Source organism: Halorussus salinus (genome assembly GCF_004765815.2).
GTDB lineage: Archaea > Halobacteriota > Halobacteria > Halobacteriales > Haladaptataceae > Halorussus > Halorussus salinus.
Genome location: NZ_ML974128.1, coordinates 107,256 through 162,024, shown reverse-complemented (window position 1 = coordinate 162,024; position 54,769 = coordinate 107,256). Strand labels below are relative to the sequence as shown.

59 protein-coding genes (2 of these 59 only partly in view) are annotated in these 54,769 nt (G+C 65.9%); 22 read left to right on the top strand and 37 right to left on the bottom strand.

What is annotated here, in order from left to right:
- Together EPL00_RS08865 and EPL00_RS08860 are read right to left on the bottom strand one after the other, a co-directional pair.
- Window positions 1-1,465, bottom strand: partial view of an ABC1 kinase family protein gene (locus tag EPL00_RS08865; RefSeq protein WP_135853046.1) — the 5' portion only. The gene continues 209 nt to the left of window position 1, outside the view; 1,465 of the gene's 1,674 nt are visible here — the first part of the coding sequence; it begins with the start codon at window positions 1,463-1,465; its stop codon lies off the left edge, out of view.
- Window positions 1,466-1,474: 9 nt separating this feature from the next.
- Window positions 1,475-1,831, bottom strand: a complete 357-nt coding sequence (locus EPL00_RS08860) for an Hsp20/alpha crystallin family protein (protein ID WP_135853047.1) — start codon at window positions 1,829-1,831, stop codon at window positions 1,475-1,477.
- 95 nt (window positions 1,832-1,926) lie between these two features.
- On the opposite strand from EPL00_RS08860, the gene EPL00_RS08855 reads away from it, so the two are divergent.
- Together EPL00_RS08855 and EPL00_RS08850 are read left to right on the top strand one after the other, a co-directional pair.
- Window positions 1,927-3,258: a molybdopterin molybdotransferase MoeA gene (locus tag EPL00_RS08855; RefSeq protein WP_135853048.1), complete on the top strand. Its 1,332-nt coding sequence runs from the start codon at window positions 1,927-1,929 to the stop codon at window positions 3,256-3,258.
- 556 nt (window positions 3,259-3,814) lie between these two features.
- Window positions 3,815-5,764, top strand: coding sequence for a molybdopterin biosynthesis protein (locus EPL00_RS08850; protein ID WP_135853049.1), 1,950 nt, complete (start codon window positions 3,815-3,817; stop codon window positions 5,762-5,764).
- A gap of 21 nt (window positions 5,765-5,785) precedes the next feature.
- Here EPL00_RS08850 and EPL00_RS08845 read toward each other — a convergent pair whose 3' ends face one another.
- From EPL00_RS08845 to EPL00_RS08805, 9 genes are all read right to left on the bottom strand, one after another.
- Window positions 5,786-7,390 carry a TrkH family potassium uptake protein gene (locus EPL00_RS08845; protein ID WP_135853243.1) on the bottom strand — a complete coding sequence of 535 codons (1,605 nt, stop codon included), beginning with the start codon at window positions 7,388-7,390 and terminating at the stop codon, window positions 5,786-5,788.
- A 79-nt stretch (window positions 7,391-7,469) separates the two neighbouring features.
- On the bottom strand, window positions 7,470-8,165 hold the full coding sequence (locus EPL00_RS08840; protein WP_135853050.1) for a potassium channel family protein: 696 nt from the start codon (window positions 8,163-8,165) through the stop codon (window positions 7,470-7,472).
- Window positions 8,166-8,318: 153 nt separating this feature from the next.
- Complete coding sequence (locus tag EPL00_RS08835; protein WP_135853051.1) at window positions 8,319-9,050, bottom strand: HAD family hydrolase; 732 nt, start codon at window positions 9,048-9,050, stop codon at window positions 8,319-8,321.
- Between the two features lie 174 nt (window positions 9,051-9,224).
- Entirely contained in the window at window positions 9,225-9,599 is a 375-nt protein-coding gene (lwrS, locus tag EPL00_RS08830; protein ID WP_135853052.1) for an LWR-salt protein, read from the bottom strand.
- Window positions 9,600-9,601: 2 nt separating this feature from the next.
- Complete coding sequence (locus EPL00_RS08825) at window positions 9,602-9,877, bottom strand: 4a-hydroxytetrahydrobiopterin dehydratase (RefSeq protein ID WP_135853053.1); 276 nt, start codon at window positions 9,875-9,877, stop codon at window positions 9,602-9,604.
- Window positions 9,878-9,995: 118 nt separating this feature from the next.
- Window positions 9,996-11,111 (bottom strand): outer membrane protein assembly factor BamB family protein, encoded by a 1,116-nt coding sequence (locus tag EPL00_RS08820; RefSeq protein WP_135853054.1) that lies wholly within the window; start codon window positions 11,109-11,111, stop codon window positions 9,996-9,998.
- 171 nt (window positions 11,112-11,282) lie between these two features.
- Window positions 11,283-12,686 (bottom strand): glutamyl-tRNA reductase, encoded by a 1,404-nt coding sequence (gene hemA / locus EPL00_RS08815; RefSeq protein WP_202932582.1) that lies wholly within the window; start codon window positions 12,684-12,686, stop codon window positions 11,283-11,285.
- A 244-nt stretch (window positions 12,687-12,930) separates the two neighbouring features.
- Window positions 12,931-13,332, bottom strand: coding sequence for a DUF5778 family protein (locus tag EPL00_RS08810; RefSeq protein ID WP_135853056.1), 402 nt, complete (start codon window positions 13,330-13,332; stop codon window positions 12,931-12,933).
- Between the two features lie 105 nt (window positions 13,333-13,437).
- Window positions 13,438-13,632: a cold-shock protein gene (locus EPL00_RS08805; RefSeq protein ID WP_135824102.1), complete on the bottom strand. Its 195-nt coding sequence runs from the start codon at window positions 13,630-13,632 to the stop codon at window positions 13,438-13,440.
- A gap of 143 nt (window positions 13,633-13,775) precedes the next feature.
- Between EPL00_RS08805 and uppS the strand changes: the two genes are divergently transcribed.
- The gene (gene uppS, locus EPL00_RS08800) at window positions 13,776-14,711 is read left to right on the top strand and encodes a polyprenyl diphosphate synthase (protein ID WP_135853057.1); all 936 of its coding nucleotides are present in this window, start codon (window positions 13,776-13,778) and stop codon (window positions 14,709-14,711) included.
- Between the two features lies 1 nt (window position 14,712).
- Here uppS and EPL00_RS08795 read toward each other — a convergent pair whose 3' ends face one another.
- Window positions 14,713-15,321, bottom strand: a complete 609-nt coding sequence (locus EPL00_RS08795; protein ID WP_135853058.1) for an undecaprenyl diphosphate synthase family protein — start codon at window positions 15,319-15,321, stop codon at window positions 14,713-14,715.
- Window positions 15,322-15,867: 546 nt separating this feature from the next.
- Between EPL00_RS08795 and EPL00_RS08790 the strand changes: the two genes are divergently transcribed.
- Together EPL00_RS08790 and EPL00_RS08785 are read left to right on the top strand one after the other, a co-directional pair.
- Window positions 15,868-17,181 carry a DUF92 domain-containing protein gene (locus EPL00_RS08790; RefSeq protein WP_135853059.1) on the top strand — a complete coding sequence of 438 codons (1,314 nt, stop codon included), beginning with the start codon at window positions 15,868-15,870 and terminating at the stop codon, window positions 17,179-17,181.
- Entirely contained in the window at window positions 17,178-17,600 is a 423-nt protein-coding gene (locus EPL00_RS08785) for a GNAT family N-acetyltransferase (RefSeq protein WP_135853060.1), read from the top strand. Before EPL00_RS08790 ends, EPL00_RS08785 begins: the two co-directional genes overlap by 4 nt.
- An 84-nt stretch (window positions 17,601-17,684) precedes the next feature.
- Here the strand turns inward: EPL00_RS08785 and dnaG are convergent, their stop codons facing one another.
- A complete protein-coding gene (dnaG, locus tag EPL00_RS08780) occupies window positions 17,685-19,208 on the bottom strand; it encodes a DNA primase DnaG (protein WP_135853061.1) in 1,524 nt (507 codons plus the stop codon).
- A 208-nt stretch (window positions 19,209-19,416) separates the two neighbouring features.
- Here dnaG and EPL00_RS08775 point away from each other — a divergent pair, with 208 nt between their 5' ends.
- Entirely contained in the window at window positions 19,417-20,835 is a 1,419-nt protein-coding gene (locus EPL00_RS08775) for a glycosyltransferase family protein (protein WP_135853062.1), read from the top strand.
- Window positions 20,836-20,931: 96 nt separating this feature from the next.
- A complete protein-coding gene (locus EPL00_RS08770) occupies window positions 20,932-21,288 on the top strand; it encodes a hypothetical protein (protein WP_135853063.1) in 357 nt (118 codons plus the stop codon).
- A 7-nt stretch (window positions 21,289-21,295) separates the two neighbouring features.
- Here EPL00_RS08770 and EPL00_RS08765 read toward each other — a convergent pair whose 3' ends face one another.
- Window positions 21,296-22,021, bottom strand: a complete 726-nt coding sequence (locus EPL00_RS08765) for a sugar phosphate isomerase/epimerase family protein (protein ID WP_135853064.1) — start codon at window positions 22,019-22,021, stop codon at window positions 21,296-21,298.
- Window positions 22,022-22,279: 258 nt separating this feature from the next.
- On the opposite strand from EPL00_RS08765, the gene EPL00_RS08760 reads away from it, so the two are divergent.
- Both EPL00_RS08760 and EPL00_RS08755 read left to right on the top strand, forming a co-directional pair.
- Complete coding sequence (locus EPL00_RS08760; protein WP_135853065.1) at window positions 22,280-23,233, top strand: D-2-hydroxyacid dehydrogenase; 954 nt, start codon at window positions 22,280-22,282, stop codon at window positions 23,231-23,233.
- Between the two features lie 68 nt (window positions 23,234-23,301).
- Window positions 23,302-24,735, top strand: coding sequence for a glycosyltransferase family 1 protein (locus EPL00_RS08755; RefSeq protein ID WP_135853066.1), 1,434 nt, complete (start codon window positions 23,302-23,304; stop codon window positions 24,733-24,735).
- Between the two features lie 36 nt (window positions 24,736-24,771).
- Here EPL00_RS08755 and EPL00_RS08750 read toward each other — a convergent pair whose 3' ends face one another.
- Together EPL00_RS08750 and EPL00_RS08745 are read right to left on the bottom strand one after the other, a co-directional pair.
- Window positions 24,772-26,106, bottom strand: coding sequence for an AI-2E family transporter (locus EPL00_RS08750; protein WP_135853067.1), 1,335 nt, complete (start codon window positions 26,104-26,106; stop codon window positions 24,772-24,774).
- Window positions 26,107-26,172: 66 nt separating this feature from the next.
- Window positions 26,173-27,606: an MFS transporter gene (locus EPL00_RS08745; protein ID WP_135853068.1), complete on the bottom strand. Its 1,434-nt coding sequence runs from the start codon at window positions 27,604-27,606 to the stop codon at window positions 26,173-26,175.
- Window positions 27,607-27,812: 206 nt separating this feature from the next.
- Between EPL00_RS08745 and EPL00_RS08740 the strand changes: the two genes are divergently transcribed.
- Complete coding sequence (locus tag EPL00_RS08740; protein ID WP_135853069.1) at window positions 27,813-28,187, top strand: 30S ribosomal protein S8e; 375 nt, start codon at window positions 27,813-27,815, stop codon at window positions 28,185-28,187.
- Window positions 28,188-28,208: 21 nt separating this feature from the next.
- Here the strand turns inward: EPL00_RS08740 and EPL00_RS08735 are convergent, their stop codons facing one another.
- Together EPL00_RS08735 and radB are read right to left on the bottom strand one after the other, a co-directional pair.
- Entirely contained in the window at window positions 28,209-28,811 is a 603-nt protein-coding gene (locus EPL00_RS08735) for a hypothetical protein (protein ID WP_135853070.1), read from the bottom strand.
- Between the two features lie 202 nt (window positions 28,812-29,013).
- Complete coding sequence (gene radB, locus EPL00_RS08730; protein WP_135853071.1) at window positions 29,014-29,733, bottom strand: DNA repair and recombination protein RadB; 720 nt, start codon at window positions 29,731-29,733, stop codon at window positions 29,014-29,016.
- 297 nt (window positions 29,734-30,030) lie between these two features.
- Here radB and EPL00_RS08725 point away from each other — a divergent pair, with 297 nt between their 5' ends.
- The 3 genes from EPL00_RS08725 to EPL00_RS08715 all read left to right on the top strand — a co-directional run bounded on the left by EPL00_RS08725 (window position 30,031) and on the right by EPL00_RS08715 (window position 31,587).
- Window positions 30,031-30,408, top strand: coding sequence for a hypothetical protein (locus EPL00_RS08725; protein WP_135853072.1), 378 nt, complete (start codon window positions 30,031-30,033; stop codon window positions 30,406-30,408).
- A gap of 159 nt (window positions 30,409-30,567) precedes the next feature.
- Window positions 30,568-30,714 carry a hypothetical protein gene (locus tag EPL00_RS08720; RefSeq protein ID WP_162224185.1) on the top strand — a complete coding sequence of 49 codons (147 nt, stop codon included), beginning with the start codon at window positions 30,568-30,570 and terminating at the stop codon, window positions 30,712-30,714.
- 99 nt (window positions 30,715-30,813) lie between these two features.
- Window positions 30,814-31,587 carry a hypothetical protein gene (locus tag EPL00_RS08715; RefSeq protein ID WP_135853073.1) on the top strand — a complete coding sequence of 258 codons (774 nt, stop codon included), beginning with the start codon at window positions 30,814-30,816 and terminating at the stop codon, window positions 31,585-31,587.
- Between the two features lie 72 nt (window positions 31,588-31,659).
- Here EPL00_RS08715 and larC read toward each other — a convergent pair whose 3' ends face one another.
- Together larC and EPL00_RS08705 are read right to left on the bottom strand one after the other, a co-directional pair.
- A complete protein-coding gene (gene larC, locus EPL00_RS08710) occupies window positions 31,660-33,069 on the bottom strand; it encodes a nickel pincer cofactor biosynthesis protein LarC (protein ID WP_135853074.1) in 1,410 nt (469 codons plus the stop codon).
- Between the two features lie 61 nt (window positions 33,070-33,130).
- On the bottom strand, window positions 33,131-34,084 hold the full coding sequence (locus EPL00_RS08705) for a DUF7827 domain-containing protein (RefSeq protein ID WP_135853075.1): 954 nt from the start codon (window positions 34,082-34,084) through the stop codon (window positions 33,131-33,133).
- Between the two features lie 328 nt (window positions 34,085-34,412).
- On the opposite strand from EPL00_RS08705, the gene EPL00_RS08700 reads away from it, so the two are divergent.
- The gene (locus tag EPL00_RS08700) at window positions 34,413-36,638 is read left to right on the top strand and encodes a CDC48 family AAA ATPase (protein WP_135853076.1); all 2,226 of its coding nucleotides are present in this window, start codon (window positions 34,413-34,415) and stop codon (window positions 36,636-36,638) included.
- Between the two features lie 81 nt (window positions 36,639-36,719).
- Here EPL00_RS08700 and EPL00_RS08695 read toward each other — a convergent pair whose 3' ends face one another.
- Window positions 36,720-36,929, bottom strand: a complete 210-nt coding sequence (locus EPL00_RS08695) for a hypothetical protein (RefSeq protein ID WP_135853077.1) — start codon at window positions 36,927-36,929, stop codon at window positions 36,720-36,722.
- 83 nt (window positions 36,930-37,012) lie between these two features.
- Here EPL00_RS08695 and EPL00_RS08690 point away from each other — a divergent pair, with 83 nt between their 5' ends.
- Window positions 37,013-37,843: a DUF4097 family beta strand repeat-containing protein gene (locus tag EPL00_RS08690; RefSeq protein WP_135853078.1), complete on the top strand. Its 831-nt coding sequence runs from the start codon at window positions 37,013-37,015 to the stop codon at window positions 37,841-37,843.
- A gap of 83 nt (window positions 37,844-37,926) precedes the next feature.
- On the opposite strand, the gene EPL00_RS08685 is transcribed toward EPL00_RS08690, so the two are convergent.
- Window positions 37,927-38,616 (bottom strand): sensor domain-containing protein, encoded by a 690-nt coding sequence (locus tag EPL00_RS08685; protein WP_135853079.1) that lies wholly within the window; start codon window positions 38,614-38,616, stop codon window positions 37,927-37,929.
- A gap of 171 nt (window positions 38,617-38,787) precedes the next feature.
- Between EPL00_RS08685 and EPL00_RS08680 the strand changes: the two genes are divergently transcribed.
- Window positions 38,788-39,579: a hypothetical protein gene (locus EPL00_RS08680; RefSeq protein WP_238398160.1), complete on the top strand. Its 792-nt coding sequence runs from the start codon at window positions 38,788-38,790 to the stop codon at window positions 39,577-39,579.
- Here the strand turns inward: EPL00_RS08680 and EPL00_RS08675 are convergent.
- Genes EPL00_RS08675 through EPL00_RS08665 form a run of 3 tightly spaced genes read right to left on the bottom strand, consistent with a single transcriptional unit; the run spans window position 39,576 to window position 40,571 of the window.
- Window positions 39,576-39,848: a DUF7521 family protein gene (locus EPL00_RS08675; protein WP_135853080.1), complete on the bottom strand. Its 273-nt coding sequence runs from the start codon at window positions 39,846-39,848 to the stop codon at window positions 39,576-39,578. The genes EPL00_RS08680 and EPL00_RS08675 overlap by 4 nt on opposite strands.
- Complete coding sequence (locus EPL00_RS08670) at window positions 39,838-40,233, bottom strand: hypothetical protein (RefSeq protein ID WP_238398159.1); 396 nt, start codon at window positions 40,231-40,233, stop codon at window positions 39,838-39,840. Before EPL00_RS08670 ends, EPL00_RS08675 begins: the two co-directional genes overlap by 11 nt.
- Window positions 40,230-40,571: an ArsR/SmtB family transcription factor gene (locus tag EPL00_RS08665; protein WP_368407941.1), complete on the bottom strand. Its 342-nt coding sequence runs from the start codon at window positions 40,569-40,571 to the stop codon at window positions 40,230-40,232. The genes EPL00_RS08670 and EPL00_RS08665 overlap by 4 nt, the downstream gene beginning before the upstream one ends.
- Before the next feature lie 252 nt (window positions 40,572-40,823).
- Here EPL00_RS08665 and EPL00_RS08660 point away from each other — a divergent pair, with 252 nt between their 5' ends.
- Complete coding sequence (locus EPL00_RS08660) at window positions 40,824-41,576, top strand: sensor domain-containing protein (protein ID WP_135853081.1); 753 nt, start codon at window positions 40,824-40,826, stop codon at window positions 41,574-41,576.
- 230 nt (window positions 41,577-41,806) lie between these two features.
- On the opposite strand, the gene phoU (EPL00_RS08655) is transcribed toward EPL00_RS08660, so the two are convergent.
- From phoU (EPL00_RS08655) to EPL00_RS08630, 6 genes are all read right to left on the bottom strand, one after another.
- The gene (gene phoU, locus EPL00_RS08655) at window positions 41,807-42,484 is read right to left on the bottom strand and encodes a phosphate signaling complex protein PhoU (protein ID WP_135853082.1); all 678 of its coding nucleotides are present in this window, start codon (window positions 42,482-42,484) and stop codon (window positions 41,807-41,809) included.
- A gap of 84 nt (window positions 42,485-42,568) precedes the next feature.
- Window positions 42,569-43,249 carry a phosphate signaling complex protein PhoU gene (phoU, locus tag EPL00_RS08650; RefSeq protein ID WP_135853083.1) on the bottom strand — a complete coding sequence of 227 codons (681 nt, stop codon included), beginning with the start codon at window positions 43,247-43,249 and terminating at the stop codon, window positions 42,569-42,571.
- Between the two features lie 124 nt (window positions 43,250-43,373).
- A complete protein-coding gene (gene pstB / locus EPL00_RS08645; RefSeq protein WP_394352078.1) occupies window positions 43,374-44,231 on the bottom strand; it encodes a phosphate ABC transporter ATP-binding protein PstB in 858 nt (285 codons plus the stop codon).
- A 56-nt stretch (window positions 44,232-44,287) separates the two neighbouring features.
- On the bottom strand, window positions 44,288-45,910 hold the full coding sequence (pstA, locus tag EPL00_RS08640; protein WP_135853085.1) for a phosphate ABC transporter permease PstA: 1,623 nt from the start codon (window positions 45,908-45,910) through the stop codon (window positions 44,288-44,290).
- Window positions 45,907-46,980: a phosphate ABC transporter permease subunit PstC gene (gene pstC / locus EPL00_RS08635; protein WP_135853086.1), complete on the bottom strand. Its 1,074-nt coding sequence runs from the start codon at window positions 46,978-46,980 to the stop codon at window positions 45,907-45,909. Before pstC ends, pstA begins: the two co-directional genes overlap by 4 nt.
- A complete protein-coding gene (locus tag EPL00_RS08630; RefSeq protein WP_135853087.1) occupies window positions 46,977-48,065 on the bottom strand; it encodes a PstS family phosphate ABC transporter substrate-binding protein in 1,089 nt (362 codons plus the stop codon). Before EPL00_RS08630 ends, pstC begins: the two co-directional genes overlap by 4 nt.
- 271 nt (window positions 48,066-48,336) lie before the next feature.
- Between EPL00_RS08630 and EPL00_RS08625 the strand changes: the two genes are divergently transcribed.
- On the top strand, window positions 48,337-49,338 hold the full coding sequence (locus tag EPL00_RS08625) for a phosphate signaling complex PhoU family protein (RefSeq protein WP_135853088.1): 1,002 nt from the start codon (window positions 48,337-48,339) through the stop codon (window positions 49,336-49,338).
- Here the strand turns inward: EPL00_RS08625 and EPL00_RS08620 are convergent.
- The 3 genes from EPL00_RS08620 to EPL00_RS08615 form a co-directional block, all read right to left on the bottom strand.
- A complete protein-coding gene (locus EPL00_RS08620) occupies window positions 49,335-49,547 on the bottom strand; it encodes a hypothetical protein (protein WP_135853089.1) in 213 nt (70 codons plus the stop codon). The genes EPL00_RS08625 and EPL00_RS08620 overlap by 4 nt on opposite strands.
- 5 nt (window positions 49,548-49,552) lie before the next feature.
- Window positions 49,553-49,708, bottom strand: a complete 156-nt coding sequence (locus tag EPL00_RS23495) for a hypothetical protein (RefSeq protein ID WP_202932581.1) — start codon at window positions 49,706-49,708, stop codon at window positions 49,553-49,555.
- Between the two features lie 107 nt (window positions 49,709-49,815).
- Window positions 49,816-50,958 (bottom strand): CBS domain-containing protein, encoded by a 1,143-nt coding sequence (locus EPL00_RS08615; RefSeq protein ID WP_135853247.1) that lies wholly within the window; start codon window positions 50,956-50,958, stop codon window positions 49,816-49,818.
- 181 nt (window positions 50,959-51,139) lie between these two features.
- On the opposite strand from EPL00_RS08615, the gene EPL00_RS08610 reads away from it, so the two are divergent.
- From EPL00_RS08610 to EPL00_RS08595, 4 genes are all read left to right on the top strand, one after another.
- Complete coding sequence (locus EPL00_RS08610; RefSeq protein ID WP_135853090.1) at window positions 51,140-51,481, top strand: lycopene cyclase domain-containing protein; 342 nt, start codon at window positions 51,140-51,142, stop codon at window positions 51,479-51,481.
- 150 nt (window positions 51,482-51,631) lie between these two features.
- Entirely contained in the window at window positions 51,632-52,306 is a 675-nt protein-coding gene (locus EPL00_RS08605; protein ID WP_135853091.1) for a DUF7344 domain-containing protein, read from the top strand.
- 2 nt (window positions 52,307-52,308) lie between these two features.
- Window positions 52,309-52,872 carry a DUF7504 family protein gene (locus EPL00_RS08600; RefSeq protein WP_135853092.1) on the top strand — a complete coding sequence of 188 codons (564 nt, stop codon included), beginning with the start codon at window positions 52,309-52,311 and terminating at the stop codon, window positions 52,870-52,872.
- 227 nt (window positions 52,873-53,099) lie between these two features.
- On the top strand, window positions 53,100-53,390 hold the full coding sequence (locus EPL00_RS08595; RefSeq protein ID WP_135853093.1) for a hypothetical protein: 291 nt from the start codon (window positions 53,100-53,102) through the stop codon (window positions 53,388-53,390).
- An 83-nt stretch (window positions 53,391-53,473) separates the two neighbouring features.
- Here EPL00_RS08595 and EPL00_RS08590 read toward each other — a convergent pair whose 3' ends face one another.
- The 3 genes from EPL00_RS08590 to EPL00_RS08580 all read right to left on the bottom strand — a co-directional run.
- The gene (locus tag EPL00_RS08590) at window positions 53,474-53,818 is read right to left on the bottom strand and encodes a hypothetical protein (RefSeq protein WP_135853094.1); all 345 of its coding nucleotides are present in this window, start codon (window positions 53,816-53,818) and stop codon (window positions 53,474-53,476) included.
- 84 nt (window positions 53,819-53,902) lie between these two features.
- Complete coding sequence (locus tag EPL00_RS08585; protein WP_135853095.1) at window positions 53,903-54,595, bottom strand: hypothetical protein; 693 nt, start codon at window positions 54,593-54,595, stop codon at window positions 53,903-53,905.
- 111 nt (window positions 54,596-54,706) lie between these two features.
- Window positions 54,707-54,769, bottom strand: partial view of a hypothetical protein gene (locus EPL00_RS08580; RefSeq protein WP_162224184.1) — the 3' portion only. 81 nt of this gene lie beyond the right edge of the window; the window shows 63 of its 144 coding nt (coding positions 82-144); the start codon falls outside the window, past its right edge; its stop codon occupies window positions 54,707-54,709.

Sequence of the window (54,769 nt, the reverse complement as noted above, 5' to 3'; positions counted from 1 at the left end):
GCTTGGCCAGCTTCTCGAACACGTCGTTGCCGTCCTCCACGTCGGCCCGGACGTAGAAGTCCTCGCGCTCGATGCGATCCAGCGTGTTCTCCAGCTTGGGCGGAACCCGGACCGACGACTGGATGGAGCGTTGAATCTGGTCGCCGGTCTCGCTGGCGAACTGCTTTATCGACTCCTCGCGGTAGCCCTGCTCGGTCAGGTAGTCGGTCGCCACCGAGATGAAGTCGAAGTCGGGGTCGAGCGTCACACAGACCCCTTCGACGACGGTGGCGACGCGCAGGACCAGCGCGAGATTCGAGGGCAGTCGCAGGGGGAACTCGTAGATGGTGTCCTCGACCTGCTCGACTATCTGTTGGACGCGGTAGGTCTCGATGTCCTCGCCGCGGGCGTCCTCGATGGCCAGTTCCATCACGTTCCCCATCGTCGCGCGGTCGGCCTCCGGGCTGAGGGTGCCCATCTCCACGAGCGCGTCCAAGATGCCGTCGATGTCTTGGTTCGCCACCGCGATGTAGAAGTCGATTATCTTGTTCTGGATGAACTCGTCCACCCGGCCCGACATCCCGAAGTCGTAGAAGACGATGGTGCCGTCGGATTGGACGGCGAGGTTGCCGGGATGCGGGTCGGCGTGGAACACGCCGTCCTCCAGCAACATCTGGAGGTACGCCTCTTGGAGGTTGACCGCGAGTTGGTGACGGTCGACGCCTATCGCGTCGAGTTCTTCTACGTCGTTTATTTTCGTGCCGGTGATGTAGTCCATCGTCAGCACGCGCGGCCCGGAGTGGGAATCGACGACCGCGGGAATCGCCACGTCGTCGTTGCCCTCGAAGTTCGACCGAATCTCGGTGAGCATCGCGGCCTCGCGCTCGTAGTCCATCTCTTGGCGAATCGTCCGGTCGAACTCGTCGGCGAGGTTCTCCAGCGAGAACGCCCGCGCCTGCCCGATGAACCGCATCAGGATGGGGAGCGACCACTGGATGACCCGCAGGTCGGCCGTGACCAACTCCTCGATGCCGGGCCGCCTGATTTTCACCGCGACCTCGTCGCCGTCGATTTCGGCGGTGTAGACCTGCCCGAGGCTCGCCCCGGAGATGGCGTCGGTGTCGAACGCGTCGAAGTACTCCTCGATGGGACCCACTTCGTCTTCGAGGACCGCGCGCGCCTCGGCCCAGTCGGCTGGCGGCACCTCGTCTTGGAGCTTCGACAACTCGTCGACGTACTCGGGCGGCAGGATGTCCGGCCGCGTCGAGAGGAGTTGCCCCAACTTGATGAACGTCGGCCCGAGCGTCAGGAGCGATTCCAACAGCGTGTTGGCGCGCTCGACGCGCGTCTGGCTATCGACCCGGCGCGACCGCCCGAACAACAGGAACCGGCGGCGGTCGCGGGCGTAGCTCAACAGCAGGGGCAGGAAGTGGTACGCGACGACGAAGAACCGCCGGTACGCACGGAGGTTAACCAGTGTGACCACCTCGCGGCGTCACCGGCTCTCGATGGGGATTTCCTGCTCGGGCGTCGCCTCGCGCTTCGGCAGGCGAATCTCCAAGACGCCCCGGTCGATGGTCGCCTCTGCGTCCGCGCCGGTCGCGTCCGGCGGCAGGGGTAGGTCGGCGTCGAGGAACAGCGACCGCTCCTCTTGGAGGTAGGAGAACTCCATCGGCACGTCCTTCTCGCGGCGCGCCTCGATTTCGAGTCGCCCGTCGCTGACGCCCACGTCCACGGTCTCGTCGTTGACTCCCGGCAGGTCGATGACCAGCAGGTAGGCGTCGTCGCTCTCCAGCAGGTCGGCGAACACCGCGTCCGGCAACTCCCGCATGGCCTCACGAAGCGCTGACATACCTGCGTCTTAGGACGGAAGGGCGAAAAAGGGTGTGGTCGCGGTCTGCGGCCCCTTCCCACACGTTTTTGCCCGCGGACGGCCGATTTCTACGCATGACCGAGGAGCAACCCGACCGAAGACAGTCGGGGTTCAAGGACAAGACCCGCGTCGGCGAGGCCCGCGAGCGTCTCCTCGACGCCGTCGCGCCCCACGACCGGACCGAGGAGGTCCGCCTCGCGTCCGCCGACGGTCGTCTCCTCGCGGAGGCGGTCGTCGCGGCGCGGGACGTGCCCCACTACCCCCGCGCGGCGATGGACGGCTACGCGGTTCGGGCGGCCGACACCTTCGGTGCGAGCGACCGCTCGCCCGAGGTGTTGCGGAACGCTGGCGGCCCCGCGGGGACCGACGAGGGAGACGGACCGAACGAGGTGCCACCGAACGGCGCGGTCCGAGTCCACACCGGGAGCGAACTCCCAGCGGGCGCGGACGCGGTGGTGATGATAGAACAGGTAGACGAGTTCGGGGATGGCGAGGCGCACCGCGCCTCGGGTGCGAGCGGCGAAGCCGTGAGCGACGTGGAAATCTTCGACGCCGTGGCGGAGGGCGAGAACGTCGCGCCGGTCGGCGAGGACGTGGAATCGGGCCAGCACCTCTACGACCCCGGCCACCGGCTTCGGCCCTCTGACTTGGGACTCCTGAAATCGGTCGGCGTCGATACCGTGACCGTCCGCGAGCAACCCACGGTCGGCGTGATTCCGACCGGCGAGGAGCTAGTCCAGTCCGACCCCGGCCCCGGCGAGGTCGTCGAGACCAACGGGCTGACGGTCTCGAACTACGTCGAGCGATGGGGCGGGTCGGCGACCTACCGCGACGTGGTGACCGACGACCGCGACGCGCTCCGGGCGGCCATCCAGCGCGACCTGACGAAAGACGTGGTGGTCACGACCGGCGGCTCGTCGGTCGGCGAACGGGACCTCCTGCCCGAAGTCGTGGCAGACCTCGGGGAGATTCTGTTCCACGGCGTCGCGCTGAAGCCGGGGCATCCGGTCGCCGTGGGCGTGGTCGAGGAGACCCCCGTCGTCATGCTCCCCGGCTACCCGGTGGCCTGCATCATCAACGCAGTGCAGTTCCTCCGGCCCGCGCTGAAGGAAGTGGGCGGACTGCCCCACCAGTCATTCCCGACGACGGAGGCCCGGCTCGCCCGGAAGATTCGGAGCGAACCGGGGATTCGGACCTTCGCACGGGTGCAGTTGGACGAGAGCGGTCGGGAGGAAGACGCGAGCGGTGACGAACCGGGGGCGACCGCCACGCCCACCAGAGCATCCGGGTCGGGCGTCCTGTCGAGCGTCGCGCTCGCGGACGGCTGGGTCGAGGTGCCCGAGGAGCGCGAGGGGATTCCCGAGGGCGAGGTCGTGGACGTACAGGACTGGGAGTGGTCGGCGTGATTCCGCGAAACGAACAGTTCGACGGCGGTGGCAAACGAGACAGCAAAGTCCTCGAAAGCCCTCGCGCGCTCCGCTCCCGCGGCTCGCTGTGCGCCTCCCGCGGCTCGCTGTGCGCCTCACGCGGCTCGCTGTGCGCCTCACGCGGACGCTCGCTTCGCTCGCGTCCTCGTGTCGGTGCTTGCGTCGCCGGGGTTCGCGGAGCGCGCTCGCCCTTTCAGTCCGCCGAGGACGGTGGACGCCGAACCACGCGGAACCCGTGGAATAGGAAGTTAGCGTCCGGCGCGCGGGGGCGCGCCCTCGTGGCGCGCCCGACCGTGCGAGGGCTGAGCATCGCAGGCCGGAGGCCGAGAAGCGCAGGCGGTTGGGGAGGTGTGAGGCCCTCGCGGTGCGGTGCGGGGCGGTTACGGTGCTGTAACTCCTTTTCGTCGGCAGTAGTTCCCTCGGTCTCGAAGCAAGCCACCGAGACGGTAGCCCTCGAACTAACTACCGAGACCGCAGTAGCCGACCGAATCGCCCGAAAACCGACCGACGAAATCGAATCAGGAGACCACCAGCCATGACAGACCGAAAGGAGTTCAGAGACCTCGCGGACCCGGACGACGCACGAGACGCCATCGCCAGCCTCGACCTCGCGCCCGACCCCGAGGAGGTCCGCCTCGAAGACGCGCGGGGTCGCGTCCTCGCGGACCGAATCGACGCCCGACTCGACGTGCCGGGGTTCGACCGCGCGAGCATGGACGGCTACGCCGTGCGCGCTCGGGACACCTTCGGCGCGGACGAGACCGACCCGGCGCTCCTCTCGCTCGTCGGGACCGTCCACGCGGGCGAGGAGCCAGCGGTCGAGGTCGGCGAGGGCGAGGCGGTCGAAATCTCGACCGGCGCGGTCATGCCGCCCGGCGCGGACGGCGTGGTGATGGTCGAACGAACAGACGAGAGCGATGACGGTGACACTGTCGAGGTCCGGACCGCGCTCGCGCCCGGCGACAACGTGATGCTCGCGGGTGCCGACGTGGCGGCGGGCGAGCGCGCGCTCGGCCCCGGAACGCGGCTCACGGCCCGCGAAATCGGCCTGCTGTCGGCGCTCGGCGTCGAGTCGGTCCCGGTCCGCGGAAAGCCGACCGTCGGCATCGTCTCGACCGGCGACGAGTTGGTCCGGCCCGGCGACGAGGTAGACAGCGCGGCGGGGCAAATCTACGACGTGAACAGCTACACCGTCGCTGCGGCAGTCGAGGAGGCTGGCGGCGAGCCGAAACTCTACCCGCACGCTGGCGACGACTACGACGAGATGGAGGCGATTCTCCGGGAGGCCGCCGACGAGTGCGACCTCGTGCTGTCGTCGGGGTCCACGAGCGCGAGCGCGGTGGACGTAATCTACCGGGTCATCGACGAGCGCGGCGAGTTGCTCCTGCACGGCGTCGCCGTCAAGCCTGGCAAGCCGATGCTGGTCGGACAGGTCGCGGACTCGGCCTACGTCGGCCTGCCGGGCTACCCCGTCTCGGCGCTGACCATCTTCCGGACGTTCGTCGCGCCCGCGATTCGGCGCGCGGCCGGGGTTCCCGAACCGGCCACGGCAACGGTCCAAGCGCGGATGGCGACCGAGGAGCGATACGGCGAGGGCCGGATGCGCCTGATGCCGGTGGGTCTGACAGAAACTGGCGAGGCGCTTCGCGCCTCGAAAAACGCGAGCGGTGGAACCCAATCCGACGACCTGCTGGCCTACGTCGTGGACAAGGGGAGCGGCGCGACGACCAGTCTCGTGGAGGCCGACGGCGTGGTCGAAGTCCCGGCCGACACCGCGTACGTCGCCGAGGGCGAGACCGTCGAAGTGCAACTGTTCTCGCCGGACGTGCGTCCGCCGACCGTGCTGGGCGTCGGCGAGGACGACCCTGCGCTCGCTCGTTTGCTCGACGCCATAGAGCGTCCGCGCTACCTCTCGGTCGGGTCGCGCGAGGGCCTGCGCCGCCTCCGTGACGGCGTGCCCGACTTCGCGGTCGCGTCGGGCGACTCGGCCGACGCCGCCAGCGACCGAGGAGTGGACGCCACCGAACTCGCCACCTACGAGCGCGAGTGGGGACTGGTCGTGCAATCGGGGAACCCCGAAGACATCGCCGACCTCGGGGACCTCGTGGACCGCGACCTGCGATTCGTTAACCGCGGGTCGGACTCCGGTCTGCGGACCAGCCTCGGCAACGCGCTGGCCGACCTCGCTGACGAGCGGGGCACCACGCGCCACGCGCTCGTGGAGTCCATCGACGGCTTCGAACTCGCGGCGAAGGCCCACGAGAGTCCGGCCAGAAAGGTCGCGGCCGGACAGGCCGACGCCGGTCTCGGCCTGCGCGCGACCGCCGCAAAACTCAACCTCGATTTCGTCCCGGTCGGCACCGAGACGGTCCGCGTGCTGGCGAACCCCGACCGCGAAGGCAAGTCCGGCGTCCGCGAACTCGCCGACGCGCTGGACGAGGAGCTAGATGTCGTGCTGGCCGAACTTTCCGGGTTCGGTCGGTAGAAGCCCGCGAAGGGAACCGCCTCAGCGGGGACTCAGCCCGTAAATCAGCGAGCGTCCGAACACCAGAATCGGGATGATTTCGAGGCGGCCGACCCACATATTGAGGAGGAACATCGCTTCCGCGAGGGGACTCATGCTCGGCCCGGTGATGCCGGTCGAGAGGCCGACGTTGCCCTGCGCGCTGGCGACCTCGAAGAGGGCGTCGGCGTAGCCGAACTCCGGTCCGGCGACGTTCACCAACACGATGGAACTCGCCACCAGCAGGACGACCCAGAGGAGACTGACGATGGCGGCCTCGCTGAACTCCCGTTCCATCTCGTTGCGCGAGAGGCTTCGGCCGTTGATTTTGGCGGTGACGACCGCGCTCTCGGGCAGGAAGACTCTTGAGAACTGCCAGACGATGCCCCGACCGATGGTGTAGGCCCGGATGATTTTGATGCCGCCGACCGTCGAACCCGCGGCCCCGCCGATGACCATTCCGATCGAAATCAGGAGCTTTCCGCCCGTCTTCCAGTCGCCAATGCCCGACGACTGGAATCCGGTACACGAGAGGGCACTTATCCACTGGAATACCGAGTCCCGGATGGCGTCCGTCTGGGCCGCCGAGAGACCGACCGTCTGCAACCCGGCGTAGTTCCGCGGGTCGAAGGCTGCAGTGACAGCGACCGCGTTCTGAAGCGAGAGGACGACGACTCCGGCCCCGAACAGGACGAACAGCCACCGGGTCTGGAGGTCCTCCCAGAGCAGTTCGGCGTCCCGATTCGAGAGGATTCCGTAGTGAATCGGGAAGGCGATGGCTCCCAGCGCCATGATGGGCAACAGCACGGTCTCGATGAGCGGCGAGTCGTAGGTTGCGATGGAGTTGTCCGTGACCGAGAACCCGCCGGTCGAGAGGCCGGTCATGGCGTGGTTGAGCGCCTGCCAGAACGCCTGCCACGCCGGGAGTCGGGAGCCGTAGTCCGACAGCGAGATGGCGACGAACATGGCGAGGACGGCGAGGACGGTGTAGAGGACGAAAATCTTCCAGACGGTCCGGACCGTCGAGATGATGCTCGGGTGAATCTTCTTCTCGCGGGCTTCGCTCCGGTAGAGAGCGTAGCTTCCGCTTCCGGGCCGGGCCAGAATCGCGGTGGTGAGGACGATGACGCCCACGCCGCCGACCCACTGGATGAACGAGCGCCACCACTGGATGGCGCGAGGGAGCGTGGGTTCGTGGATCGCCATCGTGAGTCCCGACCCGGTCCACCCGCTCATGCTCTCGAAGAAGGCGTGGAGTGGGTCCCGGAAGTAGACCAGACTCGACCGGGACTCGACGCCGAACATCGTCACCGTCTCGTAGGTCCCGGCGGGGGCCGACTCGACGTAGGTCGCCATTATCTCGGGAGGAGTCAGGTACGCCGTCAGGAAGAAGGGAATCGCACCGAACAGTGCGACGCAGAACCACCCGGAGGCGGCGATAATCATCCCGTGTTTCATCCGCGGTTCGGGGGCCTCGGCGAAGTACCGCTTCGCTCCGAGACCCATGCTCGCCGTAAGTCCGCCCGACAGCAGGAAGGCGAGCGCGGAGTACCACTCGGCGAAGACCAGCGCGACGACGACGCTGATGGTCATCAGTCCGGCCTCCATGGCGAGAAGCGACCCCACGTCTCGTGCGATGATAGCGAGGTCCGTCGGTACCCGACGAACCGTCCGATTCCGGGCCACGTCAGGCCTCGCCAATCGGGTGGTCCTCGAAGTGGCCGAACACGTCGGTCACCTCGGGCGTCGCGCCGCGCTCGGAGTAGACCGTCACCACGTCGCCGACCCGGATTTCGGTATCTCCTCGGGGCGTGAGGGGTTGGTCGGCCCCGTCGCGCTCGATGGCGACGACGAGCATATCCTCGGGGAGGAGACCTTCGGTGGCGGCCGCTTGAATCCGCTTCCCCGCGATGGCGGCCTCCTCGGTGACGCTGGTCTCGAAGACCTCGGCCTCGTCGCCGACGCGCATGTAGTCGATGATGGAAGGGCGCTTGACCGCCCGGTAGAGGTACTCGGCGATGAGTCGCTGGGGGTTCTGCATGGTGTTCACACCGATTCGGCGGAACAGGTCCATGTGTTCGGCGTCGTGGACGACCGAGACGATGTTGGGGACCTCCAACTCCTTGCCGAGCAGGCTGACCATGACGTTGGTCGCGTCCTGGTCGGTCGTAGAGATGAGCGCGTCTGCGCGGTCGATACCCGCGTCCAGCAGTGTGTCCTTCGTCGTCGCGTCGTCGTTGAGGACGAGACAGTCGTACGTAGAGGCGGCGTGTTCGGCCTTCTCCTCGTCGCGCTCGATGACGACGACTTCGTTCCCGCCCGCGGTCGCAATCTCGATGAGAGGACTACCGATATTGCCAGCGCCGACGATCACGATGTACATCTTTCAACGAGAGTAGCTTCGGTGGTGACAAAAAGGATAGCGGTATCAGTCCGCGGGGAGAAACAATTACAGTTACTAAACAATCACCCGTTTGTCTTTCAGCACTATTTTCCTGTTCGAGGAGGCGAGCGGCGGCCGGTCCGAAGGCCTCGCTCAGTCCGCGTCGGCGGTCGCCAGCAGTTCCTCGAACGTCTCGACGCGGTAGTCGCCGAGGACGCAGTGTTCGCGGCGGTCGTGGCCGTGGCGCTCGACGTGAATCGCGTCGAGTCCGGCGTTCCACGCCGCGCCCACGTCGCTCGCGCCGTCGCCCGCGTAGACGCCCGCAGACGTGCCGCTCGACCGGCTCCCGTCGGACTGGCCTCCATCGGACTGACCGCCGTCGGTCGCCGTGGCCGCAGAACTGCCCGCGCCGCTCTCGCGCACCCCCAAGTCCTCCATCGCGTGGTACATCGGCGCGGGGTCGGGCTTCCAGCCTAACTCCTCGTCACAGCAGATTATCGTGTCGAACCAATCCCGGATGTCGAGTTCGTCCAGCACGGGGTTGGCGAGGAACGGCTGGCAGTGGGTGACGAGACCGACCGGGCAGTCCAACTCGCCGACGAACGCGGCGTCGTCGTAGAGGTAGGTCTCCTCGGCGCGGCGCTGTGGGTCCTCGATGTCGTGGAACGCGGGCCAGAACTCTTGGGGGTCGATGCCCCACTCGCGCAACTGGTCGTTGCGGTTCCCGCCGAGACCGTGCCACAGAATTTCGGCCTCTCGGTCGGAGAACTCGCGGCCGAGGCGGTCGCCGACCCTGTCGAACACCGAGCGGGGATACGACCAGTCCACGTCGATGAGGGTGCCGTCCAAGTCCAACAACCAGTACTCGTATTCGCGGGCGACCATAGGGACAGTTCTGTAGGCACTCCGGTAATTTAAGACTTTTCCGGGCGAGCGTCGAGCGACCGCGGACGTTCGAACGCCAGTCGCTGACGGGGCGCTCCGCCGGAGACGGTCGGTAGTCTGCCGGAGATAGTGGACAGTCTGCCGGAGACAGTCGGCGCTCCACCGCGGAAACCGCTACGCCGTCTGCACCTCGACGGAACTCCCGAGGTACTTGTTCAGCACCTCGGACACCGAGTCGGCGTTGAACGCCGCCAAGTCGTCCCGAATCTCGTCTTTCAACGCCGTCAGGTACTCGTCGTCGGTCTCGAACGCGCGGTACTCGACCGACAGGACGGTCGCGTCCAGCGCCTCCTCGGTCAGCCGCCGGAAGTGGCGCTCGTCGTTTATCTCGCCGCGCCAGAGGTTGTCCCGGAAGAACAGCCAGCCCTCCTCGCCCGGCGGGTCGGCCTCGCGCGAGAGGCGCGTCTCGAACTCGTTCGGTTCGACCGAGACGCCCCCGACCGCGGGGTCGAGGCGAAACCGCACCGCGAAGACGTAGCGGGCGTCCATCGTCAGCGCAGGTCGTCGGTCAACTCCGCCATGTCCACGTCGGCGTCCGTGATGCCGCCCTCCTCGTGGCTGGTGAACCGGACCTCGACCTCTTTGTAGCGGATTTCGATAGTCGGATGGTGGAACTCCTCTTCGGCGAGTTCGCCGACCTCGCTGGCGAACGCGACACCTTCGAGGTAGTCGTCGAACTCGTAGACGCGGACGATTTCGTCGTCCACGCGTTCCCAGTCGTCGGGGAGTTGGGCCGCTATCTCGTCGTCGGAGAGTAGGTCTGCCATGGGTACTCGTTCGGCGTTCTGGCTGATAAAGTTCGGTGGCCGAGTGACGGGGCGAGTGGCGAAGCCGATAACGGCGTCGGCTCGCGTCGTCCCGCCGGGAGCGAGGCGGCGGGTATCGTTACTCCTCTTCCAGCGCGTAGAGCGTGTGGTCGGTCGTACCGACGTAGAGCGTCCCGTCTACGACGACCGGCGACGACTTGACCCCGTGTTCGATGTCGAAGTTCCATCGTTCCTCTCCGGTCGCGGCGTCGAACGCGGCCACGTCGGACGTGCCGATATACACCGTGTGGTCGGCGACGACCGGATGGCTGTGGTCGACGTTACCGACCGCCGCTCGCCACCTCTCGGTCCCGTCGTTGGCGTCGAGTGCGAAGAGAGCGTCGTCCCAAGTGGCCACGTACACCGTCCCGGAACTTACGGCCGGTGACGCGGGGACGCCCTCGTTCTCGAAGTGCCATCGTTCGGTTCCGTCCGTCGCATCGAGAGCGTACAGGCGGCCGTCGTGACTCCCGGCGTATACCGTCCCGTCGGCGACCGCGATTCCGTCGAAGACTCCGCCCTCGTCGAACTGGTCGTATCCGTCGTGAGCGGCGGTTTTAAATCGCCACTCCTCTCGACCGTCGTCCGCGCTCACCGCGTAGACGTGCCCGTCCTGAAAGCCGCTGCCGACGTAGACGGTGCCGTCGGCGACCGCTGGGGTGGTCCAGACTTCCGAATTGGTTCGGAAACGCCACTTCTCGACCCCCGTGTCGGCGTCGACCGCGTACAATCGACCGTCGTGACTGCCGACGTAGACGGTTCCGTCGACGACTTTCGGGGCCGAAAAGACGACGCTATCGACTTCGAACTGCCACGCGACCGACCCGTCCTCGCGGTCGAGTGCGGTGAGCGCGCCCGACTCCTCGCCGTGCGGGCCGAAACTCTCCCCGAGGAGAACGCTGTCCTCGGTCACGGCGGGCGAGGAGAACGTCACCGACCCGGACGGGTAGCGCCACCGTTCGGCCCCGGTGTCGGCATCGAGGGCGTAGAGGTGGCTCTGCTCGTCCGGGAGTGCGGTGTCGGCGTCGTCGGCGAGATAGACGGTTTCGTCGGCGACCGCTGGCGACGAGGTGATTCGATACTCCGTCTCGAAACGCCACCGTTCGGTAACCGGACTCGTCGGTCCCGCCGCGTCCGCGTACCCCGTGTTCGCGGCGTCGGGGCCGAACATCGACCACTGGTCTGTGCCGTTCATTGTTTCCTTACGCCGACTGGACTGTCTGTCTCCATAACTGTTCGGTATTGTTCACTGTTCCGAACGTCGGTAGTTTCTTCGTCGCACTGCTGGCCGCGGCGGCCCCCGTTCTTCACCGACTCCTGTCGAAGGCCGTTCCCCCCGTTTCAGAACGGAACGGCGAGAAAACGCTCAGTCGTCGTCGGCGATTATCGCCCGCACGTCCTCGGGCATCTGTTCTGCCATCTCGTCGGGAACCTCGCCGCCCAACCGCTCGCGGACGAACTCGGGCGGTCGGGCGGACTCCTCGCCTTCGGCCGCCTCCTCGCCGCCCGACTCGCCGGGCTCGCCGAAGTCCGGGTCGAACAACTGGAGCGCCGTGTTGATGGTGCCCCAGTCGTCGTCCGCGGCGGCGTCGCGCAGACTCTTGGTCGGCGGCGCGAGGAGTTGCGAGACCAGCGCGTCGGCCATCGCGGCGACGACCTCCCGCTGGTCGTCGGTGAGGTCGCCGTTGGCGTCGAGTTTCGAGAAGGCTTCCGAGAGTTCCCGCTCTTTGACGCGCTCGGCGCTCTCGTACATCGCCGAGATAACTTCGTCGGCGCGCTTGCGCTTGTAGCTCTCCAGCAGGTGTTCGAACTCCCGGTCTATCATCGCCTCGACCGACTCGGCGGCGGCCCGGCGGCGGCGCTCGGTCGCGTCGGTCACCGACTCCAAGGCCGCCATGCCGTAGAGGGTCACGCCGTCTACCGCGTCGGCGGCGGGCGACACGTCCCGCGGTTGGGCGATGTCCACGACGACGGTCTCGCCCGCGTCGCGGAGGTCCTCGGCGTCGAGGACGTGGCCCTCGCTCCCGGTTGCCGAGACCACCACGTCGGCGGCGTCGAGCGCCGACGGGAGACCATCGAGACTCACCGCCAGCGCCTCGTCGTGGGCGACCGTCTCGGTAACGTCCGTCGCGCTGTCGAGCGAGCGATTCGCGACGTAGAGCGTCCCGACGGCGGCGTCGGCGAGCGCGTGGGCCGCGATGGTGCCCATCTCGCCCGCGCCGACGACCAGCGCCGTCGCTTCGTTCAGGTCGGTCCGCTCGTCCAGCAGGTTCACGGCCGCGCTCCCGACCGACACCGCGCCGTCGTTGATGGCGGTCTCGGTACGGGCGCGCTCGCCGACGTGGATGGCCTTCGTCACCGCGTCGTCGAGCATCGGGCCGAGCGCGCCGACCTCGCGGGCCGACTCGTAGGCGTTCCGGACCTGCCCGAGAATCTGGTCCTCGCCGAGGACGAGCGATTCGAGTCCGGCCGCGACCCGCAGGAGGTGGCGGAGGCTCTCGTCGTGGCCCATCTCCACGGCCGAGTGGTCGCCCACGTCGGGCGCGAAGTCCGCCAGCACGGCCCGACCGGTCGCCTCGGCGTCGGTGACGACGTAAACCTCGAACCGGTTGCACGTCTGGAGCGCGAACGCCTCGCGGACGCCCGGTACGTCCGTGAGTCGTCGCAGGACGGTCTCCTCGTCGGCGTGGCAGGCCGCCTCAACGTCGTCCAGACTCGCGCGGTCGTGGCTGATTCGGATGCCGGAGACGACGCCGGTCGCCGCGCTCACGGGCATCGCCTCCCGAGTCGCGTGTCAGAGAGAGAGATTCCGAGAGTCATGTTGTCACCCTTGATGTCCCGCCGTACTGCTCTTGTTCGGGTCTTGGGACGGCCGGTACGTAAACCCTTCCAAACGCGACACGTCCTCGCACGCGGGCGCACGTGAAAAGCCGTGGCGCTCGTTCTCTGGGCGCTCGCGCGACGCGGCGTGAGGGTCGTCTCCGCGTTCCGCGTGGAGTCTCGTGCCCACCGTCTCACCCCTCGACGCCGGTCACTTCGAAGCCGAGGTCCCGAATTCCGTCGAGGATGCCCTCGTGGTCGGCGCTGGCCTCGTAGTAGAACACCACGTCGAAGGTGCCCTCCCGGAGGAGTTGCTGGCACTCCCAGACGAACTCCTCGTCGTCCAGCGTCAGGCCCTGATGCTGGTTCGACGCGAAGTCGGTGTCGTCGGTGCCCGAGTAGACGAACGTGTCGGTCGGCTCGTGGCCCGCGTGGTCGGCGATAACGTCGCCCACGTCCACGGTCGTCTGATGCATCTCGGTCTCCGCGTCGCTCCCGAAGTCGGTGTGGACGACGGCCCCGTTGAGTTCGATGTCGCCGGGTTCGAGCAGCTGCTTCGTCCGCCGGTAGAGCTCCTCGTCGAGTGCGTCTTCCATACTCGAAGCAAGCCGACGAGCCGTTAAACGCGCTACGGTTCTCTCGAACGCATCGTTGCCACTACCGAGTCGGCGTCAATAAAATCTCAGTTCTACGCGATACGATTACAGGCGTTCGAGATTCTTCGCGCGCGGACCCTTGTCCGCCTGCTCTATCTCGAACTCGACTTCCTGCCCCTCTTCGAGGTCGGGACCGCCGATGTCTTCCATGTGGAAGAACACGTCTTCGTCGGAATCCTCGGTGTCGATGAAACCGTAACCGCCAGTGTCGTTGAAGAAATCAACCGTACCTTTCGCCATTGCGTCTGTCCAAAGACGTTCCACGGTTAAAAAGGTATGCACCGGACCGGAGTTGGTCCGGCGTCGCTTCGCGCTCGCCGAGACTGGCGTCAACTCGGGGTCAAAAGGCTAATTGCTCTCGGCGGTGTCGATGCCAACAACGGATGCTACAGTGGGCACAGCGGCGAGTGCAGGCGGCCTACGAACGGCTCCTCAGACGGGAAATCTCGGGCGCACCGACGCACGTCGCGGTCATTCAGGACGGCAACCGACGCTACGCCAGCAAGCAGGGCGGCGACGCCCCGGACGGCCACCGCGCTGGCGCACAGACCACCGAGCGCGTGCTACACTGGTGTCAGGAGATGGGGGTCGAGGAGCTGACGCTGTACACCTTCTCGACCGAGAACTTCGAGCGCCCGGACCACGAGAACGAGGCGCTGTTCGACCTCTTAGAGACGAAGTTGCACGAGTTCGGCGACGACGAGCGCGTCCACGACGGCGAGGTCTGTATCCGCGTCATCGGCGACCGGGACGCGCTTCCGGGGCGGGTCCGGGACGCCATCGACTACGCGGAGGGCCGGACGGCCCACTACGACGAGTTCACGCTCAACGTCGCGCTGGCCTACGGCGGCCGGAACGAACTCCTCAACGCGACCCGCGACGTGGCGCGGGCGGTCGAGGAGGGCGAACTCGACCCCGACGAGATCGACGTGTCGGCCATCGAGGACCGCATCTACGACTGTCCGGTTCGGGACGTGGACCTCATCATCCGGACCGGCGGCGACGAGCGGACCTCGAACTTCCTGCCGTGGCACGCCAACGGCAACGAGGCGGCGGTGTTCTTCTGCACGCCCTACTGGCCGGAGTTCTCGAAAATCGACTTCCTGCGGGGCATCCGGACCTACGAGTCCCGCGAGGAGTCGTGGCGGCGCGCGAAGGCCAACCGCGCGCTCGCGCTGGTCCGGGAGTTGGGCGGCGTGGAACTGGAAGAAGCCCGGAGCGTCATCGACCGCTTCCGGGGCAGTCTGCCCGAGGAGTCGGGTATCGACGAGTTGAGCGTCGAGGAGTTGGAAGTCGAGAGCGAGTCGTCGGTCGAGTGACTTACCGGCCGAACCGGCGCTGTCGGTTCTTGTAGTCCAACAGCGCCCGCAGGTACTCCCGTTTCCGGAAGTCCCGCCAGTTCACGTCGGTGAAGTAGAGTTCCGAGTACACGGACTGCCAGATCATGAAGTCCGAGAGGCGCTCCGCGCCGGTCTTCAACACGAGGTCGGGGTTCTCGGGGAACACCAGATGCTCCTCGACCGCGGCCTCGTCTATCTCCTCGGCGGAGAGTTCGCCGTCCTGCACATCCCCGGCGAGTTTCTGGACCGCGCCCGCGAACTCGTGTTTCCCGCCGAGACCGATGGAGACCTGAATCGGCGCGTCGGCGCGTTGGGTGTCCTCCGGCCCGCGGACCGCCAACTGCCGAGGAGCCGCCACCCCTTCGAGTTCGCGGCGCAACGTCGGGGCCGCCTCGGGGTCGAGGACGCTGACGTAGACGGTCACGCGCTCGGCACCGTACTCGAAGGCCCACTCGAAGAAGGCTTCGAGCGTGGCGTACGCGCCCTGTTCCAGCAGGTCGCGCTCGGTGATGATGACCGCGATGTGGTCGGGCGTGTCGGCACCGTGTCTGCGGAGGCGGGCGGCGAGATAGCGGTCGTAGACTCCCACGCGCTACGGATTCGACGGCCACCGTCCTAAACGTCACGGACTACGACTCGTTCACTGCACGGTGCCATTTCGCGCCGAATTCTACGGAAGGAGTCCCGAAGCAGAACCTGTCGAAGTCGGAAAGAAGACGGCGAAATCTACGGGAGACGAGCGACCAGCTTCAGGCTTGAGCGATGGAGTCTGCCGCACTGCGACCGCAACGGTCCCGCACCGCGACGGCGTGCCACACCCTCCCCAACCGATTCCGTCACTCGTCCCCTCCGGGGACTCGTTCGGTCATCCCTCGCGCGAATAGGCGCGACCCGCAAGCGGCCGCGCCCGCACACGCCGGAAGGAAAGATAATCTATCTCGCGCCGGAGTCGAGGGTCGAATCGACTTCGAGCGCAGTAAAATCCCGTCGTATTCGAGCCGACAGAAATGCCGGTCGGACGCCGGGAACCCGGCGCTTTCGGGCGGTCGTCGGACGGCCGTCTGACGATTCGGCGTTCGAGGACGCCGGGCGCTTCGGGAGGATTAAGTGGGCGTCGGCGGAACGGGGGGATAACGTGACCACCAGAGTTCGGCGTGCGGCGGCATACGCCGTCGTCTCGACGCTGGCGCTCGTCGCACCCACGCTGGGGTGGGCGACCGCCGCGGTGTTCGGTGCGGTCGCGGTGGGCGCGCTCTCGGTCACCGACGGACCGGTGTTCGAGTGGTTCGCCCGCCCCGCGGACCGACAGGAGGGCCGTCTCCACGGCCTCGCGGCGTTCGGCTTCGCCGCGACCGGCATCGCGCTCCTCTCGTGGTTCGCGGGCTTGCCCGACCACGTGCTGGTGGCCAGCCTCCTCGTCGTCGGCTACGGCAACCTCGCCCAGCAGGTAGCGTGGCGCTTCGACGCCGAGCCGATTCTCCGCACCGGGGCGTTCGTCGCCGGGGGGATCGTCGCGGCCGCGGCCGGACAGGCCGTCGCGCTCACTATCGTCGGCACGGAGGTCACTCCAATCCTGCCGGAAATCGTCTTTCTGGCGGCCAGCGGCGCGCTTCTGGCGGGACTGTTGCGCTCGGTGCTGTTCGTCCGCGACGACCCGCTGGTCATGCTCTCGGTGGCGTTCCTGCTGTGGCTGTTCGCGGACCTCGAAGTGATGGTGACCGTCGAGGGCATCGCGGTCGCGCTGGCGGTCACCGCGCTGTTCGGCTACGTCTCGTGGGCGCTCGACGCCGCCTCGATTGCGGGGATGATGACCGGCGCGCTGTTGGCGATGCTCACCATCGTCCTCGGCGGGTACGGCTGGTTCGCGGTCCTCATCGCGTTCTTCGGCATCGGAAGCCTCTCGACCAAGTTCCGCTACGAGGAGAAGGAGGCCCGCGGCGTCGCCGAGGAGAACGAGGGCGCGCGCGGGTCGGGCAACGTCCTCGGGAACGCCGCGGTCGCGCTCGTGGCGGTGCTGGGCTACGCCGCACAGGCGAAGTTCCCCGCGCTCGGCGGCGAGGTGTTCCTGTTCGCGTTCGCTGGCTCCATCGCCACCGCGATGAGCGACACCCTCTCGTCGGAAATCGGCGGCGTCTTCGACGGCCCGCGGCTCATCACCACGCTCGAACGCGTCGAACCCGGCACCGACGGCGCGGTGACGTGGCAGGGCGAACTCGCTGGCGCGGCGGGCGCGGCCGTCGTCGCGGCCATCGCGGCGGGCCTCTTCGAGAGCGTCGGCCCGGCGGGTGCCGGAGTGGTCGCCCTCGCGGGGGTCAGCGGCATGACGATGGACAGCCTGCTCGGCGCGACCCTCGAAGGCGACGCGCTCGGGAATCAGGGTGTCAACTTCCTCGCCACCCTGACCGGGGCGCTCGTCGGCGCGGGTCTCGCGGTGGTCGTCCTGCCGTGATTCGACTCGCTCGCCCCGAGGACCGCGCCACCCTGCGCGAGATTCAGACCCACCTTCGAGAGCCGAATCCGGCCCTCCTCTCCTACGCCATCGACGGTCCGCCGGTCGTGCTGGTCTCTACGACGCCCGAGGAGGACCTCGGGGGCTACCTCGTCGCGCTCCACGACGACGAGACCAGCTACGTCGCGGAAATCGTCGTCGCGCCCGAATATCGACGGGAAGGGCGCGCTCGCCGCCTGCTCGCGGCCGCGTTCGATTTGCTCCGCGAGCAAGACTGCACGACGGTTCGGCTCTCGGTGCATCCGGACAACGACGCCGGGAGCCTCCTCTACGAGTCGATGGGCTTCGAGAAAGTCGGCCGAGAGGACGACTACTACGACGACGGGAGCGCGGCGATTACGATGCAGCGAGACCTCTGAGACCGATTTACTGCCGAAAAGCGTCTATCTGCTGACTCCGCCACCGACCGCGGAGTTCTGACCGCCGCGGCGTCACCGCGGCGGTCAAAACTGGTCGGCGGTCCGAACCCGCACGTCGGCGGGTCGCTTGACGAACTCTCCGGCGTCACGGCCGACGACCTGTCCGACCCCGCGCTGGGCCGACACGTCGAGGAGTCGCTGGTCTACAGTCCCGTCCAGCACGACCGCGAAGGGTGCCTCGTCGGCCGACTCCACGGCGTCGAAGGCGTTCTCGGCGGCGACCTCCGCGAGCGCGGCGAACGACTCGTCGAGCAGGCGCGCGGTCCCGGTCTCGCCGTCCACGACCTCCTCGACGTGGCCCTGCATGGTCGCGGGTTCGCGGGCGGTCTCGGCCGCCGCGGCCTCGACGGTCGCGGTCTCTCCGTCGGAATCGGCCTCGTCGGCGGATTCTGCCTCGGTCGCCGCGGCGTCCGCTCCGGCCAGCGCCTCCGGGTCGTCTATCGTCTCGGCCTCCGCGACCTCGGCTTCGATGCCGTCGAAGAGATCGGACTCCGAGGCGTCCGAGTCGTCGCTCGCCGTTGCGGTGTCGGCCGCGGTCTCGGCCGGAGTTGTGGCGTCGGTCGCGGCGTCGGGAGTCGCGGGAGCCTCCGGCCCGGTCTCGTCGCTCTCGGGCGCGGGCCGGGCGCTCCCGTCGGTCGCGGCAGGTCCGGCCTCGCCGCCGTCGGCCGGAGAGGCCTCGGGCGAGTCGGCGGCGGTCGTCTCTCGGTCGGTCTCCTCGGTCGGGGTCGTGTCGCTCTCGTCGCCGACCATCGACTCGTCGAAGGGTCGCTTGCTCCGGAGCGCCGACATGACCTCGTGGCGCGCCAAGTCCTCGACCGACTGGTTCGCGGGCGCGAACGCCACGTAGTCGATGTCGCCGACCTGCGCGAGTTCCTTCCGGATGAGGTCGCCGCCTCGGTCGCCGTCGAGGAACGCGGTGACGGTTCGGTTCTGGGTCAACTCGGCCACCGCATCGGGGACGTTGGTGCCCTCGACCGCGACGGCGTTCTTGACGCCGTAGCGCAGGAGGTTCAGCACGTCCGCCCGGCCCTCGACCACGATGATGGCGTCGCTGTCCTCGACGCGCGGTCCGGCGGGCAGACCCTCGTACTCCACGATGTCCTCGACGCGGACGCTCTGGCGAACCTCCTCGAGGATTTCTCGGGAGGTCATCACGTCCTCGTCGAAGGAGTCGGTGAGCAGTTCCTTGGCGCGGTCGACCACCTTCCGGCGCTTGGCGGCGCGCACGTCCTCGATGCCCGCGACGGCGACGGTGGCCCGGCACGGGCCGACCCGACTGATGGTTTCGAGCGCCGCCGCGAGGATGGAGGTCTCTACCTTGTCGAGACTCGACGCGATGGTGATGGTCCCGAACGACTGTCCGTTCTCGCTGTCGATGTCCACGTCGATGCGACCGAGTTTCGATGACTGCTGGAGGTCCCGGAGGTCCAAGTCGTCGCCGAGGAGGCCTTCGGTCTGGCCGAAGACCGCGCCGACGACGTCACTCCGCTCTACCACCCCGTCGGCAGTGATGTCCGCGTGAATGACGTATTTGGCTGTGTCGTCCATGAGTGATGAACTGCCCCGGAGAGGGGCGTGATGGTGATGAGTCCATGAGCGTCGCGGCCATGGATGTTTTAAAATCGTACGGCCTGACTGAAATACCTGTCGTCAGCAGAACTGTTTACGGCTATTCCTTTCCCGATTTTTGATAGGTAGGCGTCGAACGGCCGTCATCGTAAAGGCCGTCTCGGGCGTCGAGTCGGCCGTACAGACGATGCGCGTCCTCGTCGTCCCGGAACTCTATCGCCCCGACGACGCGACCGCCAACGGCACGCTCAACGACGCCGTGGCGCTGGTCGAGGAGTGGCTGGACCGGGACGATTCGCTCCACGTCTACTGGCTCCTCGCGCCGCCGGAGGTGGCCAACTACGACCCCGAGTACGTCCTCGCCGACCGCGAGCGCGTCACCCTCGTCGAGGCCGAACCGTTCATGCACGGCCACGAACACGAGGACGCGTTCTCCGAAACGGGCTACACCGAGGAGCAGTTCCGAGCCATCGAGGAGACCATCTTCGACCGGTCGGGCTACGTGGACGTGGTAATCGACCAGCAGGTGACTGGCCGGTACGACCTCTACAAGTGGCTCCACCGCCTCGGCGGCGGAGCGGACGCCGCGGTCCAACCGACCGAACTCGTCGGCTACGTCCACGACCTGCGACTCCCCTTCAAGCGGCACGGCCGGGAGATGCCCGGCGGTGCCGCGATGCGGGCCGAGATGGTGGCGACGACCTACACCGACGGTCTCTGGTTCAAGGCCGGTGTGGACGCCGAGCGACTGGGCGAGTACGGCACCGCGGTCCTGAGCGACGAGTTGCTGGCGGGCCTCCTCGGCGACGCCCTCGAAACCGGAAGCCCGCTGGAGTTCTCGGAGTTCACCGAGGAGTACGCCGATGCCCCCGAACGCCTCCACGTCGCGGGGTCCGGCTGGGGCAAGAAGAACCTCGACGTGGTGCTGGACGCCGCCGAGCGCCTCCGAGACGAGTTCGGGATTCGCACGCTGATGACGAACATGGACCCGATTCCCGACGGGATGGCCGACCGCGAGTTCGTGGAGGCCTACCCGGAGTGTTCCCGCGAGGAGTACGAGCGCGCCCTCGAACGCGGCGACCTCGCGGTCGTCGCCTCGGACCACGAGACGATGCCTCGGACGCCCTTCGAGCAGGCCGCCAGCGGGCAGGTACTCGTGGTGCGCGACGAGCCGTGGGCCTACGACTGCGTGCCCGCGGACTACCGACTCGCCGGGAGTCTGGACGACCTCGAATCCCTCGCGGTTCGCGCGGTCCGCGACTGGGACGAGGCGGTCGCCGAGAATCGCCGGATGGTCGAGCATCTGCGCGAGGTCCGGGGACCCGAGCAGTGCGGTCGGCGGACCTACCGGGACCTCCGCGAGCGCGTCGAGCGCCGGGTCGAATCCTTCGAGAACGGGTCGTTCGAGGAGGGCGGACTGCTGGCCGACGCGGAGCGAGTCGCTTCGAAATTCGACGGCGAGGTTCCGCTGGACGACTTCGGCGACGCGCTCGCCCGGCACGTCGCCGAGGAGGTCCCGCTCGCCGACGCGGTGTACGCGCTCCGGGCACTCGGCTACGCGGATGTCGGAAATCCGGGGACGCCGATGTTCGTTCCGGCCGAGTAGTCGCGCGGCGGCGATGCGATTCGTCGCACCGACACTGCGCCCGCCGAGGTGTCTACGAACCGGAACGTTCACTCCGTCGGGGCGAGCATCGCCGCCATGCACCGCGCTCTCCGTTACGCCGTCGCCCTCGCCGTCGCGGCCGCCGTGACCGGCGGCGTCGCCGTCGTCACGCCGGACGTGGGACCGCACCTGATTCTCCTCGTCGGCATCGCGCAGGTGTACGGCGTCGGGACCGCTATCCTGCTCCGGTTCCCGTCGGCGCTGTGGGAAGACGACGTAGATTGGGTCAGCGCCGCGTTCACGGGGGTCACGTCGTTCGGTACGCTGAGTCTCTTCCAAGGCATCGACGGCGGCGAGAACGTCCCGGTAGCCACGCTCGGATGGGGCTTAGTCGCGTTCGGGTTCGTCGCTGGCATCGCCTACGAACGTGAGCGAGACGGAGCCGAAAAGTAGCGACGGCTTACTCGACCAGTTCCGCCAACCGCTCCGCGCCGTGGGCGAGGGACTCCTCGGGGTCGGTCGGCTGGTCGTGTTCGTAGACGAGCCACTCGGTCCCGGCGTCGCGGGCGGCCGCGACGCAGGCGTCGATGTCGAGGTCGCCCTCGCCCAGTTCGACCGGCGTGGTGTCGGCCACGTCCTTCAGGTGGACCAGCGGAACGCGACCCCGGAGGTGTCGGAGGAGGTCCGCGGGGTCCCGGCCAGCGGCGGTCGCCCACCCCACGTCGAGTTCGAGGTCGAAGTCGGTCTCGTCGGCCAGCAGGTCGAACGCCGCGCGGTCGTCGCCGATGTCGGTAAACTCGTGGTCGTGGTTGTGGTAGCCCAGCGACGCGCCCGCCTCGTCCACTCGCCCGGCGAGCGTCTGGAGGCGACGCGCGGTGTCGGTGACGGCGGTCTCGCTGGCGAACTCGGCCTCGTCCAGATACGGCACGACGAGGCGGTCACAGCCGAGTTCGCGGTAGGTCTCGACGGTCTCCTCGGGGTCGTCCTCGAACTCCTCGATGCCGACGTGCGCTCCCGCGGCGTCGAGTCCGGCGTCGTCCAGTGCGTCGCGGATTTCGTCGGGGTCCGAATCGCCCAATCCCGCGAACTCGACGCCCTCGAAGCGCGTTTCGCCGACGCGCCGCAGGAGGTCGGGAAGCGAGTCGTCCAGTTCGCGGAGCGTGTAGAGCTGAATCGCTGGTCGCATGGTGCGTGATACAGCGCCCTGTTGTAAATCGGTTGTTGCATCGTGCGGTCTCCTCGGTGTCCGGTCGTCGTGGACCGGTTCGCCGTGATTCGGTTCGTCGTCGCGGGTCGGGTCGTCGTCGTGGGTCGGGTCGTCGGAACCCCGTTCGGTAGCGGAAGTCAGCGAGCCCTCGAATCGCCGCGGCGAAGAACGGAAAACGACGCGAGACTACCAATCCGAGGCACCAGCTATTACCCGCTCTCCGTCCTTGCAGAAGCCATGACCCAACCCGACGTGCTGATACCCCACTACGTCTCGAAATCGGCGCGCGACGGTCTCACGGAGGGACTGGCCGACCTGCTCGCCGACCTCGACCTCTCGGTGGCCGCGACGCCGCCCGAGACCGAGGAGTACCTGTCGAGCGCCGAGGTCGTGCTGACCAACCGGTTCCCCGCCGAGGAGGTAGCCGCCGCGTCCGAGTTGCAGTGGGTACAGGCACTCAGCGCGGGCGTGGACCACTTCCCCCGCGAGGCGTTCGCGGACGCCGATGTCGCGCTGACCAGCGCCTCGGGCATCCACGCCGAACCCATCGGCGAGCAGGTGCTGGCCTACCTGCTGACCTTCGAGCGCAACCTCCAGACGGGGATGAACCAGAAGCACCGCGGCGTCTGGGAGAACTACGGCGGCCGGGAGTTGCGTGACGAGACCGTGGGCATCCTCGGATTGGGCGCTATCGGCGGCCGGGTGGCCGAACTCGCCTCGGCGTTCGGCACGCGCGTCGTCGGCACCAAGCGCGACCCCGAGTCCGCGCCCGACGCGGTGGACGAGGCGTACGGTCCCGACGGTCTCTACGACGTGCTGGCCCAGTCGGACTACGTGGTCGTCGCGCTCCCGCTGACCGACGAGACCCGCGGCCTAATCGGCGAGGAGGAACTTCGGACGATGGACTCCTCTTCGGTCCTCGTCAACGTCGCCCGCGGCGAAATCGTGGACGAGGAGGCCCTGACGACCGCACTCCAGAAGGGCCACCTCCGCGGCGCGGCCCTCGACGTGTTCGAGACCGAACCGCTCCCCGCCAACTCGCCGCTCTGGGACCTCTCGAACGTCGTCATCACGCCCCACATGGCCGGTTCGACGCCCCACTACTACGACAGGTGTGCGAACCTGTTCGCCGAGAACTACGGGCGGTTCGTCGCGGGCGAACTCGACGCGATGGAGAATCGCATCGTCTGACCCCGAGAAAGGAGAATCCGGCACAGTCTTGAAGGCGGAGTCTCCCGTTTTCGGAGCTATTCGTACTCATGCGCGTCCTCATCGTCCCGGAACTCTATCGGCCCGACGACGCGACCGCTAACGGCACGCTCAACGACGCAACGGTGTGGGTCGAGGAGTGGCTGGACATCGACCCGGACCTCCACGTCTACTGGTTGCTGTCGCCGCCGGAGGTGGCCAACTACGACCCCGAGTACGTCCTCGCCGACCGCGAGCGCGTCACCCTCATCGAGGCCGAACCGTTCATGCACGGCCGTCGCCACCAGAACGCGTTCACCGAGTCGGGCTACAGTGAGGAGCAACTCGAAGCCCTCGCCGGAGCGACTTACGACCAGTTGGGTTACGTGGACGTGGTAATCGACCAACTCCGGCGGGGGCGTGCGGACCTCGGGAAGTGGCTGTTCGCGCTCGACGGCCACCGGGTCGGCCAGCCGTGGCCGGTCGATATCGTCACCAACGTCCACGACCTCCAACTCCCGTTCAAGTACGCCGACACCGGGTGGCGCGACGAGTTCCAGCGCCACACCGAAATCGCCGACGCGGTACTGAGCGACGGGATGTGGTTCAAGGCCGCGGTCGATTGGGAGGGCCTGCGCGAGGAGGGCCACGAGTTCATGCGGGAGTCGGTGGTCGATTCGGCGCTCGACGACGCGGTCCAGACCGGGAGTCCCATCGACTTCTCGCAGTTCGAGGCCGACTACGCCGACGAACCCCGATACCTCCACGTCGCGGGGTCGGCGTGGGACAAGAAGCAGGTCGGCACCGTGATGGGAATCGCCGAGATGCTTCACGACCGATTCGGTATCGAGACCGTGATGACCAGCATGGGCAAGATTCCCGCGGAGTACACCGACCTGCCGTGGGTCGAGGCGTACCCGAAGGCGTCCCGCCGGGAGTTCGAGGAGGCCCTGCGAAAGGGCGACCTCTGCATCTCGGCGACCGAGTACGAGACGCTGGCCCGGACGTGGTTCGAGCAGGCCGGGAGCGGGCAGGTCCTGATAGCCCGCAACCAACCGTGGATATACGACGCCATCCCGCGGGACTACGAGCTAGCCGGAACCATCGACGAGTTACCCGACCTCGCGGTCCGAGCGGTCGAACACTGGGACGAGGCGACCGACGAGGCCCGGCGGATGCTCGACTACGCCAAGGGGATTCGGGACCCCGAGCAGTCGGGCCAGCGGACTTACGACGATATGGCCGACCGCGTGGCGGCGAAGGTCGAGGCCTACGACCCCGACGCGAACGACGCCGCGGTCGGTCGGACGCTCGAAGCGGCGGCGGACGAGGCGGGCCGGATTCCACTGGACGAACTGAACCGCGAGAGCGCCGCGTTCACCGACGACGGCGAGCCGATTCTGGCGGGCGACTGCGCCCTCAGCGAGGTCGTCTTTGCGCTCCGGCGTCGGGGGTACGCCGACACCGGAAGTGCGGGAACGCCCGTCTTCGAGAAACGAGAGTGAGAGCGGGAGTGAAAACGAGAGCCGGAGCGAGAGTGGTCAGTCGTCTCTCGTTCCGTCGGGTCGCTCCGACCCGCCGTCGGTCCTGCGCTCGTCGCGCGAGAACGCCCGCACTGGAGGGCGAACGCGGTCGCGGGCGCGACGGCGTGCGGTCCGGGAACCGCGAGTCGGCGACTCCTCGGTGGAGCCACCCGACGTGGACTCGTCGGCGGTGCCGGACTCGCCGAAGATGCCAGAATCGGGGGTGTCCGGCTCGGCGTCGAACTCGCCGCGCTCCACCAGTTCCGGCACGATGACTCGGACGAAGTGGACGACCAGCACGAGGAGCAACGGTCCCAAGAACAGCCCGTACCAGCCGAACAGCACCGGGCCGAGAACGTACGCGAGCATGACGAGTCCGGTGTGGAGGTCTCGCCCCGAGACGTAGGGCCGCAACACGAGTTCGGGAATCGTGTCCACGATGACGAACGCGACCAGCAGGAAGAGGGCCGGGAACCACAACAGCGCGGGGTCCGCGACGCCCGCGACGATGCCGAGGACGATACCGAGCGGGATGTAGACCAGTTTCATCCCGACGACGGGAATCAGGCTGGCGAGACCCGTGAGCAGGCCCAGCAGGGTCGGCGAGGGGACCGAGACCGCGGCCGGAGCGACCAAATCGAGCGCGTTGTAGCTGATGGCGGCGACGATACCGATGACGAAGGCGGTCAGGATGTTGCCGAAGTAGACCGTTTCGAGGTCGTCGTCCACGGCCTGCGCGAACGCGAGCGTCGGACTGTCCGCGTCCACGACCTCGGTCCGGAACCACTCGGCGAGTCGGTGGTCGTCCCGGAGGAGGTAGAACGCGACGACGAGCGTGATGACGATGCCGAGCGCGGTGCTGGCGAGGATACCCAACACCACGACCACCGACGACAGAATCTCGCGGGCCGCCTCCGCGCCGCGCTCGGCGGCGAGTTGCTGGATGTCCGCCTGCAACTGCTGTGGGGTCGTCTGGAGGAGACCGGCCAATCCTTCCGGGTCGAGCAGGAGCGAGGTATCGACGTAGGGTCCGAGGAGTCCGTCGAACTCCGCGAGGCCGACGCCCGCCAGCGACCCGAGTTCGGTGACGCTCACGACGACGGTGTAGCCCAGCAGGACGAGACCGGGAAAGGCAAGTCCGAGCAGTGCGGTCGCGGCGGTCAGCGTCCGCTGGTGCAGCCGCCGGAGGAGTCGCCGGTATATCGGCCGGGTCGCGTAGTAGACGAACAGTCCCAGCAGGAAGGTTCCGAGGAACGACGACACGACGTAGCCGACCGCGGCGAGCAGGACGACTGCGACCAGCCACCACGCGATGCGCTCGCGGTCGAACGAGAACTCTCGTACCCAGCCCATGCCAGAGTGTTCTGCGCGTAGACAATAAGTCGTCCGGGAGTGGGGTCCCCGACGACTCGACGGACCTCAGAACAGCGGTTCGCCCATCGTCTCGCGGCCGAACGCGAGGACGACGAGGCCGCCGAGGGCGAACGCGACCGCGAGAGGTGCGAGCGCGGCCAGATACCCGACTTCCACGAGCGCACCGGCCAGAATCGGCCCGATGACCGCGCCGATTTTACCGACGCCGCCCGCGAACCCGTTGCCGGTGGCCCGGACCTCGGTCGGGAACAGTTCGGGGGTGTAGGCGTAGATGGCACCCCACGCGCCCAAGGTGAAGAAACTCGCCGCGAGCAGGCCGCCGAAGAACGGCCAGAAGCCCGAGAGGCCCGCGCCGAACAGCGAGACGTTCGGCATCGAGGCCGCGAAGACGAACGTGAACACTCCCGAGAGGACGAGATAGCTCCCGAGGGTCGGCTTGCGACCGATCTTCTCCACGAGGTACGCGGCGCTGAAGTAGCCGGGGAACTGGACCAGTCCGATGAGCAGGAAGTAGACGTAAAGGCCGTCTATCGTCGCGCCAGCCACGGTGACGCTCTCGACGACGCCCGCCGCGCCGACCGTCTGCGGGAGCCAGATGAACACGCCGTAGTAGCCGAAGTTGACCGCGAACCACGCGAGGGCTATCATCACGGTGCGCTTGCGGAGGTCGGTCTCGAAGAGCCGCGAGTAGCTCGGCGGGTCGCCGATCTCCACCGCGTCGGCCGAGATGGGCGTGAACTCCTCGCCGTTCTCCTCGGCGATGGCGCGGATTCGGTCGTTGGCTCCCTCCACGTCGCCTTTCTGGGCGAGGTAGTAAGGCGTCTCGCGCAGTTGACTCCGGATGACGAACACCAGCAGGGCGGGGAACGCCGCGCTGGCGAACAGGAGTCGCCAGCCAGCAACCTCGCCCAACAGGGGCACCGCGACGGTCCCGCCGGTCGAGAGCGCCGAGAGGAACACCCACGCCAGCACGACCGCGAAGACGTTGCCGAGCGGCCAGAACGCGTCGAGGTAGACCAGATATCGTCCTCGGCGCTCGGTCGGCAGGTGTTCCGAGAGGTAGGAGGTGTCCACCGCGAGCGCGCCGCCCAAGCCGACGCCGGTCAGGAACCGGAGCGCGAACCCCGAGTAGAACCCGGTGGCGAACGCGGTCAGGCCCGCGAACAGCGAGTAGGTCAGGACCGTCCACTGGAAGGCGTCGATGCGGCCGCGCTCGTCGGCGTAGCGGCCCCACGCCCAGTTGCCGAGTATCATCCCCATCAGGCTCGCGCTCCCGAGCAGTCCGGCCGCGAGACCCGTCAGTTCCCACGCCGAGATGAGAACCGGGAGCGTGAAGCTGATGATGATGACCTCCATCCCGTCGAAGGCCCACGCGCTCCCGCAGATGGCCAACAGTCTGCGGTGGAATCGCCCGACCGGAATCCGGTCCATCACCTGCGAGACGCTCACTCGGTCGTCCGTCGTCGCACCTTTTGCCATCTTTCGACTCCTCTGTTCGACACTCGGTATCGAACGCACTTAAAAATGAGGAAATCAGAGAACAGTTCTGCTCTTTGAAGAACTTTCGTCTTCAATACGGCTCCCGACCGAGTCCGCTCCGTCCGAGCGACCGGTGGTCTCGCACCCGCGACCACCGCGGCCCCGATAGAAAGGATATAAGTACGACCGAGGCCGATTTCTCGGGTATGAAAGACCAAGGACGTTCCACGCGGAAGCGCACCGGCGGACGACTTCGACCCTCCCACAAGAAGAAGAAGCACGAATTGGGCCGCCAACCGACCGAGACCACGGTCGGCGAGACCCAACTCCGAGCCATCGACGCCCGCGGCAACACCCGGAAGGTCCGCGCGCTCTCGACGGACGTGGCCAGCGTCGCCACGGGCGGCGAGACGGTGCAGGCCGAGATTCAGGACGTTGTGGAGAACGACGCCAACCCGAACTACGTCCGACGGAACATCGTCACCAAGGGCGCACTCATCGAGACCAGCGAAGGCCGCGCCCGCGTCACCTCCCGACCGGGCCAGTCCGGCAACGTCAACGCCGTCCTCGTGGACGAATAACGCCGCTCTCGACCCGACTTCTCACTCGCATCCGACCGATTCGGCGACCGCGCGTAGTTCCTGCTCGCCGAACTCGTCGGTGAACTCTTGGACGCTCACCCGATAGGCGTAGCCCTCGCACTCCCAGACGAATTTTCCGCCGGACTCCTCGGCGACGTAGCGCGCGTCGTGGTCCCCGACGGTCGTGGCGTTCCCCGCGGTCAGGTCGTAGGCCGATTCGTTCTCGGCCTTCCGAATCGAGACGACGTTTTCGAGACTTCCGTTCTCGGTGTCGTGGTAGGCCATCACCACGTCCTCGCTGTCGGCGAGTTCCATCACGATGCCGCTCTCGAACGCGAAGGGTTCCGAGACGTTCGGCTCAGGTACCGAGAAGGAGGCGTTGGCCGCCAGTGCCTCGTAGGTGCCGTAGGTGTGCCGACGCGGCGCGTCCGTCGTCGCGGTATCGGTCGTCGCAGTGTCGGCCGAGGAGGTCGCCGTCACTTCGGTCGTGTCCATCATCACCTCGGTCGTCGCGGTCGTTTCGCCGTCCGTCGTCGTGGAGTCGGGCGCACCGCCAGCGCCGCCGAGACAGCCAGCGAGGAGAAGCGAACACGCGAGCGCGGCGACAACGAGGCGACGACTCATGGGCACTCCTCCCGTGGCCGCAAGCGCGATTTCGGAGTCTGTACGACGGTGCAGTGCTGTCGAGCGGGGCCAGGGCAGTTCATCTGTCGCACCTCGCTCCTACTTCGACGCGGCCCCACATGTTCGGCCCGGCAGTTACGACTCGACGGGAACCGGAGCGACGTTTTATATGTTAGAGAGTTGTAGTTAGTAGATTGACTTCTCAGACGCCGACACCGTCTTCGACCGATTCGAGTCCGGCGTCGGTGATGCGGAACTGGACCTTCTCGCCCGCGGGTTTGGCGCGGTGCTTTTCGAGCGTCGCGCGCCGGTTGCCCCCGCGGAATCGCTCGATGCGGACCACCGTCCCCGTCCAGTGTTCGAGGGTGTGACCGCCGAGCGGTCGGGCGCGGTCGCCGTCGGGGTCGGTGTAGACCTGATTCGTCAGGACGACCGCGAGGTCGTGTTTGCGCGCCAGCGAGAGGAGATGCGTGACCTGACTGGCCACCTCCCGGAGCGCCTCGCCGCCCTCCTCGTCTTCGGCGCGTTGGAGTCGGTAGAAGCCAGTCGCGCTGTCCAGCACCACGAGGTCGGCCCGCTCGGCGAGTTCGGCGGTGTCCCGGACGGCCTCCTCCTGCTCGGCGAAGTCGTAGGCCTCCTTGACGATGATGCGGGAGGTCAACTCCTCCACGTCGTCCGCACCGCCCGCGGCGTCCACGCGGGCCTCCGCGACCTGTTGGAAGCGCGCCAGCGATAGGCCCTCGGTGTCGATGTACACCGCGGTACCGCCGTCCGCGGCGACCTCGACCGCCGCGCCCAGCGCGACGTTCGTCTTGCCCGCCGCGGGCGGGCCGTAGACCTGCGTGACGGTCCCGGCCTCGAACCCGCCGCCCAGCAACTCGTCGAGCGGCCCGCACCCGGTCGGGATGGACTCCTGATTCACGAGCGAGGGTTGGGCCTACCCTGTCAAAAGGGTCCGGATTCGTATCAGCGCGTCCGTTCCTGACCGCGGTCGGCGACTGTGAGAGTTCACGCTCGAAAGGGTTCGGTGGTCTAGAAGTCGAGTTCGAGTCGTTCGACTAGTCGCTGACTCCGCCCCGACGAGAGCTACGCTTTCGTCTAGATTCCCTAATTTTAAGGCACGTCGAATGCAACGACAAAACACGACACTCGGCTCGTCACTGCAAAAGGTGACAGGGTGTACCAGCACCCTGCCGGGTGTCGTGGGCAGACCACGACAATGTCAGATAAAAATTCGCACCAAGATAGTAGTGTCGAATCCGAAAACGAGACTGTCGAATCTGGAGACGATACTCTCGAATCCGGAGACGACGCGCACGTCTCGCCGGAAATTCTCGCGGAGTCGATTAGAAGTAAGACCGACGCCCTCCACGCGCAGGGCTTCGACCTCGCGGACCAGTTGGAGCGCATGGCCGAAGCCGAGGAGGGCGAGGACGCTGACGAGGCCGAGGAGAGCGACGACGACCAAGACCACGCCGACGAGGAGACCGAGGTCAACCTCGCGGGCATGATGACCGAACTGCTGGAGACCGCCAGCGACCTCGTGGAGGTGGCCCACGCGATAGAGGCCGCGCGATTGCGGGACCGGTCGAAGTAGCTCAAGTGGGCGGGTCGGGGCGAATCGGTCGGTCCAGTCGAGGAGATGATTACCCGTCCGGTAACTGTCGAGACACCCGGCGGGGTACTGCCAAGATTTGTAAATTTGGAAACTATTATCGTATCGCTTATGCTCTGGAGCGATGATATCACATCTAGCATGATTGTAGCGACCGTCTTGGAGTGTCCCCAGTGCGTCGAGGAGAACCACGCGGAGTTCACTGGAAAGCTCGTGGACGGCGACGGCGTCTGGCGGATGCGGTGCTGTGGCACGCTCGCCGACGGTCCGCACCCCGAAACGGCCTGAGTCGAGTCGCCAACGGCGATTCGCCGAGCGTCGGCGAGCGCGGCTTTCGGGACCGAGTAGAGCGAACTTTTTCACCTCGGCCGCGTTATACCCCGACCAGTGACAGTCGTCGTCGCCACCGAGAACTTCGAGCTGTACCACGGCGTGGTCAACGAGTTGCGCGACCGAGGAGTGACCTTCACCACGGTCGAACCGGGCGACCCGCTCCCGGACCGGGCGACGGTGCTGATTCGCGCCGAGGACGACGAGCGGTTCGAGGCCGACGCCGACGAGCGCGACGGGACCGACGCCCCGAACGTCGAAACCGTCGTCGCGGACCCCGAGAACCCCCGGCGCGCGGTGGACGAGGCGCTGGCTCGCCTGCGCGGGGGCGAGGGCCGGACTATCGTCGGTATCGACCCCGGCACGCGACCCGGCATCGCGGTCCTCTCGGGCGACGTGGTGGTCGCGGCGTTCCACGTCCCGCTGGCCGACGTGGCCGAGACGGTGCGCCGCGAGGTGGCCGACGCCGTGGACCCCGTGGTCCGCATCGGCGACGGCGCGCGCTTGCAGGGCGCGCAACTCGTCCGCGAGTTGGAGGAGGTGACGGTCGAACTGGTGGACGAGACCGGGACGACGCCCTACCTCGGTACCGGCGCGCGGGGGATGGGCGACGTGCTGGCCGCGGTGAACATCGCCCGACTGGAGGGCGAGCGCGTCGAGGGCCGGGAGATAGAGCCGACCGCCGGGGAGTTACAGGTCATCCAGAACAAATCCCGCGAGCGAGCGGACGACAACCGCGAGATAGACGAGGAGCTAGCGAGGCGGGTCGCGGCGGGCGACCTGACGCTCGACGAGGCGATGGACGAGCATCGGGACGGCGACGACGGCTGAAAGAAACTTCTAGCTGTCTTTGACGCGTATTTCTCTATCCGAAGAAATTCGCTAGCAGTCTCGACCGGCCAGCTACCGGTCTCGCGCCGCGCGTTCCGCGCGGTCCATCACCTCGCGCACGGCGACGCCCGCTTCCGTCGCCACCGCCGCGCAGTCGTCGTACTCCGCGCTCACGTCGTAGACCTCGCCGTCGTCGTCGTCGCTGGCGAGTTTGACCGCGACCTCGTAGCTGTCGCCGCCGACTTCGACCGTGACCTCCTCGAACTCCCGGTCGGCTATCCAGCGGTGGGTTGCACCGGTCTGGCGAATCCCGAGCGTGCCGGTCTCCTCGGCGAGTCGGCGCGCGACCGATTCGGCGTCCTCGGGCTTGCAGATGACCTTCACGAGGTGGCCCGGCCGGGACTTCTTCATCGTCAGCGGGACGACGGACACGTCGCGCGCGCCGACTTCGGCGAGCGACTCCTGTAGGCCGCCCAGAATCTCGGGTGGCGCGTCGTCCAGATTCGTTTCGAGGACCGCGATGTCGTCGTAGACCAACGACCCGCCGTTCTCCGCCCCGCTCGCGGTTTCACCGCTCGCACCTTCCGCGGCGCTTCGCGCCGCGCTATCGCCCAGCATCGCCCGGAGGACGTTCGGATGGTCGGGGAAGTCGTACCCGCCCGCGCCGTACCCGGACTCCTCGACTCGCAAGGACGGGAGCGACGCGACGCCCTCGGCGAAGTGGGCCAGAATCGCCGCGCCGGTCGGCGTCAGCAGTTCCGCCTCCACGGGTCCGCCCCGGAGCGACCAGTCGGCGCGCTCGGCGATTTCGACCACGGCGGGCGTCGGCACCGGGTAGACGCCGTGGCTCATCTCGACCTCGCCGCCGCCCGTCGAGAGCGGCGTCGTCACGACCCGCTCGGGAGACAGGTCGTCCACGAGGAGCGCCGCCCCGACCACGTCGGCGATGGCGTCGTCCGCGCCGACCTCGTGGAAGTGCGTCGCGTCGAGGTCGGTGCCGTGGACGCTGGCCTCCGCCTCGCCGAGGAGTTCGAAGATGGCGAGGGCGTCCTCCGCGACGCCCTCGGGGAGGGGCATCTCCTCGACTATCTCGACCACTTCGGGGTAGGTCCGGAGCGGGCCGGAGCCTTCGGCGTGGGTGTGGTCGTGCTGGTGCGAATCGCGGTCGTCGTGCGGGTGGTCGTAGTCGTCGTGAGAATGGTCGTCGTGTGAATGGTCGTGCGAGTGATTTTCGTCGGCGTGCGAGTGGTGGTGTGTGTGGTCGCCGTCGTCTCCGTCGCCGTGGGTCGTCTCGTCGTCCAGCAGAACCGAGACCGTGGTCGAGGAGATGCCGTTCTTGTCGGTCGCGCCGACCTCGTAGCGTATCGGCAGGGCCTCCTCGACCGGCGCGAGCGCGTCGCGGTCCGCTCCCGCCGCGAGGAGGGCCGCGAGGAGCATGTCGCCACTCGCGCCCATTCGACCGTCGAATGCGAGCGTCTGCATGGAGTAGCGTGGGTCGCTCGCGGCGAAAAAGCCCCCGGTTGTCGGCGTCGGGAGACGGAGACTACTCGGCGCGTCGGAGCGCGACGAGCGCCGCTCCGACCAGCGCGAGGAGGCCCGTGACGAGCGAGAATCCGGGGATGCTCCCGTCTTGGGTGGTCGTCGCCGTCGCCGTTGTCGTCTCGTCGCTGACGGCCTGCTTCGTCGTCTCGGCGGTCGGCGGCGACCGAACTACGCCGGTCGCCTCGCGCTGTACCTCGTCGTTCGCTCGGACCGCGATCTGGAACTCGGTCGCGTTCTCGCCCTCGCTCGGCAGGTCCGAGAAGTCGAACGACGCTCGGAAGCGACCGCCGTCGGCGACGGTCGTCTGCCGGGACTTGAGGAACTGCACGCCTTCGGTCCCTTTCACGGTCACTTGTATCTCTGTACCGGGTTCGATGTCGAGTTGGCCCGCAATCGTCTGGTTGACGGCCGGTGCGACGACGACACCCCCGTCGATGTCGGCGACGTGCCCGGCGTACTGGCTCGAAGCGGTCGTCTCCGTTTCGGTGTTCGCGTCGGACGACCCCGACTCCGCGAGCGAGAGCGTCGCAACGTCGGTCTTCTCCTCGAGGCTGGCGTTTCCGGGCGCGACGGCGAGGTCGTAGGTCCCGGCGTCGAGACCGCTCTGTTCGCCGAGGTCGGTCTCGTCTGTCACCGACACGGAGTCGGCGTCGGCGGCGACGGCGAACGCGCCGCCGCTACCTGCCTTCGCGGTGTCGTACTGGAGGACGACGTTCCCGTCGCCGTTTCCGTCCCGAAGTGTGACGGTCGCGATGTAGTTGACGGCCTCGGAGCCGATTCGGACGGTCGCCGTCTCGGTGTCCGAGAGGGTGACGGCGATTTCGGCCGTCTCACCGGCCTCGGTCGTGACGACGCTCTCGCCGAACTCCGCGTCCGGCGACGCGCCGAGGACCGGCGCAGTAGTCGATACCAACAGGAGGGCCGCGAGTATCAGGGCGCGGTATCTCACTTTCATCTTCCGCTCGAGGATACACGGGCTTGTTCAAAACCCGTTGCGGAAGCTACAATAGCGATTTAAGGTTCGACGGACGGGTCAGTCGCCGAGGAGTCCGCCGGTCCGGTCGGTCGTCGCTCTCCCCGCGGCCCGCCCCGAGTGTTCCGCGGTCCGCCACAAAGTACACGGGAAGGCCAAACGGCTTTGTAGCGCGAACTCGTATGCAAAGCCATAGCATGCGCCCCGTTGCGACGACCGCGTCGGCCGTGTCAGTGGACGAATCCCCCGGTAGCAAAGGACTTATCCTTCGCGGGCGCGCATCGACAAACAATCCCCGTATTACTGAATCATGAATGAAGTCCAATTAGAGGTGGCAAAGGCGTACCCGAACGACTCGGGTCGCGGTATCGCCCGTCTCGACCCGGACACGCTGTTGCATCTGAAGCTCAGTCCGGGCGACATCATCGAAATCGAAGGCGGTGACACCACCGCCGCGAAGGTCTGGCGCGCGGACCGCCAAGACTGGAACACCGACACCGTCCGCATCGACGGCTTCACCCGGCAGAACGCCGACGTGGGCATCGGCGAGCGCGTCGAGATTCGGAAGGCCGAGGCCGAGAAGGCCGACAAACTGGTCCTCGCGCCGCCCGAGGAGGCCAGCGTCCAGTTCGGTTCCGACGCGGCCGGGATGGTCAAGCGCCAGATTCTCAAGCGCCCGGTGGTCGAGCGCGACATCGTCCCCGTGATGTCCTCGACCAACCACCCGTTCATGCGGTCGCCCGGACAGGCGATTCCGCTCATCGCGGTCGAGACAGACCCCGACGGCGTCTGTCTCATCACGGAAGACACCGAAGTCGAGTTGCGCGAGGAGCCGATTTCGGGCTTCGAGAAGACCGGCGGCGGCATCACCTACGAGGACATCGGCGGTCTCGAAAACGAGATTCAGCGCGTCCGGGAGATGGTCGAACTCCCGATGAAGCACCCGCAAATCTTCAAGAAGTTGGGCATCGAGCCGCCGCAGGGCGTCCTGCTTCACGGCCCGCCCGGTACGGGGAAGACGCTACTCGCCAAAGCGGTCGCTAACGAGACCTCCGCGAGTTTCTTCTCCATCGCGGGTCCCGAAATCATCTCGAAGTACTACGGCGAGTCCGAACAACAGCTCCGGGAGATATTCGAGGACGCCACCGAGGAGTCTCCCTCTATCATCTTCATCGACGAGTTGGACTCCATCGCGCCGAAGCGCGAGGACGTGACCGGCGAGGTCGAGCGCCGCGTGGTCGCCCAGTTGCTGACCATGATGGACGGTCTCGAATCGCGCGGGCAGGTCATCGTCATCGCCGCGACGAACCGCGTGGACTCGGTTGACCCCGCCTTGCGGCGTCCCGGCCGCTTCGACCGCGAAATCGAAATCGGCGTGCCCGACGAGACGGGCCGCGAGGAGATTCTCCAGATTCACACCCGCGGGATGCCCCTCAGCGACGACGTGAACCTCGGGAACCTCGCCAACGACACCCACGGCTTCGTCGGCGCGGACATCGAGAGTCTGACGAAAGAAGCCGCGATGAAGGCCCTGCGCCGGTACCTCCCGGAAATCGACTTGGACGAGGAGGACATCCCGCCGAGCCTCATCGACCGGATGATAGTCAAACGGCAGGACTTCAACGGCGCGCTCAACGAGGTCGAACCCTCCGCGATGCGGGAAGTCCTCGTGGAACTGCCCAAGATTTCGTGGGACGACGTGGGCGGTCTCGAACAGGCCCAACAGGAGGTCAAAGAGAGCGTCGAGTGGCCCCTCTCGTCGCCCGAGAAGTTCCAGCGCATGGGCATCAACCCGCCCAGCGGCGTCCTGCTCTACGGCCCGCCCGGCACGGGCAAGACCCTGATGGCGAAGGCGGTCGCCAACGAGACCAACGCGAACTTCATCTCGGTCCGCGGCCCGCAACTGCTGTCGAAGTGGGTCGGCGAGTCCGAGAAGGCCATCCGCCAGACGTTCCGGAAGGCCCGGCAGGTCTCCCCGACGGTCATCTTCTTCGACGAGTTGGACAGCCTCGCGCCCTCGCGCAGTCAGGAGATGGGCAGTAACGTCTCCGAGCGCGTGGTCAACCAACTGCTGACGGAACTCGACGGACTGGAGGAGAAGGGCGACGTGATGGTCATCGGCGCGACCAACCGCCCGGACATGATCGACCCGGCGCTCATCCGCTCGGGCCGGTTCGACCGCCTCGTCATGATCGGCCAACCCGACGAGGAGGGCCGCGAGCAGATTCTGAAGATACACACGGGCGACACGCCGCTGTCGGCCGACGTGAGCCTCCGGGAAATCGCCGAAATCACCGACGGGTACGTGGGGAGCGACCTCGAATCCATCGCCCGCGAGGCCGCCATCGAGGCGCTCCGCGAGGACGACGACGCCACCGAGGTCGAGATGAGCCACTTCCGGAAGGCGATGGAGAACGTCCGCCCGACCATCACCGAGGACCTGCTGGACTACTACGAGCAGATGAAAGACGAGTTCAAGGGCGGGTCGTCCAGTCCGACGCAAGGTCGGCGCGGCGGGCGGATCGGCTTCCAATGAAACTTTTACTGCGCTCGTAGATTCGCCTCCGGCGAATCTTCTCGCTGGTAAAACTTTCATGAAAAACACGTCGTCACCCCCTCAGAAGCGCCTGCGGCGCTTCTTCGAGGGGTCTTCGGTCCGCTCGCTCGTCGCGTCGCGCGGCGCTTCGCGCCGCGTCGCTCCTCGCTCGCGGTCGATTGCGCTGGTCGGTAGAACGTGTCGGACGTGCTTTTCCGGCGGACGGTCGAGGATGGCTCTCGCTCGTGGAACGTCGGGGGTGCGTCGCGGTCGTGACTGTAATTTCGACACCCGTGATAAACGTTGGGGTCAGACGCTGGTCCTGCGAGTGTGTTCCCTTCTTTATGGTGGCCTGAACAGTATCTCGAAACGTGATGAAGGTAGACACTCAGCGCCGTCGGCTCCTCGGACTCGGGGCGACGGGCGCGCTCGCGGCTCTCTCGGGCTGTAGCGGCGCGACGCCGTTCGTCGGGAAACGGACGAAGAACACTCGCAAGTTCGACGCCGCGTCGGTCGATTCGCTCTCGGTGGACGGGACGAACGGCGAGATTCGCGTCCGGCCGACCAACGACGACCAGATTCGCGTCGAGACGGTCAAGCAGTCGGGGTCGGTGTTCGTGGACTTGGACGACGTGAGCGTCGAGATGGGCGTCGAGAACGGTCAGCTCACCGTACAGACGCGCGAGACCGGCGACGGGTCGTGGCTCGGCGGCGAGCCATCGGTGAAGGTACACGTCCAACTCCCCTCCGGCGTAGATATCGGACGACTCCGGACCGAGAACGGCACCGTGGACGTTCGGGGCGTCGAGACCGACGCGACGCTCGTCACCGAGAACGGCCGGGTCGAGGCCCACGACATCGACGGCTTCGTCGCCGCAGAGAGCGAGAACGGGAGCGTGACCATCCACGGCGTCGAAGGTATCGACGACGTGCGCACCGAGAACGGGAGCGTCGAGGTCGAGATTCCGGCGATTCGGGACGACACCACCGTCCGGAGCGAGAACGGGAGCGTGACCGCGAAGGTCGCGCGCGACTTGGACGCGGCGCTCGTCGCGAAGACCGACAACGGCGACGTGGACTTCCGGCTTCCGTCGTTCGAGGCCGACCTACGGACCGAGAACGTGGTTCAGGGGACGCTCGGCGACGGCGGCCCGGAACTCCGGTTCGTCACCGAGAACGGCAGTATCGACGTTTCGGAACTCTGATTTTTCCGCGAAAAGATTTCTCGGCTCAGTTCTCCCGAGAAACGGTTTCTCGGCTCAGTTCTCCCGAGAAATGGTTTCTCGGCTCAGTCCCCGTCGGCGAACTCCTCGGTCGCGTCCGACGGCCCGATATCGAGGAGGGCCTCGGTAATCGTACCGGAGAGTCGCGCGAGGGCGTTCAGGACGTGGAGCGACGCGACGGCGACCACGACGCCGAGGAGGGCGACGCCGACCGCTTCGCCGAACGTGTCCACGACGAGTTGCCCCGATTCGAACGGTCCGACCGTGAGAGTCCCGACTCGAAGCCCGACGTAGAAGTTCGACGAGTAGGTCAGCGGCGCGGCCAGAAGCGACCCGGCCAGCGACCCCAGCGTCGCGAGCGCCGCGAACGAGACGATACCGAGTCCGAACTTGACGACGAGGTAGGCCGCGTCGAGCCACGTCCGGGCGTCGGTCACGAGGCGCTTGGTCGCCGCGAGGACTCCGCCGGAGGCGTCCAGCGAGTGGGTCCGAACGTCGGTCCCGAGCAGGCGGTTGCTCAACTCGGCCTCGAAGCGCGCGAGTAGCGTCGCGCCCGCGAGCGTCGCCAGCAGTATCGGAATCCCGAACCACGTGATGGCGAGACCGACGCCGAGCGAGAGGCCAGCGGTCAGCCCAACGAAGTACGCCAACCCGAGCGGGAAGGCGAGCGCGAGGTACACCAGATTGCGGTACGTCTGTGCGCGAACGGGGACGCCGACGAGCGTCGTCGCGGCGTCTCGAACGGTAGTCGTCATCTCTCCTACGTCGGAAGAGAACGGATACCTCCGTAAACGGGGTCGGCGAGTCGCTGGCGCGGCGACTCGGGAAAACAGTTTTATAGGGAGAATCGGACACCTCGCGGCGACCTGCCCGGAGATGTCACGGGTACGAAACGTATATGCCGCTGCGTACCCCGGTTCGGAACGATGCCCTCCAGACGGAAGCTCCTCGAACGAGTCGGCGGCGTCGCCGTCGCCGGGACGCTCGTCGGCGGTGCGGCCCACCTCGACGTTGGGGTCGTCCGCACGAAACTCGGCGGCAACTTCGGCGGTGACTTCGACCTCGAATCGCCGGACAGCGACCAGTTCGATCTGATGGACGACGCGCAGTTCGTCCCGCCGGACGAGTTTTCGAGCTACGCCGACCGAACCCGCGAGGAGTACGGCGACGCCGCGCTCCCGTGGACCGACCCCGAGTCGTTCCCCGGCGAGTTCGTCGGCACCTACGCCCGACAGGAAGACGTGGTACCTGACCACCGATTCGCCGTGCAGGACGCCGCGGTCCTCGCGCATCGACTGGACGACGGTGGGACGGCCGATAAGAACGCCGACGCGCGCTACCAACTCCGACTCTGGAGCGCCGGTCGGCTCCTCGACAGAGCTTACGAGGTGGACCCGTGGGGCGTCTACCGGGAGGCCCCGGCGTTCACGTGGCTCACCCACGAAGTCGAAACCGACCGCGACGACCAACTCTCGACGGACCGCAGGCTCGCTACCGACGGCGGTTCGGTAATTGCCGCGGACGCGGCGGTGACGGTCCCGGACGGAGAGTATCGAATCGGCATCGAGGACGACACTCGCTATCGGACGGGGTGGGAGGGCTTCCACCGCGGAGAGATTCCGCTCGTCGGGGCCTGCGAGGTATCGTTCGCCGAGGAGGAGGAACACGCCCTCGACTGGACGCTCTCGAACGGCGTCGGGATTCGGACTCCTTTCTAATCTCCGCGGAGCGACCAGAGAATCGCCGCCAGACCGAGGTTGTACGTCGAGACGACGGCCAGCAAGGTCAGCGCGTCCGACCACGCCAGCGTCGGCGCGACTAGCGACTGGACGGCGAACGGAATCGCGGTGAAACACGCGATACCGACCGCGAGGAGGCCCATCGTCGCGCTCCCATGGCGGCGGTACCCCCGGTAGGCCTGATACGAGACGAACAGCCCGACGAGCGCCGGGAGCGCCGCCGCCAGCGTGGTGATGTCAGGGTTCATAGATGGCGTACAGGATGGCCGCGAGACCGAGCAGTTCGGAGGCGGTCGTCGCGAGCGACCGCGCCGCGGGCGATACGTCCAGTAGGTTGGCGAACGCGAGGCGCAGGAAGATGGGACCGGTCACCAACAGCGCGAGACCGACCGCGAGGACCAGCATCGGACCGGTCCCGTTCCGGCGGTACCCCTCGAAGAGCTTGTACACCACGACGAGCGACAGGCCCGCCGCGAGCAGGAGTCCCGCGAGCGCCAGTAGGACGACGAGCTGGGAGCCGCCGACCGCGGTCTGGAGGACGACCGGTTCGGCTCCGCCGACCGCCGTCCCGAGAGCCGCGAGGTCCGACACCCCGGTCGCGCTCGCCGTCGGGAGTAGGGTACCGAGCGTCATTTGAACCCCTCGTAGAGTCTAGTGAAGCGGTCGACCGCGTCCTCGTCGCGGTCCACGTCGATGTCGATTCCCTCCTCGGTCAACTCGACCGTGACGCGCTGGAGACACGCGCCGTAGACCTCGTAGTGGTGGCCGTCCGGGTCGAGTCGCTGTTCGGCGTCCAGTAGCCGCTGGTCTTCGAGGCGCTCGACCCGCCGGTAGATGGTCGAGGGCGAGGCGTCGCAGACCTCCGCGAGCGCCTCGGCGGACTTCGGTTCGCGGTAGGTCGCCACGAGAATCGTGCGGGCGTACTCGTCGTCGAGCAACTCGAACATCTCCGCGGGTTCCGTCTCGCTCACGGCGAGGTCCTCCCCGACCGTCGGCGTCGTGCGAAACCGGGCCGGTCTCCTCGCTCCACGAAATCGGGGCGCAGACGCGCCGCTCCGGGCGCGGGTCGAGTCCGCGAGCGACCGCCGAGCGAGTCGAGCCAACGTTGCATTCCCGTCCGGGAGTCGATTCGTAGGCTGTCGTGTAAAATACTACGGACGCTCGCCGAGCGTGCAAATGTCCGAAAATTTATTATGGCCGCCGAAGAATATCGGCGTATCTCGATGGCGACCGACACCCTCTCCAGACGTTCCGCCAGCCGACTCTGGGGCGTCTTCGGCGTTCCATTTCGGCTCCAGACGTACCGGAATCTGCTGTATCTGGCGCTCGCGTTCCCGCTCGGATTGGCGTACTTTATCTTTCTATTGGTCGGCCTCTCACTCGGCGTCGGCCTCGCCATCACCGTCGTCGGCATCCCGATTCTGCTCGCGGTGCTGGCCATCTCGACGGGACTGGCCAGCGTCGAGCGCGAGATAGCAACCGTTCTCCTCGGGGTCGAAGTCGAGTCGCCGGGGTGGGTCGTGACCGACGAGGGGACCATTATCGACCGCGCGAAGCGTCTCGTCACCGACCTCGGGACGTGGAAGGCGTTGGCCTACCTCGGGTCGAAGCTGGTCATCGGCATCACCGCGTTCGTGGCCGTCACGACGCTGCTCGTGACCGCCGTGAGCATGCTCGCGGTCCCGCTGGTCTACGACCAACCCGGCGTCTACGTGGGTCTCGTGACCGACGCGCCGATTCAGTTCCACCCCTCGCTGTACGTCGTCTGGCGGAACCTGCTGGTCGGCGTCGAGACGGTGGTCAACATCGAGTCGTGGCAGGTCCGGACGCTCCCGGCCGCGCTCGGCGTCGCCGGATTCGGCCTCCTGTTGGGAATCGTCTCGCTCCACCTCCTCAACGGTCTCGCACGCTTTTCGGCGTGGTACACGAAGTTCATGCTCGGCACGAACGGACAACTCCCGTCGCTGTCGCGGTGAGAAACCGGCTTCGAGCCGGCCGAGTTTTCCACCTCCGTCCAGCAGTCCGACCGCGAGCGAGGAGCGACGCGGCGCGGCGCGCCGCGCAATGCGACGAGCGAGCGGACCGAGGAACCCTCAAAGAAGCGCCGGAGGCGCTTCTGAGGGGGTGACGAAGCGTTTTTGGTCGAGCTTTTGCAAGAGAGAAGATTCGCCTCCGGCGAATCTTCGACCGCTGGAAAAGGTCGTTCCTAGTAGATAAGCTCGTCGTCGTTCTCGACCATGTAGAGGGTCCGAGCCGCGATGTTGACCGCGTGGTCGCCGATGCGTTCGAGGTCTCGGACCGTCAGCAAGAGCCGCGACACGTCTTGGAGCAACTGTTCGATTTCCTCCTCGGTGTTGTTCTCCAGTTCGGTCTCGATGAGGTCCCGGACCACGATTTCGCTGGCGCGCTCACAGCGCGCGTCGAGTTCGTCGTCGCGCTCGGCGATGCCGTAACAGCCGTCGGTGTCCTCGTCGGCGTACGCCATCATCGAGTCCTCTATCATGTCGAGGGTGAGCGTGCCGAGTTCTTGGATGTCCACCTCGGGGAACACGTCGTGGTTGGCTTCGAGGGTGTACTCGCCGAGGTTGGTCGCGAGGTCGCCGATTCGTTCGAGGTCGGTGATAATCTTGAACGACGCCGCGACCATCCGGAGGTCGGAGGCGACCGGCTGTTGGAGCGCCAGCAGGTCGATACACTCCTGTTCGAGGTCGAGGTAGAGTTGGTTGACCTCCTCGTCGCCGTCGATGACCTCCCACGCGAGGTCGGTGTCCTTCTGTTCGAGGGCGTCTAAGCCCATCCGGAGCCGTTCCATCACGACCTCGCTCATGTAGAGGACGTTCTCGCGGAGGTCGATGAGTTGCTGTTGATAGTCCTCTCGGGGCATATCTACGAATGCGCGTGTCCTCGTGTTGTACCTTTCGCCCGCGCCATCTGACGGACCCACTTTCGCCCGCGGTATCGGACTGGACTACTCGATGAGTCGGTCGTCGTTCTCGACCATGTAGAGGGTGCGGGCCGCGATGTTGACCGCGTGGTCGCCGACGCGCTCTAAGTCCCGAATCGTCAGCAGGACCTTCGACACGTCTTGGAGGAGGTGTTCGACCGCCTCGGAGTCGGCACCGTCGGGGAGTTCGGTCTCGATGAGGTCCCGGACGACGAGTTCGCTGGCGCGCTCGCATCGCCGGTCGAGGTCGGCGTCGCGCTCGGCTAGCTCCTCGCAGGCCGCGGCGTCGGCGTCGTCGTAGGCCGCCACGGCGTCGGTGACCATCCCGGCGGCGGCCTCCCCGAGGTCCCGGAGGTTCACGCCGTCGAACACCTCGCGGTCGCCGTACAGCGCGTACTCGCCGAGGTTAGTCGCGAGGTCGCCGACGCGTTCGAGGTCGGTGATAATCTTGAACGACGCGGCGACGAGTCGTAAGTCCGAGGCGACCGGTTGCTGGAGCGCCACCAACCCGATGCAGTCCCGTTCGAGGTCTAGATAGCGACGATTTATCTCGTCGTCGCCGTCGATGACCTCCCACGCGAGGTCGTGGTCTTGGTGGTCCAGCGCGAGGAGGGCCATCCGAAGTCGCGCGACGACCTCCTCGCCCATCCCGACCACGTCCTCGCGGAGGGTTTCGAGTTGGTCTTGATAGCCGGTTCGAGGCATGCGGAGTCGTGACTCCTTCGTTCGCTGTCGTGATGAGTCTGTCGTGCGTCGCGGCGAGCCGATGGCGTCGGTCGATGATGGCCGGATTTCCACCGTGTCCGGCCGCGACAGTCGGAGAACGTCGTTATCCGAACTTGCCGGTGATGTAGTCCTCGACGCGCTGGCTGTTGGGATTCTCGAAGATTTGGTCGGTCTCGCCGTACTCGACCAACTCGCCGCCGGTCAGGAAGACCGCGGTCTGGTCGCTAATCCGGGCCGCCTGCTGCATGTTGTGGGTGACGACGACCACGGTGTAATCCTTCGAGAGTTCCTCGATGAGGTCCTCGATTTTGGCGGTGGCGATGGGGTCGAGCGCCGAGGCCGGTTCGTCCATCAGGATGACCTCGGGGTCCACCGCGAGACACCGACCGATGCAGAGGCGCTGTTGCTGGCCGCCCGACAGGCCGAGCGCATTGTCGTCCAGTCGGTCGCTGACCTCGTCCCAGAGCGCGGCCTGCTTGAGCGACCGCTCGACGATTTCGTCCTCTTTCTCCTCGTCGGCGCGGCCCAGTAGTTTGTCCAACAAGCCGTCGTTGATGTCGCCGTGCTTGCGCGGGCCGTAGGCGATGTTGTCTCGAATCGACTTCGGGAAGGGGTTGGGTGCCTGAAAGACCATCCCGACGCGCTTGCGCAGTTCTACGAGATTCACGCCGTCTTGGTATATCTCCTTCCCGTCGAGTTCGACCGACCCATCGACGCGCGCCGAGTTGATGCGGTCGTTCATCCGGTTGAGACACCGGAGGAAGGTAGACTTCCCACAGCCCGAGGGGCCGATGAGCGCGGTGACGCTGTTCTCGGGCACGTCCATCGACACCGACTGGATGGCGTGGTCGTCGCCGTAGAACACGTCCAAGTTATCGACCGAGATTTTGGGCGCACCCTCGAAGTCGTACTCGGTCCACTCGTCTTCGAGTTGCTCTTGGCTCTCGCCGCTGACGGTCATCGGTTGGCTCGCGGACTGTTCGTCGGTCTGGCCGCTCTCTTGGAATTCTGCGTTGCTCATTGTTCGAGTTTCCTCCGGAAGTAGATTCGAGACACGATACCGACCGCGTAGAACGACAGGACGACCATCAGGAGTACGAGCGCCGTCGCCCAGCCGAACTTCGGCTCGTCGCTGACCACGCCAGCCGTGATGGTCCCGTAGAGCTTGTACGGGAGCGCGGGCGGCGCGGTGAGGAGCGCCGAGTTCGAGATGAACGGCGGGGCCGCGGTGAACTCGAAGGAGCCGAGGACGTTTATCGGCGACATGGCCTGTAGGTTCCCGTTCATCACGAGGAGAAGCGGCGCGGTCTCGCCCGCGATGCGGCCGACCCCCAAAATGACGCCGGTGATGACGCCGGGCATCGAGGCCGGGAGGACCACGCTCTTGATGGTCTCCCACTGGCTGACGCCGAGCGCGGCGCTGGCGTCGCGGTACTCCTTGGGCACCGTCTTGATGGCCTCCCGACTGGTGATGAGGACCAGCGGGAGGAGCATGAACCCGAGGACCAACTGCCCGGCCAGCAGCGAGTCGGTGTTGCCGAGTCGCGGCACGAGGAAGGCGTAGCCGAACAGCCCGTAGACGATGCTCGGCGTACTCCACAGCCCGTTGGTGGCGATTTCGACCGCGCGGGTGAACCCGCCCTGTTCGGCGTACTCGGTGAGGAACACCGCCGCGCCGACGCCGAGCGGGACCGCGAACAGCACCGCGCCGAACACGACCCAGAAGGTCCCGACGATGGCCGGGAGGACGCCGTTGATGGTCTCGGAACCCAGCGAGTAGCCGTTCATCGTGAACGGCCAGTGGAACCAGAGGCCGGGAATCTCGAAGATGAGATACTCGTCCAAGACGGGCACGTGGAACCAGACGGCAGGTTCGCTGAACAGCCCGAGTTTGATGTCCTGCATCATGTAGCCCAGTCCCTTCTGGGCGACGAACAGGACGAGCAACAGGAGGACGCCCAGCATCCCGAAGGCGTTGAGTCCGACCAGCATGTACGCACCGGCCTGTCGCCCTCGCGTCCCGTAGCCCTCGTAGGCCTTCGCGGCCGACCACGAGAGTATCAGGCCGGTGAAGACCGCGAGCGCGGGCACCACGACCGGTGCCATGAACACCGCCGAGAAGTTCTGCGGGTCCCACTGCCACTCGACGGTGAGGACGTTGGCGAGCAACAGGAGGCCGGTGACGACGCCCAGCGCGCCAGCCGGGAGCGTCGAACCGAGGTCCTCGCGGGTGAACATCGTGACGGCGGCGACCCCGAGACCGACGAGGAGACCCACGAAGACACCGCCGAGGAAGCCGAGTCCGAACATCTGGGAGGCGACCAGTCCGCCAGCGACGAAGCCGACGAGACCGAACAGACCGCCCGTGACGACGCCAGCAGACCGGTCGGGCGAGGTATCGACGAGTCCGGTACGGGACGCCGCGCCGAGCGCGAGGACGCCGAGACCGCCCAGCGTCAGGAACGCCCCGAAGAGGTCGAACAGTTCGACGCCCAGAAGCGTCCCCTCCACGTCGGTCCACTGGAAGAGCGACGCGAAGCCGAGGAGAACGGTCAGAATGCCGATTCCCACCACGGAAGAGGCGACTCGCTCGGCGGTCGACGACTCGTCGGTCACCAGCGCGCTGTTCTCGTAGCTCATCGTTGTCCTCCGAGTTTCTGCTCCATGTGTGCCTCGACGAGTTGCGACGCGATACTGAGTCCGAGGACCGTCACGAACAGCACCACGCCCGCCGCGAACAGCGCGGCCATCTGGTCACCGCTGGCGATGCCGTACTGGCTGGCGATGAGGCTCGTCAGCGTCTCGGTCCCCTGAAACACGTCGTACAGCGGTTGGGGAAGGACCTGCGAGTGGGGGAGCATCACGGTCACGGCCATCGTCTCGCCGACGGCGCGGCCGACGCCGAGCAGGACCGCGGCCGAGACGCCCGAGAACGACGCCGGGATGGTGACGCTCTTGATGGTCTGCCAGTCGGTCGCGCCGAGCGCCAGCGACCCGCTCTTCATCGACTCGGGCACGCTGTCGATGGCGTCCTCCGCGACCGAGACGACCGTCGGGAGCGCCATCACGCCGATTATGAGTCCGGCGGCGAACAGGCTCCCGAAGTTCGCCAGCCCGAACTCCTCGGACATGTACGTGTTGATGATGACGTAGCCGATGTAGCCGTAGACGATGGAGGGGACGCCCGCGAGGATTTCGACGCCGGGCTTGACGACTTCCCGAAGCCAGCGGGGCGCGATTTCGCTGATGAAGAGCGCGCCCGCGACGCCCAGCGGCGCGGCGATGGCCATCGCCAACAGGGTCGTGACCAGCGTCCCCCAGATCATCGGGACCAGCGAGAAGACGCCCTCGCTCGTACTCCAGAACGGTTGCTCGAAGCGAGTCACGATGTCGAGTCCCATCAACTGGAACGCCGGAACCGAGCGCACGAGGAGATACACCGTGATGAGACCGAGGATGACGAGCGTGGAACCCGTCATCAGGAACATCAGGAGCTTCGCGGTGTTGGCCTGATGGGCGACCCACCCGTAGAGGACGACCGCGAGGAACGCCCCGAGCGGGAAGACCGTCAGCGCGGGCGCGAACAGGAACGCCCCGAGCGTGGCCAGTATCGCGACCAGCGCCGCGGCGTCCACGAACTGCGCGCCCCGGTCCATGTCCTCGACGCTCGTTCGGACCGAACTGACGCGCGCGTCGATGCTCCCTATCATTCTGGGTCCGGGAGTTTCTGTAACTCTTCTTTCTGGCGTGACGAGGTGAGCGTGGCGTAGCCCGCCGGTTTCACGTAGTTCTCCTGCCCGAAGTCGTGGATTATCATCCGGAGGAACGCCGCCTCCTTCTCGGAGGTGCCGCCGTAGGTGTAACAGTGGAGGTCACGCGAGAGGGGGTAGCTCTCGTCGGCGAGGTTCTTGCCGGGTTCGTACACTGTCCCGTCGAACTCCAAGCTGACGGCGGGCGTCTCGCTGGTGACGAACGCGAGCGCCATGTACGCGATGGCGTTGGTCGATTTGCCGACGACCGTCTCGACGTTCTGGTTCTGGCCCTTGCGAACGTCCACGCCCGACATGTCCGCGTCGGGACTGCCGAGCATGTTCGCCCGGAAGGCGGTGTCGGTGCCCGACCCCTCCGCGCGGCCGACCGCCTGAATCTCCTTGTCCGGACCGTCGTAGGCGTCTATCTCCGACCAGTTCGTGATGTCGCCTTGGTAGATTTGCTGGACCTGCTCGGCGGTCAACTGCGTCACGCCCGCCTCGTAGATTTCCCGGCTCACGACGATGGGTTGGGCGTCCACGCCGACGACGTGGTTCTTGAACTCGTCTAACTCCTCTTCGCCGAGGTTCGTCAGCTCGGCGGCGACCGGCGCGCTCGAATTGCCGAGGTCGAGCAGGCCCTTTTCGAGCTTTTCGAGTCCGGTGCCGGAGTGGCTCAGTTTGACCGAGATGCTGAACGGCGGACTCGACCCCGACCCCTCGAAACCGTACTTGCTGGCCCAGTAGTTGGCCAGTCGCTCGTCGGTGTCGATTCCGTACTCGCTCGGCCCCCAGTACTCCTCGTCGTCGGCCGGTGGGTTCGAGTTCCACACCGACCCCGCGTCGCTCGTTATCGGATACACGGTGGACGAACCGCCGACCTTCAGCGGTTCGACCGACGAATCGTCCGACGATTCGTCCTGTGTCGGTTCTCCTCGGTCGCCCGGTGGAGTGGGACTCGTGGAAATGCATCCAGCCAGTGATGCGATGGCAGTGCCCCCACCGAGGAGAACCGTTCGACGGTCGATAGAGGGTCGTTCCCGCATTGGACGGGATTTGCCTGAGACGAAGTAAATACCCTACTATTATATCTATATAGAAGTACTTACCCATCCATAATCAGGTTTATGCCAGACGGATTCGAGGGCGGAAGCATCGAGAAAACGGCTCAAAGGGGCAGAGAGGCCGCATCGCCGACGTGAATGCGACCGAGACGTACCACCGCGTGTTCACGAATATCCGGGACGTTTCGGCGAGCTGACCACCCTGTATATAGATTTGAATAGATTTATTGTGCATCGACCCACGATTCGTCACATGGAGACGCGGAAAGTCCAAGTCACGGGCGGTTCGACGTTCACCGTCTCGATTCCGAAGGGATGGGCGACCGAGAACGGTATCGAGGCAGGTGACCGCGTCGAGTTCCACCCGGAGGGCGACTCGCTGTTGCTCTCGCCGCGGACGGCCGAGGACACGGTCGAGGGCACCGTGGACATCACCGACCTCGAAGGGGCCGAACTCATGCGGACGGTGTTCACGCTGTACGTCAGCGGGTTCGACATCATCAACCTCGAAGCGACTCGCGTGACCCCCGACCAGCGCCGGACGGTCCGGGACGCCACGCAGGGACTCGTGGGATTGGAAGTCATCGAGGAGACCGGCGACCGAGTGGTCCTACAGGACCTGTTGGACTCGTCGGAACTGTCGATTCACAACGCCATCACCCGGATGCGACTGGTCTCGATTACGATGCTACAGGACGCGGTGACGGCGCTGGTCGAGAACGACGACGACCTCGCTACCGACGTTATCGAGCGCGACGACGACGTGGACCGCCTCTGGTTCATGATTTCGCGGGTGTTCCGGTCGGCGCTCCGCAACCCGAGTACCGCCGCCGACATCGGCCTCCCGCGCGAGACGTGTTTCGACTACCACTCCAGCGCCCGCCAGTTGGAGCGGGTCGCCGACCACGCCGCGAAGATCGGCAACCACGCGCTGGAACTCGGCGAGATTCCCGACGAGGTCGCCGCGGCCCTCGAAGACCTCCACGCCGAGTCGGCCGACATCGTGGAGATGGCGATGGACGCCCTGCTGGAAGACGACGGGTCGGAGGCGACCCGACTCGGGAACAACGCCCGCGAACACGTCCGCGAGATAGACCAACACACCCGCGAGGTGGACGACCTCATCCGCGACATGGACGCCGAGCGCGCCCAACAGCTCAGTCTCGTCGTGGACTCACTGTCCCGGAGCGCCGACTACGGGGGCAACATCGCCGAGACCGCCCTCCAGAAGGCCGCGCCGCGACCCGAGAACTAAGCTCGCCGGTTCTCCGCCGTCTTCTCTTCCTGTAATCCGACGCGCGCGTAGTAACAACCCTGAAGGACGAACGCGAGGAGACCCAGAACCGAAATCCAGCCGGTCGCCTCACCGGTCCAGAGGTGATAGCTCTGGAGACCGGCGAGTCCGAATCCCCCGGCGCTCAGCAGTAAATACGGCGTTCGCTCCGGTGTGTACTCGAATCGCATCCGGGTTATCGCGGCGTCGATTCGGTCTCCTCGGAGCCGAACAGCCAGTACACCGCCAGACCCACCACCGCCTCCAGCGGACCGACGAAGACGGTACCGACCAAAAACAGCAAGTAAACGACTACGCCCGAGTAATCGACCGCGTTCGAGTCGTCTGTCATCAGGACGAGCTACCGGGGCGGGAATATTCAGTTCTTCGATACGTTCGGGGCGAATCGCCGGTTCCGGTCGCCGACTCCTCGCGCTCCGGCCCGAAAATGGAGGGCGGTCAGAGTTCGCCGAGCTTTCGGAGGAGTTGCCCCTCGTACTCGCGGTCGCTCTCGACGCCCTTCATCTCCAAGACGTTGCGCTCTAACTTGTCGCGGGCGACGCTGAACGCCTGTTCGGCACCGTACCCCTCGCCCGACCCGGCGACCTGTCCGCGATTGGTCCGGAGGCGAATCTTACACTGGATGAGCGGCGTGCCCCGAAGCTTCTCCTTGTGTTCGTGGAAGCGCACGTGCGCGTGACGAACCTGCATCTTCTGGTACTTGTCCGAAATCTCCGCGATGGACTCCCGAATCGAGTCCCGTGTGAGGGTGTCGAGTAGGTTGACGTTGGTAATCTGCACGTCCATCACGTCCTCCTCGGTGTACGACAGCGCGCGAAGCACGTCGGTCTTGGTAACGATACCACCGACCACGCGGTCGTCGTCCTCGGGCGTGACGACGAGACCCGAGTAGTCGCTGTCGAGCATGCGCTCGACCGCGTCGCGGACGCTCTCGTTCAGCGTCGTGGTCGAAGCCGGACTCGACATCACGTCGTACACCGGCAGGTCCAGCAGTCGGTCGCCCTCGCCCGACCGGTCGCCACGGGTCGTCTTCTCGACGTTTCGAGTCGCGAACTCCACTACGTCGTGGGTCGTGACGACGCCGGTCAGGAAGCCGTCGTCGTCCACGACCGGCAGTCGCGAGACGCCGTGTTCGCGAAGTCGGTTGATAGCCTGCCCGAGGGTGGCGTCCTCCGCGATGGAGACGACGTTCTCGGTGTATATCTGTTCGACCGTCAGCGTGTCGAGGTTCTCCAGCACCGCCTCGAGGATGAGGTCTTGGTCGACGACGCCCCAGAGGTTGCCCGACTCGAAGACGGGGGCGACTTTCGTGCCGCCCTCGACCAGTGCGCGTGCCACGTCGCGAACGTTGTCGGTTCGCTCGACCTTCGGTGCGGATTTGGTGAGTGTATCGACTTTGGTGTGGTCCTCGATGTGAGAGCGAAGCAGTTGCTTCTGTGTGATAACGCCCTCGTAGCCGCCTGCGCGAGTCACGATGATTCCTTTCGGGTTCTTCTCCTCGAAGATGGAGCGGGCCTTCCCGACGTTCGATTCGGCCTCCAACTCGATGTAGTCCGTCGTTGCGATATCAGCGATGTCCATCGTCATCCCGAACGTAGGCCACCAGTAATAATGAAACTTGGCCGGGTTACAGATTACTGAGAATTGGACCGTCCGCCCTCCCGTGATGAAGGCCCTCCTCCGGGTCGAATTCTCCGGGGTCGAACCCGCCGCCGGACAGTCTCACCGTGACTTTTTGCCGTTAGCGCCCGTATCGTCGGCAGTGATACCCGACATCGGCGCGGTGTTCGGCGAGTATACGTACCTCGCGAGCGAGGTCGCCTTCGGAACCGTCGCAGTAGGGCTCCTCTATCGAGTCGGGGCGCTGGTTCAAGCCGCCCGCACTATCGCGGCGTTGTATCCAATCGCCTATTTGTGGGACTGGTACACACTCCATATCGGCGTCTTCGCTATCGAACTTCGGACAGGAATCGACCTACTGGGTATTCCAATCGAAGAACACATCTTCATGGTGGTCGTTCCGGCCTTCGTCCTCGGCCTCCACGAGACGCTTCGGGAGCGGGAGCGTTCGGAAGCGTCTCAACCCGTCGAAAACCGCCAGTAAGTGGCGGTTACCGCAAGAGGGGAACGGGATGAAACAGCGGCGCAACTGTTCGTAAGCAACGATTGTCAGTAGGTAAATGGTGAATAACAAAGGCTAATCCGGGCGATGTGTTCTATCCATGCTGGGTTACGAGCAAGGGGTGGCATATTAATGAGCACCATTGGTGACTCATCCGGAACCGGAAGTACCGAACCGGAGGAGACTCCGGACCAGCAGGACTCCGCTGTCGCGACACAGCAGGTCTCTGACATCGTCGAATCCGAGAGCGAGGAGGACGAAGTTTCCGAACCGAAACTCTCTCGCGACCTCGTCTTCGACGTTCTGAAGAACCGACGACGACGATACGCCCTCCACTACCTCAGGCGTGCGGACGAAACGGTCCAGTTGTCCGAACTCGCCGAGCAGGTCGCGGCGTGGGAGAACGACATCGAGGTCGATGCGATTTCTGCGGCGGAACGCAAGCGCGTGTACACCGCCCTCTACCAGTCGCACCTCCCGAAACTGGACGACGCGGGCATCGTCGATTACAACCAGAACCGCGGCATCGTGGAGCTTTCGACCGCCGCCGAACAACTCGACGTGTATCTGGACCTCGAATCCCAACCCGACATCCCGTGGTGTAACTGGTACCTCGGACTCGCGGTCGGGGGACTGGGACTGCTGACGGGCGCGTGGCTCGGTCTGCCGCCGTTTTCGCTGGTCGCCGACGTTCTCCTCGCGACCGCGGTCGTCGCCGCCTACGGCGCGGTCGCGGTCACGCACACGTACTACGCCCGCCACGCGAGCGGCGCTGGCGAGACGCCCCCAGAAGTACAGGAGTCCTGACGATGGACGAGGCGGTGCGGTCCGGAGACGGTGCGCTCGGACGCGACTCCCCGAGGGAGGCGTTCGCCCCCGCCGGGTCCCAGACGCTCGTTCGCACGCCCACCGACGCCGACCCGCTCGCCGCCCTCCCGACGCGCGCGACCGACACGCTACTGGTGGTTTCGGCACGCGACCACCCGAAGCGCCTCGAAACGCGACTCGAACGCGCCGGTCTCGACCCCGCGAACGCGGGCGTCGTACCGGTCGTCCCCACGACTTGCGACTACGACGGTGCCCTCTGGGCGACCGACCCCGTGCATCCCAACGACTTGACCGGCGTCGCCATGCGCTTCTCCGACGCGATTGCCCACGTCGAGTCCGGGTCGGGGTGGGTCCTCCTCGACGCGCTCGGCGTCCTCCTGATGTACGCCGACGCCGACCGGCTCTGTCAGTTTTTCCAGACGCTGACCAACCGGGTGCGGGCGCGGGAGGTCCGCGGCGTCTACGGCGCGAACCCCGACGCGATTCCGGACGAAACCTTCGAGCGACTTCGGTCGATGTGCGACGACGAGTACGACCTCGGATAGCGGCGGGTTCCCGCGGTCCGGTCCTCGACGGCGGTTTCAGGCGCTCCCTGCGGGGCTTTCAGGGAGTCTTTTCTGAGGTGAAACGGAGGTTGGGTCGTCCGATTAGTAGCTTGCCCGCAGGAAATATAGTGACGAACGAGCGGACAAGCAATAATAAACAAGATGGACGAACTCCACTATTCACCAGCAGGAACGAACGACCCACGAAACAGACGCTCCGCCACTACGTGAACCGGGCGGTCCTCCTCTACAAGTACGTGGGGGAGTGTCCGCATGGCAAGGACCTGAACGACTGCCGGGCGGCCCGGAAGACGTACAAAGCCTACGAATGCCCGTCGGCGGTTAGCCCGCACCCCATTCGGCGGTCGGCAATTAACGACTACCTCGACCGTGGCGTCCCGAAACACGTCGTCACGGAGCGCATGAACGTGAGCAAGCGGGTTCTCGACCAGCACTACTACGAGCAGAGTCACAAACAAGCCGCCGAGAACAAGAAACGCCACCTCGACAATCTGTAGCCTGAACAGGGTCTTCCCATCCTGATCCGATTTTCGATAACTGCGCGATTGAGGCTACAAGATGGAAAGACTGAACGCTGGTGTCAATCTCCTTCTACCGATGTAGTGGGTTTTTGATAGACCGCTATCAAGCTTCCAACCTCTGTATTCCGAACCCTTGACTCCGAAGTAACTCGGTACTTCTCAAAATTCTTCACCTGCCGAAGGTGAGTGTACCTATCTTCTCGGTCCTGTATTTTGATGTGTAGTTGTCCGTCGTCCTGCTCTTCTACTTTCTTAACTTCTCCTCGTCTGCTTACTCGTCCGGGACTTTGACGGCCATCATACAGCACTTCCGCCTCCTTACCAACTTCAATCTCAGTAGGGTCGATACGGGGAATGCCGTCATGGGTTTTCTCCGGGACGTAGCCCTCTGTATCCGTTGCCATTCCTATCGGAACCAAGGGTTCTCACGTAAAGAAGAACAGGGATGAAGTAAAAATAATGAAGAAGACAGAAAGACACCTAAGAAGTCATAATACATTAACAATATCTGTCATGCCTGATGTGATAGCTATCACAGCCATCTTGACCGCTACCTCCTCGCTAATCATCTTAGCCTTCTGGATTAGCTTCTCTACTCGTCCTTTGTCCGGGTTCTCTCCCGAAAGCTCTTCATCAAGCTTGTCCAAAAGCTCTCGCATTTCCTCTTTTTCATCTTTAGAACGTGGGAGCGAATTGATTAACTCGATGGTAGATTCGACAGTAACGTCCTGTGAAACAGTCTGTTCTACCGACTGGTCATTATCGACTTTAACGACCACCATGCGGTTTTCATCATCGTTCTCTTCCGCTTCGGGAAGGTCGTAGCCTATCGCGTTCGCCATACGTGCGCAACGATTTCGAATCTCAAAGAGAGCAGAAGGTCTCCGTAGTGATGGAGAATCAGAGGTTTGCGTGCTTGTTCTCCTTCTATTGTTTGAAACGTAATCTGGTCGAGATGGGGCAAAGATTTCACCAGTATTTGATGACCCACCATCCCGAGCTTCTACCTCGTCAGTATTATTAACTATAGAGTTATGGGGGAACTCTTCTTTAAGATTTTGAAGAACTTCGTTGAAGTTCTCTGTTAGCGGCTCAATAGCCGCCTTATCGTTTTCCTCGTGGGCTTCAGTTGAGCGAACATAAAGACGGCCAAGTTCCGAAATCCAGTAGTCTCTTTCCATAGATTGAGGTAAGGTGAAGATAGGTTAAATTTCTATCCTCACTCAGTGAGTAACTCACTTCCATGCTTCTGACAGCAAGGGAGTTAACGAAAAGTAGAATGCAGGTATTTCTTATTCGTCGGGATCCTGTTGTAGAAGCGAGATACCGTCAAGCGGTAGCTCGTGTTCGTCGGC

Coding starts and splice junctions, on each gene's coding strand:
- EPL00_RS08845 (WP_135853243.1), bottom strand. CDS start 7,390: ATGGAGGCCGGACTGATGACCATCAGCGTCGTCGTCGCGCTGGTCTTC.
- EPL00_RS08755 (WP_135853066.1), top strand. CDS start 23,302: ATGCGCGTCCTCATCGTCCCGGAACTCTATCGGCCCGACGACGCGACC.
- EPL00_RS08825 (WP_135853053.1), bottom strand. CDS start 9,877: ATGGCAGACCTACTCTCCGACGACGAGATAGCGGCCCAACTCCCCGAC.
- EPL00_RS08680 (WP_238398160.1), top strand. CDS start 38,788: ATGCCCTCCAGACGGAAGCTCCTCGAACGAGTCGGCGGCGTCGCCGTC.
- EPL00_RS08585 (WP_135853095.1), bottom strand. CDS start 54,595: ATGGAAAGAGACTACTGGATTTCGGAACTTGGCCGTCTTTATGTTCGC.
- phoU (WP_135853082.1), bottom strand. CDS start 42,484: ATGCCCCGAGAGGACTATCAACAGCAACTCATCGACCTCCGCGAGAAC.
- larC (WP_135853074.1), bottom strand. CDS start 33,069: ATGCAGACGCTCGCATTCGACGGTCGAATGGGCGCGAGTGGCGACATG.
- EPL00_RS08835 (WP_135853051.1), bottom strand. CDS start 9,050: ATGGTCGCCCGCGAATACGAGTACTGGTTGTTGGACTTGGACGGCACC.
- EPL00_RS08725 (WP_135853072.1), top strand. CDS start 30,031: ATGTCAGATAAAAATTCGCACCAAGATAGTAGTGTCGAATCCGAAAAC.
- EPL00_RS23495 (WP_202932581.1), bottom strand. CDS start 49,708: ATGACAGACGACTCGAACGCGGTCGATTACTCGGGCGTAGTCGTTTAC.
- EPL00_RS08860 (WP_135853047.1), bottom strand. CDS start 1,831: ATGTCAGCGCTTCGTGAGGCCATGCGGGAGTTGCCGGACGCGGTGTTC.
- EPL00_RS08840 (WP_135853050.1), bottom strand. CDS start 8,165: ATGTACATCGTGATCGTCGGCGCTGGCAATATCGGTAGTCCTCTCATC.
- EPL00_RS08850 (WP_135853049.1), top strand. CDS start 3,815: ATGACAGACCGAAAGGAGTTCAGAGACCTCGCGGACCCGGACGACGCA.
- EPL00_RS08805 (WP_135824102.1), bottom strand. CDS start 13,632: ATGGCGAAAGGTACGGTTGATTTCTTCAACGACACTGGCGGTTACGGT.
- EPL00_RS08630 (WP_135853087.1), bottom strand. CDS start 48,065: ATGCGGGAACGACCCTCTATCGACCGTCGAACGGTTCTCCTCGGTGGG.
- pstB (WP_394352078.1), bottom strand. CDS start 44,231: ATGACCGTCAGCGGCGAGAGCCAAGAGCAACTCGAAGACGAGTGGACC.
- EPL00_RS08660 (WP_135853081.1), top strand. CDS start 40,824: ATGGCGACCGACACCCTCTCCAGACGTTCCGCCAGCCGACTCTGGGGC.
- EPL00_RS08735 (WP_135853070.1), bottom strand. CDS start 28,811: ATGAGTCGTCGCCTCGTTGTCGCCGCGCTCGCGTGTTCGCTTCTCCTC.
- pstC (WP_135853086.1), bottom strand. CDS start 46,980: ATGATAGGGAGCATCGACGCGCGCGTCAGTTCGGTCCGAACGAGCGTC.
- EPL00_RS08760 (WP_135853065.1), top strand. CDS start 22,280: ATGACCCAACCCGACGTGCTGATACCCCACTACGTCTCGAAATCGGCG.
- EPL00_RS08675 (WP_135853080.1), bottom strand. CDS start 39,848: ATGAACCCTGACATCACCACGCTGGCGGCGGCGCTCCCGGCGCTCGTC.
- EPL00_RS08615 (WP_135853247.1), bottom strand. CDS start 50,958: ATGGACATCGCTGATATCGCAACGACGGACTACATCGAGTTGGAGGCC.
- lwrS (WP_135853052.1), bottom strand. CDS start 9,599: ATGGACGCCCGCTACGTCTTCGCGGTGCGGTTTCGCCTCGACCCCGCG.
- EPL00_RS08750 (WP_135853067.1), bottom strand. CDS start 26,106: ATGGGCTGGGTACGAGAGTTCTCGTTCGACCGCGAGCGCATCGCGTGG.
- EPL00_RS08745 (WP_135853068.1), bottom strand. CDS start 27,606: ATGGCAAAAGGTGCGACGACGGACGACCGAGTGAGCGTCTCGCAGGTG.
- pstA (WP_135853085.1), bottom strand. CDS start 45,910: ATGAGCTACGAGAACAGCGCGCTGGTGACCGACGAGTCGTCGACCGCC.
- EPL00_RS08720 (WP_162224185.1), top strand. CDS start 30,568: ATGATTGTAGCGACCGTCTTGGAGTGTCCCCAGTGCGTCGAGGAGAAC.
- EPL00_RS08620 (WP_135853089.1), bottom strand. CDS start 49,547: ATGCGATTCGAGTACACACCGGAGCGAACGCCGTATTTACTGCTGAGC.
- EPL00_RS08605 (WP_135853091.1), top strand. CDS start 51,632: ATGAGCACCATTGGTGACTCATCCGGAACCGGAAGTACCGAACCGGAG.
- EPL00_RS08600 (WP_135853092.1), top strand. CDS start 52,309: ATGGACGAGGCGGTGCGGTCCGGAGACGGTGCGCTCGGACGCGACTCC.
- EPL00_RS08770 (WP_135853063.1), top strand. CDS start 20,932: ATGCACCGCGCTCTCCGTTACGCCGTCGCCCTCGCCGTCGCGGCCGCC.
- EPL00_RS08700 (WP_135853076.1), top strand. CDS start 34,413: ATGAATGAAGTCCAATTAGAGGTGGCAAAGGCGTACCCGAACGACTCG.
- EPL00_RS08740 (WP_135853069.1), top strand. CDS start 27,813: ATGAAAGACCAAGGACGTTCCACGCGGAAGCGCACCGGCGGACGACTT.
- phoU (WP_135853083.1), bottom strand. CDS start 43,249: ATGCCTCGAACCGGCTATCAAGACCAACTCGAAACCCTCCGCGAGGAC.
- EPL00_RS08820 (WP_135853054.1), bottom strand. CDS start 11,111: ATGAACGGCACAGACCAGTGGTCGATGTTCGGCCCCGACGCCGCGAAC.
- EPL00_RS08705 (WP_135853075.1), bottom strand. CDS start 34,084: ATGAAAGTGAGATACCGCGCCCTGATACTCGCGGCCCTCCTGTTGGTA.
- EPL00_RS08765 (WP_135853064.1), bottom strand. CDS start 22,021: ATGCGACCAGCGATTCAGCTCTACACGCTCCGCGAACTGGACGACTCG.
- EPL00_RS08590 (WP_135853094.1), bottom strand. CDS start 53,818: ATGGCAACGGATACAGAGGGCTACGTCCCGGAGAAAACCCATGACGGC.
- EPL00_RS08810 (WP_135853056.1), bottom strand. CDS start 13,332: ATGGAAGACGCACTCGACGAGGAGCTCTACCGGCGGACGAAGCAGCTG.
- EPL00_RS08775 (WP_135853062.1), top strand. CDS start 19,417: ATGCGCGTCCTCGTCGTCCCGGAACTCTATCGCCCCGACGACGCGACC.
- EPL00_RS08625 (WP_135853088.1), top strand. CDS start 48,337: ATGGAGACGCGGAAAGTCCAAGTCACGGGCGGTTCGACGTTCACCGTC.
- EPL00_RS08670 (WP_238398159.1), bottom strand. CDS start 40,233: ATGACGCTCGGTACCCTACTCCCGACGGCGAGCGCGACCGGGGTGTCG.
- uppS (WP_135853057.1), top strand. CDS start 13,776: ATGCTACAGTGGGCACAGCGGCGAGTGCAGGCGGCCTACGAACGGCTC.
- EPL00_RS08690 (WP_135853078.1), top strand. CDS start 37,013: ATGAAGGTAGACACTCAGCGCCGTCGGCTCCTCGGACTCGGGGCGACG.
- EPL00_RS08685 (WP_135853079.1), bottom strand. CDS start 38,616: ATGACGACTACCGTTCGAGACGCCGCGACGACGCTCGTCGGCGTCCCC.
- dnaG (WP_135853061.1), bottom strand. CDS start 19,208: ATGGACGACACAGCCAAATACGTCATTCACGCGGACATCACTGCCGAC.
- EPL00_RS08855 (WP_135853048.1), top strand. CDS start 1,927: ATGACCGAGGAGCAACCCGACCGAAGACAGTCGGGGTTCAAGGACAAG.